The following is a 48583-nucleotide window of genomic DNA, read 5'->3' as shown; positions in this document are numbered from 1 at the left end:
GAAATGTTCCGTAAATTGCTTGACGAAGGTCGTGCAGGCGAGAACTGTGGTGTTCTTCTTCGTGGTACTAAGCGTGAAGACGTACAACGTGGTCAAGTACTTGCTAAACCAGGTACAATCAAGCCGCACACTAAATTCGACGCAGAAGTATACGTACTTTCTAAAGACGAAGGTGGTCGTCATACTCCGTTCCTTAACGGTTACCGTCCACAATTCTATTTCCGTACAACTGACGTAACTGGTGCAATCCAGTTGAAAGAAGGCGTTGAAATGGTAATGCCAGGTGACAACGTTGAAATGTCAGTAGAACTCATTCACCCAATCGCAATGGACCCAGGTCTACGTTTTGCGATCCGTGAAGGTGGTCGTACTGTAGGTGCTGGTGTTGTTGCGAAAGTAACTGCATAATCACTGAAAAGTAAAAAAACGCTCCTAACGGGGCGTTTTTTTATAGTCGAAAATTTTCAAATACAATTAGGTCAATTTTATGTCTCTTATTCGTTTGATGACCCATACAGACGTTGCGCGTATCCATCAAATTGAAACGCAGGTACAGACGCATCCATGGACTTACCAGCAATTTGCTGATGCCGTTGAAAGCTATCAAAGTACGGTGGTCGAGATTGCAGGGCAAGTGGTTGGATTTTGTATTTTGCAACCTGTTTTAGATGAGGCAAATTTATTGCTAATGGCAATTGATCCAAGTCAGCAGGGCAAGGGCTTGGGTTTTGAATTACTGGAGCAATCTATTGCACAATTGAAAAATGATCCATTACAAATTTTTTTAGAAGTTCGAGAGAGTAATCGGGCTGCAATTGCCTTGTATGAAAAAGCAGGCTTCCATCAAATTGATTTGAGAAAGAATTATTATCCCAATTCCAATGGCACGCGCGAACATGCCATTATTATGGTTAAAGCGTGTAGTGATGATTTTTCTGCATTGTTTGCAGAATAAAATTATTTAATTAAATGTTCCCATTCATTGGGGAAAATAGTCATAAAAGAATCGCCAAGCTGTTGAATTTGTTGGTTTGATAAGGCGTGATTCAAACGACGCCATTGACCATCAATAAGTAATTCAAACGGAATATATTGGCATTTGTAGTTCATTTTTTTTGAGTGTGGTACCCAATATCCAAGATAGACAAAGTCTAAACCGAGTGAATGTGCATATTCAATTTGCTTCAAAATCGCAAATACGCCTAAGGAGCGCCGCTGTGCTTCGGGTTCAAAAAAAGTATATACCGCAGACAGTCCGTCATTTAAATGATCACAGGTAGACACGCAAATCAGTTGATCTTTATCCCAAAGTTCTAAGAAAAAGCTGTCGGTACAGCTTTGCATCAAAAATTTTTCAAATTGGTCAAGACTTGGCGGATACATATCGCCATCGCGATGGCGTAAATTGATATAGCGTTCGTATAAATTGTAGTGCGCGCTATTGGCATCTTCTGGACGGGTGATTTTTAGGCTTAAATCTTGATTGCGTTTCCACGCTTTTTTTTGTTGGCTGTTCATTTGGAAGTGTTCAACAGGAACACGACAGGACAAGCATTGGCGACACAAATGGCATTCTGGGCGATAGACAAAATCGCCGCTGCGGCGAAAACCATTGCGCGATAATTCGGATAAAGTCAGTACGTCAATGCGTTGGCTTGGGTCTAAAAACACCATACGTGCAGAGCGATGATCTAGATAACTGCAATCGTGCGGTGGGGTAATATAATATTGTAATTCATTCAAAAGGGGTGTGGGGCGATAAGAGTTCATGCTGTTTTTCCCTCCCTAATTTATAGTCATTTTAAAACATGTTGATTTATTGCAATCGTATCTGAAAAAAATACACGGTTCTGATACTTTTTCCAATCGATATTCGGCTGTTTTATCACATCTTGTAACGATTTTAAGTAGTTTGTTCGAGAAATGGTCGTTGCACCTAAGCTTAATAAATGATCATTTTTAAGCTGGCAATCAATCCATGGCAAATTTTCATGCTTTCCAATCAGCATTAATGTGTAAAAAGCCATTTTGGATACATCAGTTGCATGGCTAAACATCGATTCGCCGAAGCAGCCGTGTCCAATATTTACACCATATAAACCGCCAATTAATTCTTGCGACTCGTTCCAAACTTCAATGCTATAGCCAAAACCCAATTCAAACAATTGAATGTAGCCAGCAATGATGTCTTCACTAATCCAGGTTTCATTGGCGTAGGCACGCGGTAGGGCACAGTGGCGAATCACATCCTCAAACGCATGATTGATGCTAATTCGATAGCGCTGTTTTTTCATTGTTCGAATTAACGACTTACTCGGCTTAAACGTTTGTGGTTGAATAATGCAACGTGGTTCTGGCGACCACCAGCAAATCGGTTCACCTTCGTTAAACCAAGGGAAAAGCCCATGGGAATACGCTTGCAGCAAGGTCGATGGCTGTAAATCTCCACCAATACAGATCAAGCCTTCGCCATCGGGATCGGCCAATTCTGGGTCTGGAAAAATCGGTGCATGGTTTTGCATCATGTCTAGGCAAGTGTATTGGAGGAACTTACATCATAGCCTAAGCCTTGACGTTTCCATAATTGTAAATGGTCTAAGAAAGCAGCATCTGTGGCATATATTATGCATAACGAGGTTTTGTTATTTGTGTTTCGGTATTTGTATTATGCAAACCATCAAAAAATCTCTCTTTCTGCAAGTCATTATTGCGCTCATTTTCGGCTGTGTTGTTGGTTTCTTCTTTCCTCAATATACTAAGGATTTTCAAGTCTTAGGCGATGCGTTTGTTAAATTAGTCAAAATGCTGATTGCACCATTGGTGTTTTGTGTTGTGGTTTTGGGTATTTATGGTGCAGGCGATTTAAAAAAAGCAGGTAAGGTTGGGCTAAAAACGATCCTTTATTTTGAGGTGATGACCACGGTTGCACTTTTATTGGGCGTTGTGGTGGCGTATATCTTCAAACCTGGCGCCGGTATGCATATAGATGTGCACAGTTTAGATGCAGCAAGCTTAAGCAAATACAACGAAAATGTGCATAGCGTGACCAATTTTTCCGATTTTTTCTTAAATTTAATTCCACAAACGGCTGTTGGCGCATTTACAGGGGCTGAAGTTTTACAAGTGGTGTTATTTGCAATTATTTTTGGAATAGCGCTGTCTTATTTACCGAACGATGTTAAAGACCCCGTTGCATCGGCAATAGACAAAGTCTCACAAGTCATTTTTAAAATGATGGGCTTAATTGTGAAGCTCGCACCGATTGGGGTGTTTGGTGCGGTTGCATTTACTGTGGGTAAATATGGTCTGAGTTCATTAATGAACTTGGGTTACTTGGTGGTTTTATATTATGCCTGCGTGATTTTCTTTGTGGTGGTCATTTTAGGCGGAATTTTGCGCTTATTTGGTTTTAATATTTTTAAATTAATCCGCTATTTAAAAGAAGAAATTTTGGTGGTGTGTGGCACGGCATCTTCAGATTCAGTGTTGCCACAAGTCATGAATAAATTAACCCAATTGGGGATTAAAAATACTACGGTCAGCTTGGTTGTACCTTCAGGCTATTCATTTAACTTAGATGGTTTTTCCATTTACCTGACCTTGGCCGTGGTATTTATTGCTCAGGCAACCGGAACAGCACTGTCGTTGCACGATTTAATGATGATTTTAATCATTACCTTATTTACATCAAAAGGGGCACACGGAATTCCGGCATCTGCAATTGTAGTATTGGCTGCAACCTTAAATAGTTTTCCTGCCATTCCTGCGGTGGGATTGGTGCTAATTTTATCTATAGATTGGATTATTGGCATTATTCGCGCAGTGAGTAATTTAATTGGTAATTGTGTTGCAGCGGTGGTGATTGGCGCATGGGAAAAAGATTTAGACTTTGAACGTGCCCATCAGGTTTTAAATCATCCTGAATTAGCAAAAGCAGCCGAAACAGATTTTGTTGATGACGCGATGGTATTGCCTTTTCCTGTTGCTAAAGACTTAAATTAATGGCACCTGTAAATCAAACAACAAAAAAAAGCAGCCGAGGCTGCTTTTGGAGTAATTGTAAGATTATTTTAATTGGTCAAGGTAGGCATCGGCATCGAGTGCAGCCATGCAGCCTGCAGCAGCCGAGGTGATCGCTTGACGATAAACCTGATCGGCAACATCACCCGCAGCAAAAATACCTTCTACAGAAGTTGCTGTTGCATTGCCTTTAATACCGCTGTTGACGACAATATAGCCATCTTTAAGTTCAAGTTGACCTTGGAAAATTTCGGTATTTGGTTTGTGACCAATCGCAATAAATAAACCTTGTGCATCAATTTGTTGTGTTGAATCATCTTGGGTCGATTTTAAGCGCACGCCTGTCACACCGGTATTATCGCCTAAAACTTCATCGACTTGGTGATTCCAAACAATCGAGATTTTGCCTTCTTTTTCTTTGGCAAATAAATGATCTTGCAAGATTTTTTCAGAACGCAAGCTGTCACGGCGATGCACTAAGGTGACGTGTGCTGCAATATTAGACAAATAAAGGGCTTCTTCAACCGCGGTGTTACCGCCACCAACCACCACCACATTTTGGTTTTTATAGAAGAAACCATCACAGGTTGCGCAAGCACTCACACCTTGACCCATGAATTTTTGTTCAGACTCAAGCCCTAAATATTGTGCGGTTGCCCCCGTTGCAATAATGAGTGCATCACAGGTGTATTCGCCCATATCGCCTTTAAGCACAAATGGACGCGTCTTGGTATCTACTTCGTTAATATAGTCGTAGACCAATTCAGTGCCAAAACGTTCAGCATGTGCTTGCATTTGTTCCATCAGTGCAGGGCCAGTTAAACCTTCCGCACCGCCCGGCCAGTTGTCGACTTCCGTGGTGGTGGTCAATTGCCCACCCAATTGTAAACCTGCAATTAAAGTCGGTTTTAAATTTGCGCGTGCTGCATACACTGCGGCGCTATAGCCAGCAGGGCCTGAACCTAAAATAATTAATCGTGAATGGCGAGCACTCATGTACTTTTCCTTTTATAATCTCAATTGAGAAAAATTATACGTGAAATAGGGAGAATTTTGTGGCTGTTCGATGTCGATAATATTGATCATCTAAATCGAATTCAGCTATATAAAACACTAACAAAGATTCAGTATTCTACTGCATCTTTTTTTACAGAACAGGTGCATAATATATAAAGATTTATTGATTGAAAGAAGTAAATATGCTTATTTCAATATTTCCCATTGGTTAAATTGCTACAGGACAATATATGACTGCGGTGTCGAGTGTATATGCACAGCGCTTACTCATCACATTATTTTTGGTGTCATTTGGAATATATCTGTTTCTAGCGACAGTCACTTATACACCATTTGATCCGGGTTGGATGCATATTTCAAGCGACACACAACAGGTGTCTAATGCCAGTGGGGTTGCAGGGGCGTGGGTTGCAGATTTATTGTTTGGCTTTTTAGGCTGGGCAAGTTTACTGTTGCCGTTGTTTTTCTTTATTGAAGCCATACAAGTGTGGTGGCCACGTAGTTTTTTAAGTCGCCCATTTCGCTATGCTGCGCAATTTTTTATTTTGCTTGCGACGGCAAGTTTATTGTACTTATTTTGGAATGTCCCAAGCGACGCCTTAGAAAATGCCTCGGGTGGCATCATTGGTTATGAATTGGGTGTTAGCCTTTCGCAACTCATTACCGTTTATGGCGCAAGTGCATTCTTACTCATTCTATTAGTTATTTTAGTCACGCTTGCTTTTGGCATTCAGTGGAATAAAACATGGGCAACCTTAAAAGCCACACCCAAATATTTACAAGATCTATTTTATAAAAATGTGCCTGAAAGTGAAGCCGATTACGACTTAACCACCAAAAGTTCAACTACACGCGTTGTTGTGGAGCAAGTCGCCGCCGCACCAACACAAAAAGATCCTGTGGCTGAGGTTGAATCTAAAGCCGAACAAGCCAATGCGAAAAGTGCCGCAGCGGAATCTTTATTTGATCGCTTTGTAAATGAACCGTCTACAATGCCTGAAAAAGTCGCCGAAAAAATGACACCAGCGGTGAATGCAGCCGAAAATACAGCGAAAGTAACCCCTCAACCTGCGCAGCACGCTGAAAAAATAATTAGCACAGGAAGCGTTTGGCGCGCGTCCAATCATGACGATGTCGAATTACAAGAACAAGAAATTGATGCCTTGTTAAAAGCCGCGCAAGATGAACAACGTCCTGACTCTGCCAATAACACCGATTTTAACCATTCAGGCACTAGCACATCTGATTTAGATTGGAATGATGATCAAATCTTTGATGATTTGTTGGCCGCCGTTCCCAATACCAAAACGGCCGATATTCATCAGCCATTTCAACAGCAAGCGGATGATGCATTGTTTAGTAACGAGCAGACATCAACTTCAGCCAAAAATCTACACGATGAACCGATTGCCGATATTGAAAAATTGTTGGCAATGGATGATACAGCAGCAGAACACACAACCGCATTAGCGATAGAACCTGAACAAAATACTGCTGCGCAACCCCGAGTTGCCAGCAGTTATGCACAATCAAGTTCATTTGTGAATGCAACCATTCAAACCACACTTGCCAAGCCTGAATTATCTAAAGAAGAATTTATTGAGGCGTGGCAAGAAACTGCAGGCAAACCTCAAGACGAGGATGAATTTGACTTCGATGCACCATTAACCGATGCTTCAGGTCGACCAATGTCGCGCGCAATGGAAGTGGCTGCAAAACGTAAAGACTTGCCAACATTGCCTTCAACCGATTTATTAGATCGGGTCGATCCAAATAAAAAGGTGAATTTCACCGCAGAGCAGTTGTCGCGTTTGTCTGAATTGCTCGAAATTAAATTACAAGAATTTAATGTCAAAGCGAAGGTGGTGGAAGCACAGCCGGGCCCTGTAGTCACCCGATTCGAGCTAGATTTGGCACCCGGCGTTAAAGCCTCTAAAGTCACCAATATTTCTCGTGATTTGGCACGTTCGATGTCGATGGCATCGGTGCGTGTGGTCGAGGTCATTCCTGGCAAGCCTTATATCGGGATTGAAGTTCCAAACAGCACGCGTGAAATGGTGCGTTTAATTGAGTTATTGGATACACCAAGTTACCGTGACCCGAATAATTTAATTAGTATGGCAATGGGTAAAGATATTTCAGGCAATCCAGTGTTAACCGACTTGGCAAAAGCGCCACATATGTTGGTGGCCGGCACAACGGGTTCGGGTAAATCTGTGGCGGTAAACTCGATGATTTTATCGATGTTGCTGAAATATACGCCAGATCAATTGCGCCTGATTTTGATCGATCCAAAGCAACTTGAACTTGCAAACTATAACGATATTCCACATTTATTAACGCCTGTCGTCACCGACATGAAAGATGCCGTGAGCGCATTGAATTGGTGTGTGAATGAAATGGAACGTCGTTATAAGCTTATGTCCTTCCTTAAAATTCGTAAACTAAGCGACTACAATCGTAAAGTTGAAGAAGCATTAGCCAACGGTGAAGATTTAATCGATCCAACATGGAAGCCAAGTGATTCTGCGGTTCAAGACCGTGCACCTCGCTTAACGCCATTGCCGTCTATTGTGATTGTTGCCGACGAATTTGCAGATATGATCATGCAAGTGGGTAAAAAAGCCGAAGAAATGATTACCCGTTTAGCGCAAAAATCTCGTGCGGCAGGCATTCACTTATTACTTGCTACACAGCGCCCATCGGTCGATGTGATTACTGGTTTAATCAAAGCCAATATTCCAACGCGGGTGGCATTGCGCGTAAACAGTAAGATTGACTCACGGACTATTTTAGATGCGGGTGGTGCTGAAGATTTACTCGGACATGGCGATATGCTGTTTCTAGGGCCGGGTAAAATTGAGCCAGAACGTGTACATGGTGCATTTATTGGCGATGACGAAGTAAACCGAATTTGCGATGCTTGGCGTGAACGTGGCTCTCCGAATTATGTCGATGAAATTTTAACGCCTTATGATGAAGAACCAACATCGCGTGGTTTTGAAGACGGTGATACCGATCCAAGTCGTGATGCTTTGTATGATCAATGCGTATCCTTTGTGTTAGAAACCCGTAAAGTATCGGTTTCATCCTTACAACGGAAATTTAGCTTGGGATATAACCGCGCTGCGCGTATTGTCGACCAAATGGAAGAAAACGGTATTGTGAGTGCGCAGGGTGCCAATGGGAAGCGCGATATCTTAGTTTAATGGGTTGGTTGCAATGGGATTTGCCATTGCAACCTTTCTTTAGTTAGGGGTAATAAACAAACCGAGCACAACTAAAATCCAAAATATTGAAAACAGGATAATTAATATAATTTCAGGCTTGCTTAACGATTTTCCTTCTATCACCATAACGGCTGCCGATTTAATTTTTGCTGCGTTCAAGGCTTGAAAGGGTTGGATTAAAAACACAATGCTCGCGAATGAGATTAACCAAAATGGATCGGGTAGTTTGTATAGCATAGACGTGAATATGTAACCTACAAAAAGTAATCCCGATGAATAATCTTGCGTATGGCCAGTTTCATTGGAAAACTTTTTTATTTTATTAAACAATTGATATAAAAAGAAAATACAGAATATCGAGCGCAGTGCAGGCATAATTTTAAGCTGATCTTTTTGTTGGAAAAAACGCCATGCTGTAAAAATCCACCAAATATCGTAAATGCCGAAGGTGAGAATAGATAAAAAAATAAATTTTTTAAGGCTGATGATTCTCTGAGGATCAATCGTCGAGAATATTGGTTGGCTTGTGATTGTGGACATTGTTCATCTCTTGAAAAGAAATAGTTTAATATTAGTGAATATATTTATGCCGCGTAGTGTATGTTATTTTCTAGAAAGAATGAAGATTGAAGAAAAGCCGCTTAAATTTTGGAATCACTGAGCATGCAAAAATAAATGCTTTAAGATAATGGAATTCATCATCTTTTTGTCTAGAGCCTTTAAAACTGAGGAGTGCGTAATGTTTGTTGCTTTAGCTACATTAATATTTATCCATTTTTGTGCCTTAATTACTCCCGGGCCAGATTTTTTTCTGGTGTCCCAAACCGCAATTAGTCGTTCTCGCCGGCAGGCAGTACTTGTTGTATTAGGTATTACGGCTGCGGTGATGCTATGGGCAACACTGGCATTACTTGGTTTAAATATTATTTTTGAAAAGATGGTCTGGCTTAGACAAGTTTTGTTGGTTGTGGGCGGAATTTATTTGTGTTGGTTGGGCGTACAAATGTTGCGTTCAGCATGTGCGAAAAAAACAGAAGCGGTTGAAAGTGTTGAGTTTGAGTTGCCACAAAGCGATAAAAAATTCTTTTTAAAAGGCTTATTGACCAATTTATCTAACCCCAAAGCAGTGATTTATTTTGGTAGCGTCTTTTCCTTATTTCTAGCCAATCCGGCGTTGGAACATTTACATTGGCTGCTGTTTGTTATTATTTCCGTTGAAACCTTATTGTGGTTTTTATTTGTGGTGTTTATTTTTTCATTGCCGAGCTTTAAAACGGCGTATCAAAATGCTGCGAAATGGATTGATGGCATTTCGGGTGGAATTTTTACTGCATTTGGTGTGTATTTAATCAGCCATCGTTAATATAAAGTTAAAAAAACCTGCGATGCGCAGGTTTTTGGGTTTAAGCAAATTTTTTTAGTACGGCTAAAAATTCAGTGCTTTGGCGCGGATAGGTGGCAATCACATCGGCAATGCTTTGACCTTCTGGGTTTGTGGCATTTAAATTGCGTCCATCGGCTGTAAATTGGGTGAGTAAACGCTCAAAATCATTAGCACGCATATGTTTATAAGCATTATATAAAACGTGGAAATCCGCATTAATACCTTGTGGTGGTAAATGGTTTAAGTAGGCAAATACACGCTCATCTGACCATTCTTCATTGAAAGTTGCTGGCTGTGATACTGCCATGGCTTGCTCCTCGCAGATATAAAATAAAAAGGCAAAATAATCGAGATTATTTTGCCTTGAATTGATTGCCTTGGCTAATCAAAATTGAAATTAATGCTCTTCAGGTAAATTGATATTCATTTCTAGCATTTCAATATTCGCCTCAGAGCGAACTTGCATTTGAATATGCTGTTCATTCACGCCACTGACATAGCGACTCACAACCTGCATAATTTCTTTTTTCATTTCGTTAATTTTGTCTTGGCTTAAACGACGACCGAGCCCTTGTTCAGACGCAACAATAACCTTTAAACGGTCTTTAGCAACCTGAGCGCTTGATGTACGATCTTCGCTGCCGAATAATTTACTCCAAAATCCTGCCATGGTTATGCTCCAAATAAACGTGCTAGCCAGCCTTTTTGTTTAACCGTAATATGACGATATGGACGGTCTTCACCAAGGAAGCGTGCAACAAGGTCATCATAGGCCTGACCTGCACTCGTTTCTGAATATAAAATAACAGGCTTACCTTCGTTCGAAGCTTGTAATACGCTTGGACATTCAGGAATAACGCCTAAGGTTGGAATTCGTAAAATATCTTTAGAAATATCATCAATGGTTAACATTTCTTGGCGATCGGCACGTTCAGGGTTAAAACGGGTAATACATAAGTGCTTACGAATGCGGCCTTCGTTTTGTTCAACTTTTTTGGTTTTGCTGTCGAGCATACCAATAATACGGTCTGAGTCACGAACCGATGAAATTTCAGGGTTGGTCACAATAATTGCTTCATCGGCATGGTACATGGCTAAAATCGCACCGCGCTCGATTCCTGCAGGTGAGTCACAAACAATATAATCGAACTCTTGCGCCAGTTCGTTCATTACACGCTCTACGCCGTCATCACTTAACGCGTCTTTATCACGTGTTTGAGATGCAGGTAAAATGTATAAGTTTTCGATATCTTTATCGCGAATAAGTGCTTGTTGTAAGCGTGCTTCGTTATTAATGACATTAACAAAGTCATACACAACACGACGTTCACAGCCCATGATTAAATCAAGGTTACGTAAACCCACATCAAAATCGATTACCACAGTTTTGTGGCCACGTAAGGCTAAGCCTGTAGCAAATGATGCGCTTGTGGTAGTTTTACCGACACCGCCTTTGCCTGAAGTTACGACAACAATTTTGGCCACCGAATCCGCTCCTATTTAGTTTTGCTCATTTGCTTTTAACATCATTGAAGTACATTGAAAATTTATCATGCATATCCGTAATTTTAAATTTCTAAGACTTCAAATTTTAATTCATGCTGTTCATTTAAAGAAATTTGAACAGGCTTTTTAATCACATGCACAGGAATATCGTCTGCAACGCAGTAGGTTCCGGCAATAGAGACTAATTCTGCATTTAATAACTGACAAAAAATACGTGCCGAAGGATCACCACTTGCACCTGCAATCATTCGTCCACTACTTGCACCATAAACGTGAATATTTCCAGATGCAATAATTTCTGAACCGCTATTCATGCTTGCATTTAAAATGACATCGCCATTATCTTGAACAAGACACTGACCTGTACGTAACATTTCGTTATGATATGAGGTTACGTGCGAAACAGCGTTTGATTTTTGTTTAGGCGCGTCTACATTTTGCTCGGTCTGTGCAATTTGTTCAACTATTTGTTCAGTGGTTGGTTTAATTCTTTGTAATGGACGGTCGATAGGCAGTACAGGGAATTGAATTGCGCGCGCTTCATCGCCTAAAAGACCATCCACAACAGCCATCGGTTGTAAGTCTAAACTTACCAATAATTGAATCAGCGCAATCAGTTCTTGTTCAACGCTACTGTCTAAAATGACTAATGCACCGTGTGAAGCTGTATCGTCTAACATTTGGCTAAGTTGTTGGCGAATGGCATTATGATCATTTGTGTCGAAGGTTAATCTTGAAAAATTAACCATTCTGCCTGTAATGCGTATATCAGCCATAGTGCTTCCTTCAAAGGCGCTGTTTTAGTGACTTGAATGGAGTCACAAATTATAAAAATAAAGATTTAATTCACCCATTACATCTTCATGTTGGGTGCGTATAAAAAAATGAAACTGCTGCTGTAATTTTTAAGCAATCTAGTTAATCAAACTTAAGTCAACGGTGTGCTAAGTTGATTTAGATTCTGCCAAAATTTGTTGCCATTGTTTCACTTTTACTTGTTTACGTATAGATTCTAAACTTTCATAAACAGTAGATTCAACAAAAGATTCAAGAGATGCTTGCGCAATGTTCACTTGACTGATTTTCTGTGCAATGTATTGATAACTTAAATGAGGATTTGGTGGAGATTGTGTCACAAAAGGCGCAAGTAAGCCTTGAGTAATATTTTCACCTAAGCGTTTTCCAATCTGTTGCAACTGACTTTCGATATGACTGCCAATAATGGGGAAAGGGCGTAATAACTGATGAATTTCTGGGGTATCAATCACCGCTTGTTGCACCACACGACCAACATGTTGTGCCAAAAATTGTTGTTGCTGTTTTAATTCGGTGGCTAAATTTTCTTGTAAAAGTTCAGTCAGTGCTTGCGCAAATGCCTCCCGATGATGATCGACCAATTCATGAATAAGTTGTTTATGGGTTGAACTGGTTTTGAGTTCATGCCGAATGCCATCAATTACGGTAATCACCACACGATCTGAAAGTTCTTCCATCAACACTTGATAATAAAAATAGCCGCGTTTTTGCCAAGATTCTGGAATGACTTGATAGCCAATTTCGTGTAAACGATAAGCGATAATTCCAACACGAAATAAACGTAAAAAACGCAGTTGCGGCATAATGGCTAAAATTTCATACCAATGCACAAAAGGAAAAAAGAACCAACGCTGATGATGTCGCTGTATCACCGCAATGGCCCAGCGTACCAGCAATTCAAAAATTAAAAAGCTAATAAACCAACTTTCGGTTTTCTCAACCCATGGATGCAACTCGCGTTGATAAAAAGCCAATACATGGCTGAGTTGCACATGCTCTGCAATCCAAGAGGCAAAATGACTCATTAAAAAAGCATTCGTGCCCAAACAAAATAGATTGAAGACAATAATGCCCATCATGCAAATATCGTAAAGCAGATACAGCTTCCAGCGTAAGGAATTCTGATGCACTTGATTAAACTTATTGGCACGTTTTGCAGCATTTGGAATCATGATAAAGACTCGGTTGAAGCAGGTGAATAACGCATTTTAATTTGTTGAATAATCTGGTCTTTTTCTTGCCAAATTCCGCTAAGCCACTGATGAAATTGCACCCGATATTCGCGGTCAGTTTCATAGTTGCCTTGTAAAACCCATTTTGGAATTTCAATTTTTCTTAAATGAACGGCAATCCGTGGCACTTCGCCTAACCAAAAATTGGCATAATCGGGAACACCGTCCGGGTACACAATGGTCATATCAACCAAGGCATCGATCTGATTGCCTAGAATATTTAACGCCAATGCCAATCCACCCGACTTCGGTTTTAATAAATGTTGATAAGGAGATTTTTGCTGTTGATGCTTTTCGGGAGTAAAGCGTGTGCCTTCAACATAATTTAGCAAGGTAAACGGCTGGCTTAAAAGTTGCTCGCAGGCTTTACGTGCTTCGGCAATATCACGATTTTTCAGTTCAGGATTTTTGGCAATTTGTGATTTGCTGTGCCGTTTCATCATCGGGAAGCCTAAAATTTTAAAGGCAGGCCCCACAAAGGGAATAAATATCAGCTCCCATTTGGTGAAAAAACGAGTCAGTGGCATGCGGGTTAGTCCTACATATTGGTTCACCGTGGTATCGACCCAACTTTGATGATTACACAACATCAGATAACGACCTTGTAAATTTAAATCGAGCTGCTCATCAATCTCGATATTCCACTCGGTATTTGCTAAAACATGGTCGATGAGCCAATTATTAACCCCTAACCAACTATTGGTAATATTAATATTGGTTTGATCAATTTTAGCCGACTTTTTAAATAATTTAGTCAAACCTAAAGCCAACACAGGGGGGCCATGTAAAAAAGTGCTTGCTGTAATGACGGAACTGACCGTTAAACCTTTTTTAATTTTTTTAAAAAAACGCTTATTTGTGATGATCTTCATGACGGTTCCTAAGTTTAGGCTGACTTGCTCAATATAACGATGCTACGGTATTGGGTCAAAGAAATAAAAATCTAGATCAAACAATGCAGTAAATGTGAATGATTAAGATCGATCGTTACCAAACAAGTCATAAAATTGCTTTTTTGTAACAAAAAGCGCATGTTTCTCAAATTGGGTTTATTTCATAATCTCAACATATTAATAAAATATTTAAATAGGAGGCATGCGATGCGTGCAGTTGTTATCTCTACTCTTACCGCTACCGCTTTAGTTCTTTCAGGATGTCAAAGCATGGATGGTGGGGCAACGACAGGCGTTCGTCAATACGATAAAGCTGCAATTGGTACTCTTATTGGTGCTGCTGCGGGTTATGGTCTTTCTCGTTCAAATGCGAACTCTTCTGCTCAAAATAACCGTGCCGCTGCAATTGGTGCAATCTTAGGTGCAGGCACTGGCTTGTATTTAGACAACAAAGAGAAAAAATTACGTCAACAAATGGCGGGTACGGGTGTTGAAGTAAACCGTAATGCCGATGGTTCTGTTGGTTTGGTTATGCCGGGTAACATCACGTTCGATACCAACCAATCAAGCATTAAACCGAATTTCTATGCAACTTTAAACAAAGTGGCGCAAACGTTGTCTGAAGATAACAAAAGTGCCATTTTAGTTACAGGTTATACTGACAATACTGGTAATGACTCAATTAACATTCCATTGTCACAAGCGCGTGCACAAGCTGTTGCGAACTATTTAAGCGGTCAAGGTGTATCGTCTAGCCGTATTAATGCACAAGGTAATGGTGCATCGAATCCAATCGCGTCTAACAGCACTGCGTCTGGTCGTGAACAAAACCGCCGTGTAGAAATCAGCATTTACGAGCGTCAATCTTAATTGTCGCCTCAATGTTAAAAAAACCACCTTCGGGTGGTTTTTTTATTGGTTATAACATAAGTGGTTGTGTGTTATTTAAGCGAAGTAAAAAATAAAATGGCGCAGTCAGTCATGCAAGAATTTGAATTAAATCATGCAGCAGCACGACAACCCATGGCGCAAGGCCACATTATTTGTACTTTATTAAGGCAGATTCGTTAGGAATCTAAAACCAAGATGTCTATAATCATGCTCCAATTACCATGAGGATCTGCCATGTCAGCAAGTCAACTCAATGACAAACAATATGAGGCCATGAAATATATTCAAGGACCTTTATTGGTACTTGCGGGCGCAGGGTCAGGTAAAACCTCGGTGATTACGCAAAAAATTGCCTACTTGGTACAGCAATGCGGCATTCCAGCACATCGTATTACCGCAATGACCTTTACCAACAAAGCCGCGCGTGAAATGAAAGAGCGTGTTGGGAAACTGTTAAATAAAGAACAATCAAAAGGTTTGTCGGTTTCGACCTTCCATACTTTCGGCTTAAATTTATTGCGTCTGGAATTAAAACATTTACCGCTTAAAAATAATTTTTCAATTTTAGATGCTGACGATTGCAAACGAATTTTGATGGATTTAATGCATCAAGACAATTTGTCGGGTGCAGAAAGCAAAGAATTAATTGCCAAAGCCATGAAGAAAATTTCAGATTGGAAGAACGATCTGATTATTCCAGAGCAAGCGCATTCCACTTGTGAAACTGAAGAAGATGTGCGTTTTGCGCATTTGTATCAGCTTTACGAACGTAACTTACGTGCCTATAACGCGGTCGATTTTGACGATTTAATTGTTTTGCCTACTCGGTTATTACAAGAAAATGCCGAAGTGCGCGACAAATGGCAAAATCGTGTGCGCTATTTATTGGTCGATGAATATCAAGACACCAACACTGCACAGTATATTTTAGTCAAATTATTGGTTGGGGTGATGGGCGGCTTTACTGCCGTGGGCGACGACGACCAATCGATTTACGCATGGCGTGGAGCAAAGCCTGAAAATATGGGTTTGTTGCAGCAAGATTTTCCCAATTTAAAAGTTATTAAGTTAGAACAAAATTATCGTTCGACCAGTCGAATTTTAAAGGCAGCCAACTGCGTGATTGCCAATAACTCACATATTTTTGATAAAAAATTATGGAGTGATAAAGGGCATGGTGAAGTCATTCGCGTGATTACGTGCCGTAATGATGATGATGAAGCTGAGCGCGTGGTCAAAGATTTAATGACCCATAAACTCATGAATGGGAAAAACTGGAAAGATTATGCGGTGCTGTATCGCGGTAATTTTCAGGCGCGAGTGTTAGAAACCCAACTGCGCCAAATGCAAATTCCATATAAGTTGTCGGGTGGTCAGTCTTTCTTTGCGCGTAGCGAAATTAAAGACATCATGAGTTACTTGCGTTTAATTATTAACCCTGAAGACGACAGCGCATTACTGCGAATTATTAATACCCCAAAACGCTCGATTGGCCCAGTTACATTAGAGAAACTTGGCTTATTTGCACAAGAAAATCATTTATCTTTACTGACTGCTGCCGGCGACCAGCGTTTGTCGATGGTGCTCAGTAAAAAAATAAGCTCGCAATTGAATGAATTTGCGCAGTTTATTGCAGATTACACCCGTAACATGTTGGAAGATGACGAGCCTGTGCCGATTATTCGTCAAATGATTATGGAAACAGGCTACATCGATTATATCCGCGAGCAAGCCGCAACGCCTGCACAAGAAAAATCGAAGCTCGATAACATCGAAACCTTATACACCAGTATCCAAAGTTTGATTAATCGCGCTGAAAATGTCGATGAAAAAAATATCGAAAGCGTCATTCGTAAAATGGTGCTACTAGATTTGCTTGAGCAGCAACAAGAAGAAGATGATTTAGATAAAGTCAATTTGTTGACTTTGCATGCAGCCAAAGGCTTAGAGTTTCCCTTTGTTTATATTATGGGCTTAGAAGAAGAACTCTTGCCGCATAAAAATTCAATTGCCAGTGACACCATTGAAGAAGAACGCCGTTTAATGTACGTGGGGATTACCCGTGCACGTCAAGGTTTAACTTTAACCCTTGCCGAACAACGCAAAGCCGGCGGGCAAATGAAACAAATGACCCCAAGCCGCTTTTTAGATGAATTGCCGCAAGATGAATTGGATTGGTTAGGGCGGAAAAAGAAAATTCAGCCGAATATCGATCCGAAAGAACAAGCCAAAGTATATTTGGAAAATTTACGTGCCATGTTAAAGCACAAACATAAATAGATCTCCTTAAGGAAAATTCATGAAAGTTCAAGTCAAAGTATTAGATGCGCGTTTAGGTCAAGAATGGCCTTTGCCAACGTATGCAACTTCAGGTTCAGCCGGTTTAGACCTTCGTGCGTGTTTAGATGAAACCATTCACATTGAACCGGGGCAAACGGTTTTAGTTAAAACGGGTTTAGCGATTTACATCGAAGATGTTAATTTTGCAGGTTTAATTTTGCCACGTTCAGGTTTAGGACATAAACATGGCATTGTTTTAGGGAATTTGGTTGGTTTAATCGATTCAGATTATCAAGGTGAATTGATGGTGTCGGTATGGAACCGCAGCCAACAAACCTTTAGCTTAGAACCCGGTGAACGCTTAGCGCAATACGTTTTAGTGCCTGTGGTACAGGCAGAATTTGAACAAGTTGAAGAGTTTGCAGCAACCGAACGCGGTGCAGGTGGTTTTGGCCATACAGGCAAGCAATAATTATTTTGACGTAAAAAAAGGCACAAATCGTGCCTTTTTTTACGTCTTGTCTGTTGATTCTTACAAAATATAGCGCAGGTCGTATTTACAAAACTTGTCATTGTCCACACAATTTGTCCATGATCAACCTGACGATAATTTATGAGTCTATTGCACCAAACAAAGTTTCCCGCACATATTTTTCGTGCCTATGACATTCGGGGGAAATTAGAACATTTAACCCCAGCGACCATCGCCGCAATTGCAACGGCATTGGCACGTCTATATATAAAAAAACAAGTAAAACAACTGGTTTTAGGTTATGACGCCCGTTTAACTAGCCCAAGTTATGCCGCTATTTTTGAAACTATTTTAATTCAGCACGGCATAGACGTCATCGCGCTGGGTTGTTGCTCCACGCCGATGATGTATTTTTTTTCAGGGCAATATGCAGGCAATGGCATTATGATTACCGCCAGCCATAATCCCAAAACCGACAATGGCGTGAAATGGGTTTGTCATGCAGAGCCGCCATCACCTGAACAAATACAAGCACTTGCACTCGATGCAGCGCAGATAAGTCAGAGCATGAATAGTGCGTCGGTGTCAGAAGTCACGCATCAATTTTATCCTGTGTTTGCCAAGCAATATTTAGATTATTTACAACAAGATATTCAATTAAAAAGGCCGTTAAAAATTATTGTTGATGGCTTACACGGTTCAGCAGGGCAATATGCCATTGAAATTTTAATGCGGTTAGGTTGTCAATGGACGGCTTTAAATTGCGAAGCCAATGGCCATTTTCCAAAGCATGCCCCCGATCCATCCAAAGATCATCATTTAATTGAATTAAAAAATCAGGTGATCGAGCAGCAAGCCGATTTGGGTTTTGCTTTAGATGGCGATGGCGACCGCGTGGTAATTGTGGATGATTTAGGCCAAATTATTAGTGCCGATCGGTTATTGTGTTTATTTGCACAAATTTGTTTATTGCGCCATCCACAACATGAAATTGTGTTTGATGTGAAATGTTCGAATCAGGTGACTCAATTTGTAGCGGCGCATCAGGGCATTGCAACCATGATTCGCACCGGCAGCACCTTTTTGCGTAAATACATTGCACAGTCGAAGCAGCAGGTGGTTTTTGGTGGAGAATATGCCGGTCATTACGTGTTTAACGATGGGCGAGGCCGAGGTTATGATGATGGTTTATATGCAGCATTACGCGTGCTTGAATATTTAAGTGAACATACGCAACCACTTTCACAATTAATGCAACACATCCCGCAACGTTTTTCCACGCAAGATTGTTATATTTCAACCCATCAACACGCCTCAAAAGCACTTTTAAGCTTGATTGAAGAAAATTGCCATAGCATGCAGGCAAAATTAACACAAATTGATGGGGTAAGACTTGATTTTGAAGATGGATTTGGCATTATTCGAGCATCGAATACTGGCGAATATTTGACTGTTCGTTTTGATGCAGATACTGCACCGCGCCTAGAGCAAATTCGCCAAAATTTTGCTGCAATTTTTAACTCAGATTATCCAGATATTGCCCAAGAAATTCGTCAGGCGTACTAAGGAGAGGCAAATGCCATTTCAACACCAAGGCCTAGATAAAGCACAAGTATTAACTGAGGCTTTGCCATATATTCAACGCTTTTCAGGTAAAACGTTGGTCGTGAAATATGGCGGTAATGCCATGACAGATCCAGAACTTGAAAGTTCGTTCGCTCGAGATATCGTGCTGCTTAAAACCGTAGGCTTAAACCCGATTGTGGTTCATGGTGGCGGCCCGCAAGTCGATTCCCTGTTAAAACGCTTAGGACAAGAATCTGACCGGATTGATGGGATGCGTGTAACCGACTCTGCCACCATGGAAGTGGTTGAAATGGTGCTTGGCGGTAGCGTGAACAAATCCATTGTAAACCTGATTAATCAACATGGTGGTCGTGCCATTGGTTTAACCGGTAAAGACGGCAATTTATTACGTGCGCGTAAATTGCTCATGGAAAAGAAAAGCGAAGATGGCAGCGTTGAACACATCGACCTAGGTATGGTGGGTGAAGTGGTCGGCGTCAAAACTGACGTTTTAGAAATGTTCACACAGGGCGATTTTATTCCCGTCATTGCGCCCTTAGGTGTCGATGAGCAAGGCAATACCTACAATATTAATGCTGACCTTGTTGCAGGCAAAGTCGCTGAAGCACTCGGTGCAGAAAAACTGATTTTACTCACCAATATTTCCGGTGTTCTCGATGAAAACAAGCAGCTGCTGACCGGTTTAAGTACCCAAGAAGTCGATCGTTTAATTGAAACTGGTGTCATTTACGGCGGCATGATTCCAAAAGTTAGCTGTGCATTAGATGCGGTGAAAGGCGGCGTTATTAGCGCGCATATTGTCGATGGGCGAGTACCGCATGCAACCTTACTTGAAATCTTTACCGATCATGGCGTGGGCACACTCATCACCAATCGTGCTAAATAATTGCATAAGCCACCTCGGCAAGTTTTGAATCAAGGCTTGCTGAGCCATTTAGACTAAAAAATAAAATACATTTAACGCTTTATCTTTTTTTGTGATAAAGGCAGTAGAAAAAGCCATTTGCACCACGTTTGCAGATCAATTACATTCAATATTCGTTTGAATGTTTTGTTAAAGAAGTACCGCCAATGTGCCAGCTGCTCGGAATGAATTGCGCAACACCTACCGATATTACCTTTTCATTTAGAGGATTTTCACAGCGCGCGGGAATTACCTCAGACCATTGCGATGGGTTTGGCATAGCCTTTTTTGAAGATAAAGCCTGCCGATTATTTGTTGATAATAAATCGGCCATTGAATCGCCGTTAGCTGCATTGGTGCGAGATTATCCAATTAAATCGCGCAACGTGATTGCACATATTCGTAAAGCAACCCAAGGCAAAATCACTTTAGAAAATTCACATCCTTTTGTTCGTGAGTTATGGGGGCGGCACTGGGTTTTTGCCCATAATGGCGATTTGCATGGATTTAGCCCAAAATTAACGGGTCAATTCACACCTGTGGGCAATACAGACAGTGAATATGCGTTTTGTTATTTACTCGATCAATTGGTGCAGCAGTTTGGCTATACCGCGCCTTCAATTTTAGAAATTGCACAGTTGATTGAAAAAATTGCCCCAACAATTGCCGAGCATGGCACCTTTAATTTTTGTTTATCTAATGGTCAGGCTTTATTTAGCTATGCTACGACCAAATTGCATTGGTTGGTGCGAGGCTATCCATTTAAACCCGCACAATTAATTGACTTAGATGTAGAGGTTGACTTTAGTGTGGTGACCACACCGCACGACCGCGTTGCTGTGATTACTACCGAACCGCTGACACAAAATGAAGTGTGGACAGCATTTCAGCCAGGACAGTTAATTGTATTTCAAGATGGTCAAGATGTTTATCAGGCGCAAACGCATGTAGAACGACTAAAACAAGAAGCGCTAAATCCGTTTTTGAAGCGGATTACGCCCGCCGATATTTATTAAAAATATTTGAAAAATAGGGCACAAATGGTGCTCTTTTTTTTATTTTCAAATTGAACGGAAGGTAAAATTTAGTCTGTATTGGTTAAAAAATACTTGACTCTTTTACTTATGTTTTAGGCTTTTAATTTATATCTATCAATTGTTTATGATAAATGTTGTTTAATCCCGACCTGCTGGCTTGTTTTTTAATTTTTTTAGATTCGCCTATCATGCTGAGTACGTTATGGGGAAACGATCAAAAATGAAAATCAGTTGGCATGCAGATTATAATACGGGTATCGATGTGATTGATGATCAACACAAACGTATTTTGGACTATATCAATGCAATTCAAGATGTCCGTTTTACGCACGATACTACTCAAATTAAAGAGGTTTTAGACAACATTGTGGACTATACACAATCGCATTTTGCCTTTGAAGAGAGCTTACAAGAAGAAGCGGGTTATCAATATCGCGTGCCACATAAGCGTGTACATGACTTATTTATTAAAAAAATTGAAAATTATCGAGATCGATTTTTAATGGGGCAAGCCATCGAAGAAGAATTACATCAAATCCTGACAAAATGGTTAATCAATCATATTCAACATGATGATGCCGATTATGTCGGCGCAGTGAAAGAGAATATGCAAATTGCCATTCGTGAAAATGAGAAGAAAAAAGGTAAGAATTGGTTTGCGCGTTTCTTCTCTTAATTGCAAATAACGATAAGAAAAAATAATAATTAACCATTTGCGCTAAAAATCATTGCTTCGGCAATGATTCTTTTTTTGAGTAAACTTTGATTTTCACGAGTGACAAAGGCAAAATAGCGCATCATTCTTGAAAACTTCGGATGCAGGACATACCTATGTCACGATGGTTATCGCCACTGATGGCGTTTTGTTTATCTTTTATGTTGATGGCGACACTGGCACCGACAGTGGGCATTCAGTTAGACCGTCAAATTGACTTTTGGTTGATGTGGCTAGCAAGCATGTTGTTGCTGTCACTCCCAATTGGTTATTTAGAAGTTGCCTTGGTGCGCCGCAGTAAAACTTCGGCATTAAATGCTATGCTAAGCCTCACACGCGATGCGGATGCATCACCTCGCTGGCGCATGGTAAGTTGGCTTGCAGTTAGTTTCATTCCATTTTTGGCTGGTGCAATTCTAGCCAATGCCAGTCATGTACTACAAATGAATGGATTGGTTCTTGGTTCAGAAGCAGTCTTGTTTTTGGTGGCGTGTGTGATTGCCATCGGTGCATCTTTTATTCCACGCCAATGGCTGACCATTTTACTTGTCCTCAGTGTTGTTGTTTCAATGCTGCTGAGTCACTTATTCCCACTGCAACTTGAAGCATGGCATGTCACTGCGGTTTCATTTACTGAATGGGGCAATGCAACTGTGTTAGCGTTAGTCGCGAGTGGTTTGGGGATTGGGGTTTATTCACAAAGTAGTCTAAGCCAGTTAAAGCAAGCAGAACGCGTATCTAGCGTGCAAATTCCAGTGTGGATTGCGCAATTATTGGCGGTGATTGCATTTGGTTTCTTTGCAGTCCAAACTCAAGTTCCCGCGCTGAGTATGCTTGTGAGTGCAATTTTTGCCGCGGCGTTATTGCTGCAATTGGCGAAAGAGCAGTTACAGCAACGTCAGTTGGCGGTGTTGGTGCAGTGGATTGTTCTGGTCTTGCCACTCTTCATTTGGGCTGTGACGGCTTTGTTACACTGGTTTAATCTTGCCTTGATGCTTTGGGGATTATTCATTTGCCTTCTGTATGCCATATTTGCAGGCTGGATAATGAAGATTAGCCATTTACGTAAAGCTTTGAATTTTTCAAATGAACTGCTTTATAACTTGTGGCGAATTGCAGTGCGTATTGTGTTACCTATTGCGATTATTCTTGCCATCATTTCAATTGTGTTGGGGCAGTTTTAATGCAGCAATACGTTTGGGTTGCTTATGCAACATCTGAACAGCAATTTCATCTAAAAGTGATTTATCAAGCAGGAATGACGGCTGCCGATGCTATTGCTCAAAGTGGCTTAAGCCATCAGGTTCAGCTTCCTGAAAAACTCAGTTTAGGCATTTGGGGCGTAAAAATCTCAAGTGCTGAACATGCATTAAAAGCCGGTGATCGGGTCGAAATTTACTTGCCTTTAACCATTAATCCAAAAGATATACGACGCAATCGGGCAGAAAAAAATCCGGTTGGGCGATATCAAAATGGTAATCGCTCAAAACGATCATCATGATAAAAATAATCCCAATCATTTGATTGGGATTATCTCTTTTGTATCAATCAGAATCTATTTATAATGAAGGTGCATTTAAAATCGCATCTTTAGACGCAGGTAACCCTGGTTGCGTTTCAGGAATTGAATCTAAACCTTCAATTTTGTTAACAATACCTTCGTTATCAAAATAAATTTTTAAATGTTGTCCATTTGCGGCAGGGATTTTTGCTTTTTTCGCATAAGTTCCTGGAATATAATTGTAGACATAATCCCAACGCTGTGGATTTACTGGGTCAGCAATGGTTGGGCTGCCAAGTAAAAAACGAACTTGCTGGTAATTCATGCCAATTTGTACTTGGGATGCTTGTGCTTTGGTTAAAGGCGTACCTTGAGGGATATCGATTTTATACACACAGCCGGCGAGCAAGGTACTGACGAGTAAGCTCGTCAACATTATTTTTTGCATTTTGCTACACTATCCAAATCAATTATGATGCATTTAATCTAACCATAGATCATACTGCATCTAAACTCTGTTGCATATTCCAATTTAAAAATTGTTGAGAGACTTTTGTATGCCCATTTCAAATCAAGATTTACGTAAGGCTGGACTTAAAGTAACCCTTCCAAGAATTAAAATATTGGAATTACTTGAAAACTCAAAACAGCATCATCTGAGCGCTGAAGACATTTATAAAACATTACTAGATCAAGGTGAAGATGTTGGTTTAGCAACTGTATACCGTGTATTAACACAATTTGAAGCTGCTGGTATTATCCAACGTCATAATTTTGAAAATAATCATTCAGTTTTTGAAATTATGCAAGAAGATCATCACGATCATTTAGTTTGCCAAAACTGCAATAAAGTCATTGAATTTACAAATGATATTATTGAACACGAGCAGCATCAAGTGGCCGAAAAATTTGGCTTTTCATTAACTGGCCATTCTTTAAATTTGTATGGTTATTGCAATGAACCTGCATGTCAGGAAGTTTTTCGCAAAAAATAATTCTACATAAATATAACAATAAAAAGGCGTTTGAATTCAAACGCCTTTTTATTTGGGAATTTAAAAAATTGCATTCATTTATGGGTTAAGTACGAAATGCACAATTCAGCCCAAAGCTTGAAATAGAATTCAATTTTATTGACCATCAAAAGTAATATGTCGACCGGCAGACAATAACTGGTCTTTTCCTTCTTCAGACAATTTAATTTTTAGGCGTAAATCGTTTGGTGAATCTGCATGTCGTAACGCTTCTTTTTGGCTAATTTCACCTGCCACGTATAAATCAAATAAGGCCTGATCGAAGGTTTGCATGCCCAGTTCGCGGGAACGCGTCATTAATGCTTTGAGCTCGTTAATTTCACCTTTACGCACATAGTCTGAAACCAGTGGACTATTGATCATAATTTCAATCGCTGCGCGACGTGATTTTTCATCCACCGTTGGAATCAGTTGCTGAGCGACAATGGCACGTAAATTTAATGATAAATCCATTAACACTTGTTCATGTCGTTCTGTTTCAAAGAAATGCACAATACGTTCAATGGCTTGGTTGGCATTGTTGGCGTGTAGGGTGGCTAAGACCAAATGTCCGGTTTCTGCAAAGGCAATAGCATAGTCCATCACTTCTTTGGTTCGAATTTCACCAATCAAAATGACATCGGGGGCTTGGCGTAAGGTGTTTTTAAGCGCAACCTCAAAGGAATCTGTATCTATCCCGACTTCACGTTGAGTAATAATACAACCTGAATGTTGATGGATAAATTCAACCGGATCTTCAATGGTAATAATGTGCCCGCGCGAATTGTGGTTACGATGACCCAGTAATGCCGCAAGCGAAGTCGATTTACCCGTACCTGTTGCCCCAACAAAAATAATGATGCCGCGTTTTGACATGACCAAGTCTTTAAGTACCGGCGGCAGCTTTAAGTCTTCTGTACTTGGGATATGATGTTCAATTCGGCGCAGAACCATACCAGGTAAATCACGTTGGTAAAATGCACTGACACGATACCGCCGGCTGGCCTCGCGATTCGTTATGGCAAAGTTACATTCGCGTGTTTGCTCAAATTCTTGTTTTTGTTTTTCATTCATGATGGAATGAATCAGTTGATGAATAATTTCACCAGTTAATTTACTGCTCGAAACAGGGGTAATTTGTCCATTAATTTTCATTGATGGTTCAACGCCTGCAGTAATAAATAAGTCAGACGCTTTCTTTTCGCTCATCAGATTGAGCAAATCATTAAAATCCATTGCCATGATTAAGTTGTCTCTTCCTTAGAATGCGTCAGGTTGTTTTGCAGCAGTCCGTGCAACTTCTTTGGAAATAACACCTTTAGCAACTAAGTTTTTAAGGCTCTGATCCAGCGTGGTCATGCCTTGCGCAGCACCCGTTTGAATGGCTGAATACATTTGGGCAATTTTATTTTCACGAATCAGGTTACGAATTGCAGGCACACCCAACATAATTTCATGTGCAGCAACACGCCCACCGCCATTTTTCTTCAGCAGCGTTTGCGAAATTACCGCTTGTAATGATTCAGACAGCATGGCACGAACCATATCTTTTTCTTCGGCAGGGAAGACATCGACCACACGGTCAATGGTTTTTGCAGCAGACGTGGTATGCAATGTACCGAACACCAAGTGACCGGTTTCTGCGGCAGTTAAGGCTAAACGAATGGTTTCTAAGTCACGCATCTCACCGACCAAAATAATGTCGGGGTCTTCACGTAGCGCTGAACGTAAAGCTTCATTAAAGCCATGCGTATCGCGATGCACTTCACGCTGATTAATTAGGCATTTTTTAGAAGGGTGTACAAATTCGATTGGATCTTCAACGGTTAAGATATGTTCGTAACGATTGTCGTTAATATAATCGAGCATGGCTGCAAGGGTCGTGGATTTCCCTGAACCGGTTGGACCTGTGACCAACACAATGCCACGCGGGAAATCGCAAATATCTTTGAAAATATTTCCTAAACCTAAATCTTCCATGGTTAAAATTTTAGATGGAATGGTACGAAATACCGCGCCTGCGCCACGATTTTGGTTAAAAGCATTGACACGAAAACGTGCAACGCCCGGTACTTCAAACGAAAAGTCAGTTTCTAATTTTTCTTCATAATCATGACGTTGTTTGTCATTCATGATATCGTAAATTAGACGATGGACATCTTTATGTTCCAGTGCTGGCAAATTAATGCGGCGAACTTCACCATCAATACGAATCATCGGTGGTAGACCTGCAGAAAGATGCAAGTCGGATGCGCCATTTTGTGCAGAAAAAGCCAGTAGTTCTGTGATATCCATAATTTCCCCCAATTACATGCATTCATGTCGTTATTTTTGTAAAATAATAACCGATTTTAAGAAAATGAAACCAAAACTTCACTGTTAAATGTGAAAAAATTCTGAAGAGCCGCCTGTTTATGAATCAGTTTCAATCTGCATACCAACTTGTTTGTCAACAAATTCAACATGCGTGTGTAAATGCACACAGAAATTCAAATGCAGTCAAACTTTTAGCGGTGTCTAAAACGCATCCCAGCGCCGCACTTCGTGAAATGTATGCGCTGGGTCAGGTGGCATTTGGCGAGAATTATTTACAAGAAGCCTTGGCTAAAATTGAAGAATTACAAGATCTTAAAATTGAGTGGCATTTTATCGGTCACGTACAGCGCAATAAAACCAAACATTTAGCAGAAAAATTTGCGTGGGTGCACGGGGTCGATCGTTTGATTATTGCCGAGCGTTTATCGGCACAGCGCTTGGCCACGCAACCTGCGTTAAATATTTGCCTTCAAGTGAATATTGATGGACAAGACAGCAAAGATGGTTGCCCCGTGAATGAAGTTGCAGATCTGGTTCAACGCATTAGCCAACTGCCGCAGATTCGTTTACGCGGTTTAATGGTGATTCCTGCGCCAAATCATCTGCAAGCGTTTACCGATGCGAAACAATTGTTCGAGCAAGTCAAAGCATTGCATGCCCATCCCGAAGATTGGGATACCTTAAGCATGGGCATGTCGAGTGATTTAGATGCGGCCATTGCCGCCGGTTCAACCATGGTTCGTGTGGGTACCGCTTTGTTCGGAGCGCGCGATTACAGCCATTGATTGAAATAAAAGTTCAAATATTTAGCCGTAATCGGTGTTTGGGTGGAGGATAAAAAACCAATACAGGCAGTATGCCGATTATCCCACCACTTCAATTTTACTTGAGCCCGAACCGCGCGGTTGTACTTGAATTTGCACGGGGATACGTTCGTGCATTTCTTGAATGTGTGAAATCAGAACCACTTTACGACCTTGATTTTGTAGTTGGTCGAGTGCGTTCATCACCATATGTAACGATGAGGCATCGAGCGTACCAAAGCCTTCATCGATAAATAACGACTCGATTTTCATTGAACCCGAAGCCATATTGGCAATGGCGAGTGAAATGGCCAGTGCGGTTAAGAAGGATTCTCCCCCCGACAGAGAGGCGACTGAACGAATTTCATCGTCCATATCGTGGTCAATAATGGCCAGACTGAGTGAATTGTCTAAACGTTTTAAGGTATAGCGTTGCGAAAGCGTTGCCAATTGTTGGTTGGCATATTCGAGTAGAATATCTAAATTGTATTGCTGTGCGTAATCGCGGAAATCTTTGCCTTTGGCATCGCCAATCAGACTTGAAATTTTACTCCAACGATATTCTTGTGCTTGGATGCTTTGAATTTGGTCGGCATATTGTTGCTGTTTACTCAGATTTTGCTGATGCAACTCCAGTTTAATTTTATATTGGTCGCGCTGATCATTACACTGTTGCCACTGAATTTGTGTGTCATGAATGTGTTGCTGTAATCCAGTTAAATCGACATCAGGTTGAGTTTTTAAATGCTCGTGAAGTTGCTGCTGTAGCATATTTATACTGACATTCGTATCGTTTAAGCTTCGTTCGGCCTGTTGAAGTTGGCTGCGAATCTGTTGTTCTTGCTGCGTAGAAACGCCCAATAACGGCACATATTGACTGCTTTCAATTTGAGTCTGCTGTGCTGTCCATGTTTCAATCTCACTGACTATTTTTGCAAGTGCGGATTGATAATCCTGTTGTCTGTTTTTAAGCTGTTCGAGCAGATTTTTTTCTTGTTCAAAATGCTGTCGGGCATGTTCAAATGCGGTTTTTCCTTGGTTATATTGTTGCTGTAAGTTTTGCCGTTCGCGATCATGCGCGGTTAACCATTCATTGGCTTTTTGGCCTGCCAATCCGGTCATTTGTTCAATCAGCTGCATGGCATGCTCGCTATTTTGTCGGCCTTTTTGCTCGAGTGCTTGGTGTTGTTGCTCTGACTCGGTAAGTTGTTGATTTATATGCTGTAAATCTGCATTTAGCAGCTTGATTTTTTGATTGTGCCGATCTAGCTGTTGGCTGATTGCAGTTGTTTGTTCTAAATGCTGCGCACGCTGAATTAACTGCGTCAAAATCTTCTGCGCGGTCATGAAGCTATGCGATGTCCACGCGTGTGTTTCATCGTCCTGCAAACACGCCGTAATATGCGCTAGTTGCTGCTGACGTTGTTCTAGGTTATGTAAATGCTGCGCGAGTTGTTGAGTTTGCTGCGTGAGTTTTAGTTGCTGTTCTTGGGCTTGTATTTGCTGTGCTAAATCGTGTTCAAACTGTATTTTCAGTTGAAGCTGTTGCTTGATATTTTCGTCTATATTCGCGGTAAGTCGAGATGCATCTAAGCTTAAATCGAGTTCAATTTCGGCAAGTCTTAAGCAGTGTTGAAGCACCTCTTTTTGTTGTTGCAACTGATTTGATGCCTGTTGCAGAAATTGTTTTTGTTGCTTAAGTTCCGTCTGTACTTGCGTTAATTGCTGTTGAGTTCGCTGCCAATTTTGAAAATGTTGTTGTTCACTGTGGATGATTTGCTGTTCTTGCTGCTGTTGTAGCGCATACAGTGCTTTAGAAATGGCATTCTCATCGTCCCGATAAGGATGCGTTGTGCTACCACAGACCAAACATGGTTCATCTGCAATTAAATTGGCGCGCAGTTGTTCAATATTTTCTGCATGCAATAAGCGTTGTTGTTGGAGCACATGCTGTAATTTTTCACGTTCAAGTTTGGTCTCTTGATAGACTTTTTCTAACGCTTGGGTTTGAGTTTGTAATGCATGCAAATTCTCTTCTGTATGCTGCTGTTGCGTTTGTTTTTGTGCAATGTCTTGCGTTAAAGCCAAATAATCGAGCAGTTTTTGCTGAATTTCTTTGAGTTGATGCCCACGGTTAAGCAACTGGTCTTTCATGCTTTGCTGCTGTGCAATTTTGTTTTGCAGCTGCGTATAATCGCCAAAGTTTTGCACCAGCGCATTCAGTTGCTTTTGTTCTTGTTGTAGTTGCTGTTTGGCTTGCTCGATATCACCAATTTGGGATTCAATATTTTTATAATATTCAATAAATTGGCTTAATTGCTGAATATGCGCCGCGATGCCATTGTCTAAACGACTAAATTGCGTACTTTGTTTGAGTTGGACATCTAAATGTTTATGCTGTTGTTCTAAATTGTTTAGCTGCTGCTGCACCTGTTGTTGTTCTATTAAAACCGGTTGCTGCGCGATTTCCAGTTGCTGAATTTTTAATTTACTGTGCTTATATTGTTCTGCAATGGTTTCCCGATCTTGGATATATTTCCGTAATTGATTCAACTCGCTGTGATGATGTTGTTCAAACTGTTGCAATTGCTGCACGGCTTTTTCAGCCGTTTGGTATCGCTGCTGATCTTGCTCAAATTGTAGTGCTAACGTCGCAAACAGAGTTTGTTTGTGTTGCAATTCAGGTTCAAGCTGCGTTTTTTGATTCAGCAATTGCTGTTGTTGGAAGACCTGCGGGCGTATTTCTGCAAATACTTCTAACTGAGCAAGTAACTGACGTTCGGATGCTAATCCATCAAAAGTTTTTTTCTGCTCGCTGTGTAATGCTTGTTTTTGCAGGATATCTCGGTCAAGTTTTTGTTTTAATTCAAACCACTGTTGCTGAAGTTGTAATTGTTGCTTGCGTGTCTCAAGTGTCTGATGTTGCTGTTGTATGTCTGCAATATCTTGATGTAACTGCTTTAGATCATCGTCAGATAATAACTCGATGTGCCCCAAATGGCTTTCAAGCAGTTTTCGTTGTTGCGTGATTTCTTTGGTTTTTTCAAAAGCCAGTTGCCCAATTTTGGCAAAAATCGCTGAATTGGTCAGGTATTCTAAAAGCTCGCCGCGTTCATTGTCGCGTGCTTTTAAAAAGGCGGTGACTTCCGACTGTGCCAGTAGTACGGCACGGGTAAATTGCTCAAAACTGAGTTGAGTAATGTGTTGAATGTGCTGTTCAACGGCTTTGGTTTTATCGGCAATTACCACGCCATCGGTTAAACATTTTAAACTGCGCTGAACATTTTGTAATTTGCCGTTGGCATTTTCACGGGCGCGTTTAATTTCCCAACGTGCTAAATAGCGTTTTTGATCTTGCGCGATAAAACACAGTTCAGCAAAGCCATGCGCTGTTCCACGGCGCAATATGGTTAAGGGTGAATTGGTGGCAATTTCTGAGCCATCGATATCAAAAAGTTTTCCATCGCTGTCTTTAAGTCGGGGAATTTTATTAAAGAGCGCCAAACACATCGCATCTAAAATAGTCGATTTGCCTGCGCCAGTTTTCCCAACAATGGCAACTAATCCGGCATTGGCTAAAGGTTCTGCTTCAAAATCAATAAAATGTTCACCCGCCAACGAAGCCAGATTTTTAAGTCTAATAGATAAAATTTTCATGGCAAACCTTTAATTGGGATGATCATCTTCAAGTTGTTTTTGTGCTTCATTGACCAAACTTAAAAAATCTTGTGTAACGATTGGGTCATTCTGATAGCCTTTTTTTTCCCAAATTTGTTGGAAGAGTTTTTCGGGCGTGGGCGGTTCTAAGGCAATCTGTTGTGCCTGCGCTGTGCTATTGGCTGTGTTCAAATATTGTCTGGAAATACGCACTAAGCGATAACGATTAGGCGGTAATGCATCTTCAAATTGTTGTCTTAAATTGGGGGGTGGCGGGATGAGGGTATGGTATTCGATGTCCACATATTCGCGTTGGTCAATCAATGCAATATCACCTGTGGCTAAGGTTTGTAGTCGCTGCATGACCTCGGTTAATTCACCACGAATTTTGTGTAATTTGACCGCACGTGGAATTTCAAGTGCCGAAAATTCAACGGTTTTTTGTTCAGAATTTGAGTGAATTTCGACATCAACCACCTGATGTTTATAGTTAATTTCACTAAAAGACAGTGGGATGGGTGAGCCGCTATAACGAATGTGTGGATGCTGTACTTTTTGCGGTTTGTGTAAATGCCCAAGCGCTACATAATCAATCGCATCGTCAAATAATGTGGTAGATAATGCTTCTTCATTGCCAATAATGATTGGGCGTTCTGAGTCCGATGTTTCGCCGCCTTGCATATGCGCATGCGACATCAAAATCAACGCTTGATCATCCGTTTTGCGGCGTTTTGCTTCGGCAATCAGTTGTTCGTGCAAATAGACAATGGCATTTTGACTATTAGCGGTCGACTCATTAAAGCCAGTAATTTCTGCCGAACGCAAAAAAGGCAGGGCAATGCACCAAGCAATAATGCTTTGCTCTGCATCATAAATAGGTAAAATCAGACGATCTAAATTTAAGCTTTTGTCGGCATTCCAGCGAATGACCCCAACTGTTTTTGCATTGTATTTTTCTAATAAGGGTTCGACTTGTTCAATGCGGTAGCCTGAGTCGTGGTTGCCTGCAATCATTAAGGTTTGCATGTGCGGTGCAAGGGCGTGCGCATCTGCAAGAAATTGATAAAGCTGTTTTTGTGCTTGCGAACTTGGGTTAATAACATCAAAAATATCCCCCGCAATAAGCAAGGCATTCGGCTGTTTATTTTTAATTTGTTCAAGAAGCCATGCTAAAAATTGTTCATGTTCGTAATGGCGGGAATGATTATAAAAAAATTGCCCCAAGTGCCAGTCAGAGGTATGAAAAAATCGCACGGTCATTGCTTGAAGGCTTCCTTTTTTGAATACAACATAAGGTAGCATAATTCAAATTTTGAGGTGGTGAATATCTGGGTTTTAATTCGCTAAAAATTGCCAGTTGGCATCTAAAAATCATGTTATTGAATCGATTTTGAATTGGAAACTTGCTTGTTTAATTGATAAAAAACAGCCAGATCATTGCTGATATGGCTGTTGATTCGCGTTTGGCTTATGGTTTTGGTGGAACAACATGCGGTGCTGCTTTAGGTAGAAGCGGTTTCTTTTGGTTGTGTTTTGCATGATGTTTTTTGCCATCAGGTTTTTTATGTGGGGCAGGTTGCTGTTTTTTCGGTTGTTGATTCGGTGCTGGCTTGTGTTGTTCGGGTTGCGGTTTCATGTCTGGCGTAGGTTTGGTCATGGCATGATGTTGAGCATGTTCAGGTTGTGGTTTGGGTTGATTCGGTGCTGCCATCGCAGTGGCTGCAAATGCAGTTACAGATAAGCCAAGTGCGAGTGTTGAAAGAAGTTTTTTCATGGAATTGTACTCTGTTGGGTTTTAGATTTGATAAACATATCATTGGCTTAAGTTGTGAATTTATGATGAAGATTGTATATGTGCTTCACGCTGAAAATCTGTCGTTAGGTAGCGGAAAGTAAATATGTTGTTCATATTTTATTAGCGCTCAGAATTAAAGTTTGAGAATCATCAGTTGTAGTCTTAAAGATTGACGATGAAGATAAACATAAGCATCAGCAAAATGTCAGGCTGTAGATGAGCCAATACAAAGTAGATTGTTCAAATTTTAGAATTAAAATAAAAGCCAACGATTCGAGTGAGAAAATCGTTGGCCTAAGAACACCATACAACGGGCTATTTTTATCTGCTGCCCGTGGTGAATTGCGCGTATTGCTATGCAAGGTCACCGCAAAGTTTGTAGATGCCGAACAAAGTTTGCGGTTGCTACTGACCTTATGCTTTATATAACGTACGGGTTTGCAAAAAGGTTGACATTAAAGTGAAGAAAAATCGCTTTTTTTATTTTTTGTGCGTTATGGATGTATTTGTGATTGTTTTTTAACAAGATAATTTTTTTAAAAATCTCGTATTACATTAGATTAGATTCGAGGGTAAGATAAAGTCTATATAATGACTTAGAAACGTTGGTTTAAGCTATGACTTCTTTGCGCCCTTACTTTTTATATTTTTTTATTTTAAGTTTAACAATAAGTTGCGTCATTGGTTTACTTGCATTTTTGCTGCCTGTGGGTAAAAGTGGTTTTTTAACGGCTTTTCCTTATTTAATTGCAATGATTGCTGTGTTATTTCGTTTTTTAAAGAAAGAAAAGCGCGCACCGAGTGTTTCAGAAAAACATAAATTAACCTTGGGCTTTATCGCAATTTTTTTAACTTATAGCGCAATAGGGTGTTTGCTTGGATTGGCGTGGGCATTAAATACCAATTCAGAAATTTTTGATGATATTTGGCATTATTTAACCCATCCACGGGTGTTCTTTTATTCGTTTGGTCTATTTTTACTTTTGGCGTTGCCTTTATATTTAACCACCATTTGGCTTTATGGCAAGCGCGCACAACATTTGGTTGAACGAATGTACGAAGATCATGAAATTGACGATTAAGCCTTAAGTTAAAAAAGGAACTTATACGCTTTGTGATTGTGGGTGTAGTTGCGTCAAACGCTGTGCTGAATAAGCTTGCGGATCGATGAACGTGGGTTGCTTAAGTATTAGCTGACGTAATAGTTTTGCCGATGCTGGCCCCATACACAGCCCATTTCTAAAATGTCCAAAGTTGGCCCATAAGTTGGCAATTTCGGGCATTTTTCCAATATAGGGAACACCCGTAGGCGAGCTCGGTCTTAAGCCAGCCCATTGTGCAACTAACGGAAATTGTAATAACTCTGGAACCATTTCTTTTGCGGCATCAATAATGTTGTTTTGAATATCTGATTTGACGCTTTTATCAAAACCAAAATCATTCATGCTCGAACCACACACAATATGCCCATCGGCTCGGGGAATCAGGTACATCACTCGATTCATACACATGGTTGGTAGCCAATTTGCTGGGGTTTTAAATAGTGCCATTTGCCCATGAATGGGCTGAACCGGAATGTGTAGATTTAATTGTTGTTGCCAGTTTTGACTCCACGCGCCAGTGGCTAAAATAAACTGATCAGCAACAATCGTTTTCCCTGAACGGGTTGTTACCGATTGCACAGCACCATTCACAAAATTTAATTGCTCAATAGGGCAATGTTCTTTAAAGGTGACTTGGTTGTGCTGTTTTAAATAATGGGTCAACGATTGTAACAGGCGCGGGTTACGAACATTCGCCAAATGTGGGAAATACAGCGCCTTTGAAAAATGTTTAGACACTTTTGGATTGACTTGACGCAGTTCAGTCTGCTGCAACTTTTGGCAAATCTGCATGGGGTCTTGATATGCTTTGGCATAGTCTTGCCCAACGTCAAAGTCTGCTTCATCAAAAATCAGCATGCCTGAATTGTGAATTTCAAAATCAATTTGAGTGAACGGGGAAATTTTTTGGTTGATGGCCTCATATAAGGTTTTGCCATGTTGGGCCAAATCATTCACGGCTTTGGGATAACGCCACGGGTACATGGGCGAAAGAATACCACCACCAGCCCAAGACGCTTCTTTTCCTGCTTCTTGCTGGTCAAAAATACTGACCGTGCAACCATGCTCAATCAGTTCCAATGCAGTTAATAAACCGCTTATTCCTGCTCCAATAATGGCAATATGTTGCATGGGTGCACTCGTTTATAAAAATAAAACTTACATCGACTTTAATTGTCTTGCTGCGGTTTCGGCAAAGTAAGTCCAAATGCCATCGGCACCTGCACGGCGGCAGCACATCAGGGATTCTAAGATAACGCTTTCAGACAACCAACCATTTTGGATTGCACCTGCCAACATGGCATATTCACCACTGACCTGATAAATAAATGTCGGCACGCCAAAAGTATCTTTAACTTCACGCACCACGTCTAAGTAGGGCATGCCTGGCTTCACAATCACCATATCTGCGCCTTCTTGTATATCTAAGGCAATTTCATGTAATGCTTCGGCACGGTTACCCACGTCCATTTGGTAGGTATATTTATTGCCCCCTTTTAAATTGCTTGCTGAGCCCACCGCATCACGAAACGGGCCATAAAAACTCGACGCATATTTCGCCGAATAAGCCATGATGCTGGTATTAATGTGACCATGTGCTTCAAGGGCTTGGCGAATGGCACCAATACGGCCATCCATCATATCGCTTGGTGCAATGACATCTGCGCCAGCTTCGGCGTGGCTTAAGGCTTGTTTAACCAAACATTCAACCGTTTCATCATTTAAAACGTAGCCGGTGTCGTCAATTAATCCATCTTGACCATGCGTGGTGTATGGATCTAAAGCGCCATCGGTGATGAGCACCATATCTGGCAATTCTTTTTTTAGTAAACGACAGGTTTCTTGTACCACGCCATCGTCACGCCAAGCAGCTTCGGCAGTTAAGCTTTTATCTTCTTGTGGGGTTACAGGAAAAAGTGCGAGCTTTGAAACACCGAGGTTTAACAGTGTTTCAGCTTTTTTTAATAATAAGTCGGCAGATAGACGCTGCACATTTGGCATACTGGCAATATCTTGCGCTTGATTTTGCCCCGGCAAAACAAACACAGGATAAATCAGGTGATCTGCTGTTAGATGAGTTTCACTTACCATCGTTCGAAGTTGATCATTTCTACGGATGCGGCGCATGCGAGTCGCAGGAAATGCCGGACGATTGAACGTATAAGTCATAACAATCTCGATGTTCAGTATTAAACTTGCAGGTATTGTAGACCTCTGATGGCGAATTTGCACAAAAAAATATGCATGAAAAGGAGATCAAGTCATGACAAAAGGGAATTTTGCAGAATGGACGGGGCAACTTGTACAAGCTGAACCTCACAATTTTGATGCATTCATACAGCAGCTATGCGTTGTTTTTAATACGTCCCCTTTTTTTGCACATAATGCAATGTCGATGCAGGTGGTGAATGGCGAAATTGAAGCGAAAGTTGAAATGCAACCGTTCTTGGTGGGTAATTTGGCTTATCAGATTTTACATGGCGGCGTTGCCGCAACTTTGCTCGACAGCATTGGCGGTGTTCATGCCATGGCTGCGTTGTATCAACGGGCAGAAACGAAAAATCTAGATGAGACCCTGCGCAAAATTTCTCGATTGGCCACTTTAGATTTAAGAGTAGATTATTTGGTGGCTGGCAAAGGTGCATTTTTTATTGCACGTGCAGAAACATTACGCATGGGGCAAAAAAGCTGCACCATGCGCATGAACTTGCATAACGATCAACAGCTTTTAATTGCAACTGCAATTGCCTCTTATGCATATTGATTTAAATTTGCGATAAAAATAAATTGCTGGCTTATGTTGTAATTTGATATTAATAAATTGTTTTTTAATATTTATTTTAAATAAAATAGCCAATTGCTCATAAAATGAGAAAAAAAACAATCTTGTTTTTTTGCAGCTAACATGTGATGTTTAGCGCATTATTTCGCTTATCTCGTATCAGATAAAAAAGCAAACCTAACAGTGCTGTTATGACACAGACCTCATTTGCTTTTTAAAGATTCAATAAAATTTAGGAACATGTATGACGGATGTTCAAACTAGCCCGACATCAACAGAAGACAATCAAAATCAGCCAGATTTAAAACAAAAAAGAAAGAAGCTCTTTTCTTTCTTTTTTATCATTTTGCTGATTGCCGCAATTATCTATGCCATTTGGGTGTTTTTCTTAAGTGGCACCGAAGAAACCGACAATGCTTACGTTGGTGCAGACACCGCACAAATTACGTCTATGGTGAGTGGTCAGGTTGCTAAAGTCTTGGTTCAAGATACGCAACAAGTCCATGCCGGCGATGTTTTGGTTCAAATAGATGATCGCGATGCCAAAATTGCCTTAGCGCAAGCGGAAGCGTCACTGGCCAAAGCCAAACGCCAATACAAACAAAGTTCGGCTAATAGTAGTTCGTTAGATTCACAAATTTTAGTGAGTTCTGATGCCATTAGCAGCGCACAAGCCCAAGTTGCAAAAGCCCAAGCCGATTTTGATAAAGCCAATCAAGACTTGGCGCGCCGTAATACGTTAGCGGCGAGCGGTGCAATTTCAAAAGAAGAATTGAGCACGGCCAATTCAACTGCACAAACAGCACGAGCTGCGTTAGATGTGGCTAAGGCTGGTTTGGCGCAAGCACAATCGAATCGTAAAGCGGCACAAAGTAATTTAGCTGCCAACAACGCATTAATTGCTGGCACCAATGAAAACTCAACTCCAGATGTGCTTGCCGCTGAAGCTCAAGTTCAACAAGCACAGCTTGACCTTGAACGCACCATTATTCGAGCACCTGTAGATGGTGTGGTGACCAATCGTAATGTACAGATAGGTCAGCGTGTTGCTCCGGGTTCTGTCGTCATGAGCGTGGTGCCTATTGCCGAGTTATACGTCAATGCTAACTTCAAAGAAAGCCAACTTGCGAAAGTTAAAGTGGGGCAAAAAGCCACATTAACTTCAGATCTGTATGGAAGCAAAGTGGTTTTCAATGGCACGGTTGTTGGTTTCTCTGGTGGTACTGGCGCAGCCTTTGCTTTAATTCCTGCGCAAAATGCGACAGGTAACTGGATTAAAGTGGTACAGCGCTTACCAGTGCGAATTGCATTAGATCCTAAACAATTAGCACAGCATCCATTACGGGTCGGGCTGTCGATGAATGCAGAAGTTGAACTAAACTCGAAGAATTAATATGAGCCATAAAGGTAATCCTTTTGCTGAGCTTTCAGGAGGGCGCTTATTATTAGCGGCCTTCGTGATTGCGCTGTCTAATTTTATGGTGGTGCTTGACACCACCATTGCCAACGTTTCGGTAACCCATATTAGTGGGAATCTGGCAATTTCAACCTCGCAAGGCACATGGGTAATTACCTCTTATGCGGTTGCAGAAGCCATTTGTGTGCCTTTAACAGGTTGGCTTGCAGGGCGTTTTGGTACCGTACGTGTGTTCATCATGTCACTCATCGGCTTTACTGTGTTTTCTTTACTTTGTGGATTATCCACCAGTTTAGAAATGTTGGTGTTTTGTCGAATCGGGCAGGGCTTGTTTGGTGGGCCACTCATGCCAATTAGCCAAGCGTTATTGATGCGGATTTTTCCACCTGAAAAACATGCTCAAGCGATGGGCTTGTGGGCAATGACCACTGTGGTTGGGCCAATTTTAGGGCCAATTTTAGGTGGGTGGATTAGCGATAATTTATCTTGGCACTGGATTTTCTTTATCAATATTCCAGTCGGAATTATCTGTACTTTAGCCGCCATTCGCTTATTAAAACCTGCTGAAACACCAACTCAAAAAATCAAAATTGATAGTATTGGACTTGGCTTATTGGTGCTGTGGATTGGTGCCTTGCAATTAATGCTCGATTTGGGGCATGAACGTGACTGGTTCAATAACAGTTTCATTTTAGGTCTGGGAATTACCGCTTTAGTTGGCTTTATTGTGTTCCTCATTTGGGAATATACCGAACGGCATCCGGTGGTGGATATTCGAGTGTTTAGGCACCGTGGCTTTAGCATTTCGGTCACGGCTTTGGCCTTTGGTTTTGCTGCATTCTTTGGCAGTATTGTGATTATTCCCCAGTGGTTACAAACCAATATGGGCTATACCGCAACTTGGGCGGGCTATTTAACAGCAACCATGGGTTTTGGTAGCTTAACCATGTCGCCGGTGGTGGCAAAACTTGCCACCAAAATGGATGAGCGCGCCTTAACATCTTTTGGCTTTCTATTAATGGCTGTGGTCACGCTTATGCGTGCCTTTTGGAACAATGAAGCGGATTTCATGGCCTTGGCATTGCCGCAAATTTTGCAAGGTTTTGCTGTGCCATTTTTCTTTATTCCATTGTCGAATATTGCCTTAGGTGCTGTTTTACCCCAAGAAATTGCCTCTGCTGCGGGTTTAATGAACTTTATGCGAACCATGGCTGGTGCCATTGGAACGTCTTTGGCGGTTACCGTTTGGAGCGATCATTCTATTCTTTCGCGGAGTGAATTGGTGTCGCATTTGCAAGCAGACACCACTAAGCAAGCGCTGATGCAAAATGGATTTACCAGCCACGAAGCTTTAGGGGTTATTTCTAATTTGGTCGATAAAGAAGCGCTGACCATGTCGGTTAATCACGTCTTTTTGATCTTTAGCTTAATCTTTGTGTTTGGGGCATGCATTATTTGGTTCTGCCCTAAATCGAAGAAAAATGCCGCCGCCGGACACGCGGTGCATTAATTAATGAAAGCCACATGCCAATGTGGCTTTTTTATTTGCAGTAAAATCCGTTTTTAGTTTGCTGATGTTTGATCGAGCATTAGAGAAAACGAATGTTGTGTGGTTACCATGTTGGATGAACGCGCATCACATTATGCCAATGCCGATTGGTCAGATTGTGTAATTCTTTTTAGGCTTAATTCTTGGAAAATAAAGATTTAAATAAGATTTATTCGCAATAATCTGCTTTATGGAATGCGATTTATTATCGTTATGAAAATGAAAAATGAAGTGAAACAGCATTGCCTTTTATCGTGTAATTGGTATACCAATGTTGAAAAGCTATCCTAATTGAAAAAAAAGTGATTTAAGATTTTTACAATTGTAGAAAACGATAAGTACCGTCTATCAACGTGCTACAGATGTTTATGTCGCATTTAGTTTGAAAAATAATCAAAAAATAAGCGCAATGGATGGTTATTGAAGCTAGCCACAGAAATTATAAATCGGGTACAATTAGCCTGTTTAATTTTATGTTTGGTGTATTTTTAGGCCAATACATACATTCAGTTAAAATCGGCCTGCCAGGAGTTTTCCCCGCATGAGTGCCATTACTCCATACGATTGGGCAATTATTGCCTTCGTGATCGGTGTTACATTCCTTTGTGTCTTTATGCTTACTGTACCTTTATTGTTAGGTGGTAAGTCATGGGGGCGTGCTAAACAAGAGCAGTTTGAATCTGGTGTCGTTGGTGCAGGCGGTGCTCGTATCCGCTTGTCGGCAAAGTTCTATCTTGTTGCAATCTTCTTTGTTGTTTTCGATTTGGAAGCACTTTATCTATATGCATGGTCGACTTCAGTACGTGAAGTGGGTTGGTTTGGTTATGCAACCGTTGCCGTGTTCGTGGCAGAGCTTCTTATTGGTTTAATCTATGCTTTATCTGTAGGTGCCTTAACTTGGTCGCCATACGATCGCCGCAAGGCAGCAGGAATACTACCAAAAATTGGTTCACCAAATATGGATATTGCTGAGATTACGCGATTCAACTCGATTGAAGAATTGGTCTGTGACCCAACAGGAAATATTCCTGCACAATCACGATTAAAAAAAACCACAGTCATGGCTGACAACAAGGAGTAATACGGGATGAAATATACACTTACCCGTGCTAATCCAGAGGCGGATCAATATCCGTTACAAGAACGACAAATCGTTAATGACCCTCTTCAGGAAGAAGTGAATAAAAACGTATTCATGACTCGATTGGAAGATGTGATGCATAACGTTGTCAACTGGGGTCGTAAAAACTCCGTTTGGCCGTTTAACTTTGGTACATCATGTTGCTATGTAGAATATGCAACCACATTAACTGGCTTACATGACTTGTCACGCTTTGGTGCAGAAGTTATTCGTGCTTCGCCGCGTCAAGCCGATTTAATGATTGTTGCTGGAACTTGCTTTGTAAAAATGGCGCCTGTTATTCAGCGTTTATATGAACAAATGCTTGAACCAAAATGGGTGATTTCAATGGGTGCATGTGCCAACTCTGGCGGTATGTACGACATTTACTCGGTGGTACAAGGCGTGGATAAAATTATCCCTGTCGATGTTTATGTACCGGGTTGCCCACCGCGTCCAGAAGCTTTAATCCAAGCATTAATGCTTTTACAAGACCAGATTCAACTTGAGCGCAGACCGCTCTCTGCTGTGATTGGTGATGATCTTAAGCCAGTATATAAGCCAAAGATGATGCCAGAACGTGACCGCAAAAATGCAGAACGTATCGCAGTGAAAAATTTACGCTCTATGGATGAGATTGAATAATCTAAGCGAAGGATTGTGTTCCGCCAATGAAGGGCGGAATTTTCGTTAGGATTGAAAAGAATTTGTATTAAAAAGGAAGCCAAGCCAATGGCTGAAACTGAAATTGCTATGCCAGAAGAGTCAACGCCTGTTGATTCGCGCCCAGCATTTGCAATTGTAGAAGAGATCAAAACCAAATTTGGTGAGAACTTCTATGTGCAACCGACTTGTGAAGATTTTCCAACGGTCTGGGTTGAGCGTGCGCGCGTACACGAAGTTTTAATGTTCTTGCGTACGGTGTCACGTCCATATGTCATGCTGTTTGACTTGTCTGCGGTGGATGAGCGCATGCGCCAACATCGTGAAGGTCTGCCTGCATCTGACTTTACTGTGTTTTATCATTTAATTTCTTTAGAGCGCAATGCCGATATTCGCATTAAAATTGCGCTAAATGAAAGTGATTTAAACGTTCCAACGGTATCGAATATTTGGCCGAATGCGAACTGGTATGAGCGCGAAGCTTATGACATGTTTGGGATTCATTTCGACGGGCATCCAATGTTGCGTCGTATTTTGTTGCCAACGTATTGGGAAGGTCATCCGTTACGTAAAGAATATTCTGCACGTGCAACCGAATATACCCCATACATGCAAAACCAAGCCAAACAGGACTTCGAGCAAGAACACTTGCGCTTTGTACCTGAAGATTGGGGCTTAAAACGCGGCAATAAAGACGAAGACTTCATGTTCTTGAACTTGGGTCCGAACCATCCATCTGCGCACGGTGCATTCCGTATTATTTTGCAGCTTGATGGCGAAGAAGTGAAAGACTGTGTGCCAGATATCGGTTATCACCACCGTGGTGTGGAAAAGATGGCTGAACGTCAAACATGGCATTCATTCATTCCTTATACCGACCGTGTCGACTACTTAGGTGGCTGTGCGCAGAACATGCCGTATGTGATGGGCGTTGAAAAACTGGCAGGCATTACTGTGCCAGATCGTGCACAGTGTATTCGTGTCATGATGTCGGAATTGTTCCGTATCAACAACCATTTACTCTTTATTGGTACTGCAATCCAAGATACAGGCGGTATGACCCCAGTATTCTACATGTTTGCCGACCGCCAAAAAATCTATGATGCGATTGAAGCCATTACTGGTTTCCGTATGCATCCGGCGTGGTTCCGTATTGGTGGAACAGCACACGACCTTCCAAACAATTGGCAAAAGCTGATTCGCGAAATCTTAGAGTGGATGCCGAAACGTTTGGACGAATACTACACTGCTGCTCTTAAAAACTCGGTGTTTATTGGTCGTACCCGTAATGTGGCGCAGTACGATGCAAAATCTGCATTGGCATGGGGCGTGACAGGTACAGGTTTGCGTGCCACAGGTATTGACTTCGATGTGCGTAAATATCGTCCGTATTCTGGTTACGAAAATTACGACTTCGATGTACCACTTGAATACGAAGGTGATGCGTATGCGCGTGTCATGGTGCATTTCCATGAAATTCGTGAATCGCTCAAAATTATCAAGCAATGTTTAGACAACATGCCGTCTGGTGCGTACAAAGCCGATCATCCATTGGCTGTTCCACCACCAAAAGACAAGACCTTACAAGACATTGAAACCTTGATTACGCACTTCTTAAGCGTATCTTGGGGTCCTGTAATGCCTGCGGGCGAATCGTCTGTGATGGCGGAAGTGGTGAAGGGCGCAAGTAACTATTATTTAACTTCAGATAAGTCAACCATGAGTTACCGTACCCGTATTCGTACGCCAACCTTCACGCATTTGCAGCAAATGCCTTCGGTCATTAACGGCAGTTTGGTTTCTGACTTGATCATTTACTTGGCAACCATTGACGTGGTTATGGCCGATGTGGATCGTTAAGGACAACAGATTATGATGATTTTGACTGATAAAAAACCACGTGTGAATGTTGAAGGGATTTTGACTGCGGACGAAATCCACGAAATTGAACATCACATTGGTCATTATCCATACCCGCGTGCAGCATCTTTAGATGCGTTGAAGCATGTACAACGCCGTAATGGTTGGGTGGATGATGCGCAAATGAATGCCATTGCACAGCTATTAAGCATGAGTGTTGCGGACTTAGAAGGTGTTGCAACGTTCTATAACCGTATTTACCGTCAGCCTGTTGGTCGCCACGTTATTTTGCTGTGCGACTCAATTGCCTGCTTCTTAATGGGTGCAGAAACTTTGGCGGAAGCATTCCAACGCGAGCTTGGTATTGCCTTTGGACAAACCACTGCTGATGGTCGCTTTACTTTGCTGCCAATTTGCTGCTTAGGTAATTGCGACAAAGGCCCAACTTTGATGATTGATGAAGACACACACGGTTTAGTTGATGTGACTTCAGTCAAACAGTTATTGGAGAAGTATCTATGAATACTGAACCAAAACCAATTTATGGCGACGGCAATCCCGACACGCATCCACTGACTTGGCGTTTAAGCAAACAAGAACATGTGCGTAATGCAGATGATTTTGAAGTTTTAGAAGGCTATGCGGGCTTTAAAAAAGCATTAGGCATGCCACCGAAAGATGTGCTTGAAGTCATTAAAGCTGCAACGGTAAAAGGTCGTGGTGGTGCAGGTTTCCCAGCAGGGATTAAATGGTCACTCATGGCGCCAAACGATGGCGGTCCACGCTATCTCATCTGTAATGCAGATGAAATGGAGCCGGGTACCTTTAAAGACCGTTTGTTGATGGAAAAATTGCCGCATCAGCTAATCGAAGGCATGTTGATTGCAGGCTATACGCTTGAAGCAACCCAAGGCTACATCTTTATTCGCGGTGAATATATTGAAGCTGCGCAATATTTAAATGAAGCGCTAGATCAAATTCGTGCCAAAGGTTACTTGGGTGAAAACATCCTTGGAACAGGCTGGAACTTTGAGATGCACGTGCATACGGGCGCAGGGCGTTATATTTGCGGTGAAGAAACTGCATTGATTAACTCACTTGAAGGTCGCCGTGCTAACCCACGGACTAAGCCACCATTCCCACAAGTTGCAGGGGCATGGGGTCGCCCAACCATCGTGAATAACGTAGAAACCTATAACAACTTGCCTTCGATTATGCTGCGTGGGCCTGAGTGGTACATTGGTTTATCTGCGGGTAAATCGAAAGATCCAGGCACGAAAATTTATGGTGCATCGGGTAAAGTGAAATTCCCAGGGCTTTGGGAATTGCCATTTGGTACCACAGCACGTGAAGTGATTGAAGACCATGCTGGTGGTATGCGTGACGGTTTAACCTTAAAAGCATGGTTACCGGGCGGTGCATCGACCGATTTCTTAGCGGCAGAGCACATTGATTTGCCAATGGATTCTGAAACCATTATGAAAGCAGGTTCGCGTTTAGGCACTTGTTTGTTGATGGTTGTAGATGAAACCCAATGTATGGTTTCGGCAACGCGTAATTTAGAAGAATTCTTTGCACGTGAGTCTTGTGGTTTCTGTACGCCATGCCGTGATGGTTTGCCGTGGGCTGTTAAAGCATTGAAAACGCTTGAAAATGGTGATGGCAAGATGGAAGACATTCAGCATCTGACCGAGCTTACCCGTAAATTATGGATTGGTAAGACTTTCTGTGCGCATGCACCGGGTGCAATGGAACCATTAATGGGCGCATTAAAATATTTCCGTCATGAGTTTGAAGCAAAGGTTAAAACCCATGCTGCAACTCTTGACGTAGAACAAGCTTAAGGAATTCGACTATGGCTACCATTCATGTCGATGGAAAATCTTACGAAGTCAATGGCTCTGAAAACTTGCTGCAAGCGTGTTTAAGCCTTGGCATCGACATTCCATATTTTTGTTGGCATCCGTCCTTAGGTTCTGTCGGTTCTTGCCGTCAATGTGCTGTGACTCAATACGCGAATCCTGAAGATACGCGTGGTCGTTTGGTCATGTCATGTATGACACCTGCATCTGACAATACCTATATTTCGGTTGAAGACAAAGAAGCGACCGATTTTCGTGCTTCTATTGTTGAATTTTTAATGACCAACCACCCGCACGACTGTCCTGTGTGTGAAGAAGGTGGACATTGTCATTTACAAGATATGACCGTAATGACAGGTCACGACCGTCGTCGCTATCGCTTTACCAAACGTACCCATCATAACCAAGAACTCGGCTCGTTCATTGCACATGAAATGAACCGTTGTATCGCTTGTTATCGCTGTGTACGTTATTACAAAGACTACGCAGGTGGTACTGACTTTGGTGTGTATGCCAATGCCTCACGGGTGTACTTTGGTCGTCCTGAATCGGGGACTTTAGAGTCTGAATTTTCAGGTAATTTAACTGAAGTTTGTCCAACAGGCGTATTTACCGATAAAACTCACTCGGCACGTTATAACCGTAAATGGGACATGCAGTATGCGCCAAGCGTCTGCCAAGGCTGTTCTTCAGGTTGTAATATTTCTCCGGGCGAGCGTTATGGCGAATTACGCCGTATCGAAAACCGTTTTAACGGTTCGGTCAACCAATACTTCTTGTGTGACAAAGGTCGTTTTGGCGGTGGCTATGTCAACCGTGAAGATCGTCCCCGTCAGCCACAATTGCGTCAAGGTCAAACGGTTACTACAGTTTCTGTCGATCAAGCACTTGACCGTGTGATTGCTAATATCCAAGGGCAAAAAGTACTTGGGATTGGTTCACCACGTGCAAGTTTAGAATCTAACTTTGCGTTACGTGAATTGGTTGGGCAAGCACATTATTCAACAGGGATGACGCAAAAAGAGCAGTCATTGGTTGAATTGGCGGCTTCAATTTTACAAACCGATGGTATTTATAACCCAACGCTGCGTGAAGTTGAAAGTTACGATGCTGTGCTGATTTTAGGTGAAGACTTAACCCAAACTGCGCCACGTATGGCGTTGTCGGTTCGTCAAGCATCGAAAAATAAAGCCAAACAAATGGCGGCAGATCGCCGTACCCCAGATTGGTTGGCTGAGCCTGTACAACGTATTGGTCAAGATGAAAAATCACCAATTTACATTTTGGCAGCAACACAAACGCGTCTTGCTGATGTAGCAACAGGTGAAGTGGTTGCATCGCCAAACGATATTGCACGTTTAGGTTTTGCTGTTGCAGCAGCGGTAAAAGGCGAGGTGGTGCTTGGTTTAGATGAAGACGCTAAAGCCTTTGCACAAACCATTGCAGATACCTTAAAAACTGCCAAAAAACCGCTGATTATTGCAGGTACAAGCTTGCAAGATGCAGCGATTATGGAAGCAGCGGCAGAGTTGACCCAAAACTTAGGTTCAAATGCAGGTTTAACTTTGGTTGTTCCTGAAGTGAACTCGATGGGTCTGGCCTTGTTTGGTGGTTTAAGCCTAGAACAAGCCTTTGCCCAAGACTACGACACTTTAGTTGTGGTTGAAAATGACTTGTTCCGCCGTTTACCTGCGGTGCAAGTGCAAGCCGCTTTAGACAAAGCCAAAAACGTGATTGTGCTTGACCACAGTGAAACTGAAACTGTGAAAAAAGCCGATGTCGTATTATCTGCGGCAAGCTTTGCTGAAGGTGACGGTACGGTGGTCAGCCAAGAAGGCCGTGCGCAGCGTTTTTATCAAGTTTACGATCCAAGCTATTACAAACCTGAATATGCCATTAAAGAATCTTGGCGTTGGTTACATGCCCTTGAAACAGGCATTAAAGGTAAAGCGATTGCTTGGACGGTACTTGACGATGTGATTGAGTCGGTGGTGAAAAATGTACCTGTGCTTGAAGCCATTCAAGATGTTGCACCTGATGCTGGCTACCGTGTTCATGGCTTAAAAATTGCCCGTGAACCGCGCCGTTACTCAGGTCGTACAGCACAACGTGCGCAAATTTCGGTACACGAACCAAAACAACCGGTTGATATCGATTCTGCATTAACCTTCTCGATGGAAGGCTATGTTGGTCCTCAAAAATCTGCATCTCTTGTTCCGTTTGCATGGGCACCGGGTTGGAACTCACCGCAATCTTGGAACAAATACCAAGACGAAGTGGGTGGTCACTTAAAAGGTGGTGATGCGGGTATTCGCTTGTTTGATCGCTTAGCCAAACGCCCTGCGCGTAGTTATGTTGCACCATCGGCTATAGTTGCTAATGCAGACAGCTTCCGCTTAGTGCCTATGCATCACATTTTTGCATCGGGTGAATTTACCGTGAAAACCCCTGCCATGGAATCGCGTATTCCTGACGCTGTTTTTGCTGTTGGCGAAGCAGATGCTTCACGTTTAAATGTACAAGATGGTCAAACCATTACCGTAACCGCAGGGGAAACCCAAGTGCGCTTACCTGTGCAAGTGATTGAATATTTACCTACAGGCTATATTGGTTATCCAATTGGTTTAGCACCAACCGTGTCGTTGGCTGAACCTGTTGCTGTTTCGGTGGGAGTGTAATTATGACTGAACATTTACGCGCATTACCGACTTGGGCAACCGATTGGCCAATCGCTTATAGCGTGGTGCAAGCGATTGTCATCATGTTAGTGGTGGTGATCTTTGCCGCTTTAATGTCGTTTATTGAACGCCGTTTATTGGGCTTATGGCAAGACCGTTACGGTCCGAACCGTGTAGGTCCAGGTGGTATTTTCCAGATTGTTGCCGACATGCTTAAAATCATGTTTAAAGAAGACTGGACACCAACATTTGCCGACAAATTAACTTTCCGTTTAGCACCAGCAGTTGCCATGGCAACTGCGGTACTGTCGTACATGGTCATTCCTGTGAGCCCGTACTTAGGTGCAGCAGACATGAACATTGGTCTATTGTTCTTTATGGCAATGGCCGGCATTGCTGTTTACGCAGTGTTATTTGGAGGTTGGTCATCAAATAACAAATATGCCTTACTCGGTGCGTTACGTTCATCTGCACAGACCA

Annotated in this window: 45 protein-coding genes; 27 read left to right on the top strand and 18 right to left on the bottom strand. The window is 41.6% G+C overall.

From position 1 onward, the window contains the following. Both I2F62_RS10500 and rimI read left to right on the top strand, forming a co-directional pair. A partial coding sequence (locus I2F62_RS10500) for an EF-Tu/IF-2/RF-3 family GTPase (protein ID WP_324626961.1) occupies positions 1–408 on the top strand: 408 nt, incomplete at its 5' end. A gap of 79 nt (positions 409–487) precedes the next feature. Continuing rightward, complete coding sequence (gene rimI / locus I2F62_RS10495) at positions 488–955, top strand: ribosomal protein S18-alanine N-acetyltransferase (RefSeq protein ID WP_324626960.1); 468 nt, start codon at positions 488–490, stop codon at positions 953–955. A 2-nt stretch (positions 956–957) separates the two neighbouring features. Here rimI and I2F62_RS10490 read toward each other — a convergent pair whose 3' ends face one another. Beyond that, entirely contained in the window at positions 958–1770 is an 813-nt protein-coding gene (locus I2F62_RS10490; RefSeq protein ID WP_324626959.1) for an arginyltransferase, read from the bottom strand. Between the two features lie 26 nt (positions 1771–1796). Continuing rightward, positions 1797–2522, bottom strand: coding sequence for a leucyl/phenylalanyl-tRNA--protein transferase (gene aat, locus I2F62_RS10485; RefSeq protein WP_324626965.1), 726 nt, complete (start codon positions 2520–2522; stop codon positions 1797–1799). 145 nt (positions 2523–2667) lie between these two features. Between aat and dctA the strand changes: the two genes are divergently transcribed. After that, positions 2668–4002: a C4-dicarboxylate transporter DctA gene (gene dctA, locus I2F62_RS10480; protein ID WP_420713755.1), complete on the top strand. Its 1335-nt coding sequence runs from the start codon at positions 2668–2670 to the stop codon at positions 4000–4002. 63 nt (positions 4003–4065) lie between these two features. Here dctA and trxB read toward each other — a convergent pair whose 3' ends face one another. After that, complete coding sequence (gene trxB / locus I2F62_RS10475; RefSeq protein ID WP_324626958.1) at positions 4066–5016, bottom strand: thioredoxin-disulfide reductase; 951 nt, start codon at positions 5014–5016, stop codon at positions 4066–4068. 251 nt (positions 5017–5267) lie between these two features. Between trxB and I2F62_RS10470 the strand changes: the two genes are divergently transcribed. After that, positions 5268–8246 carry a DNA translocase FtsK gene (locus tag I2F62_RS10470; protein ID WP_324626957.1) on the top strand — a complete coding sequence of 993 codons (2979 nt, stop codon included), beginning with the start codon at positions 5268–5270 and terminating at the stop codon, positions 8244–8246. A gap of 39 nt (positions 8247–8285) precedes the next feature. Here the strand turns inward: I2F62_RS10470 and I2F62_RS10465 are convergent, their stop codons facing one another. Continuing rightward, entirely contained in the window at positions 8286–8807 is a 522-nt protein-coding gene (locus I2F62_RS10465; protein ID WP_324626956.1) for a DUF4234 domain-containing protein, read from the bottom strand. Between the two features lie 199 nt (positions 8808–9006). Between I2F62_RS10465 and rhtC the strand changes: the two genes are divergently transcribed. Next, a complete protein-coding gene (gene rhtC / locus I2F62_RS10460) occupies positions 9007–9630 on the top strand; it encodes a threonine export protein RhtC (protein ID WP_324626955.1) in 624 nt (207 codons plus the stop codon). A 40-nt stretch (positions 9631–9670) separates the two neighbouring features. Here the strand turns inward: rhtC and I2F62_RS10455 are convergent, their stop codons facing one another. The 6 genes from I2F62_RS10455 to I2F62_RS10430 all read right to left on the bottom strand — a co-directional run bounded on the left by I2F62_RS10455 (position 9671) and on the right by I2F62_RS10430 (position 14077). After that, positions 9671–9958: a PA4642 family protein gene (locus I2F62_RS10455; RefSeq protein WP_324626954.1), complete on the bottom strand. Its 288-nt coding sequence runs from the start codon at positions 9956–9958 to the stop codon at positions 9671–9673. Positions 9959–10048: 90 nt separating this feature from the next. Then, on the bottom strand, positions 10049–10321 hold the full coding sequence (gene minE, locus I2F62_RS10450) for a cell division topological specificity factor MinE (protein WP_324626953.1): 273 nt from the start codon (positions 10319–10321) through the stop codon (positions 10049–10051). Between the two features lie 2 nt (positions 10322–10323). Further along, the gene (gene minD, locus I2F62_RS10445; RefSeq protein ID WP_324626952.1) at positions 10324–11136 is read right to left on the bottom strand and encodes a septum site-determining protein MinD; all 813 of its coding nucleotides are present in this window, start codon (positions 11134–11136) and stop codon (positions 10324–10326) included. Positions 11137–11219: 83 nt separating this feature from the next. Next, positions 11220–11933, bottom strand: a complete 714-nt coding sequence (gene minC / locus I2F62_RS10440; protein WP_324626951.1) for a septum site-determining protein MinC — start codon at positions 11931–11933, stop codon at positions 11220–11222. A 168-nt stretch (positions 11934–12101) separates the two neighbouring features. After that, a complete protein-coding gene (locus I2F62_RS10435; RefSeq protein ID WP_324626963.1) occupies positions 12102–13142 on the bottom strand; it encodes a preprotein translocase subunit SecA in 1041 nt (346 codons plus the stop codon). Further along, the gene (locus I2F62_RS10430; RefSeq protein WP_324626950.1) at positions 13142–14077 is read right to left on the bottom strand and encodes an acyltransferase; all 936 of its coding nucleotides are present in this window, start codon (positions 14075–14077) and stop codon (positions 13142–13144) included. The genes I2F62_RS10435 and I2F62_RS10430 overlap by 1 nt, the downstream gene beginning before the upstream one ends. A 228-nt stretch (positions 14078–14305) precedes the next feature. Between I2F62_RS10430 and I2F62_RS10425 the strand changes: the two genes are divergently transcribed. From I2F62_RS10425 to I2F62_RS10385, 9 genes are all read left to right on the top strand, one after another. Then, the gene (locus I2F62_RS10425; protein WP_324626949.1) at positions 14306–14968 is read left to right on the top strand and encodes an OmpA family protein; all 663 of its coding nucleotides are present in this window, start codon (positions 14306–14308) and stop codon (positions 14966–14968) included. 255 nt (positions 14969–15223) lie between these two features. Continuing rightward, positions 15224–17269 (top strand): UvrD-helicase domain-containing protein, encoded by a 2046-nt coding sequence (locus tag I2F62_RS10420; RefSeq protein WP_324626948.1) that lies wholly within the window; start codon positions 15224–15226, stop codon positions 17267–17269. A 19-nt stretch (positions 17270–17288) separates the two neighbouring features. Further along, positions 17289–17741 (top strand): dUTP diphosphatase, encoded by a 453-nt coding sequence (gene dut, locus I2F62_RS10415; protein WP_324626947.1) that lies wholly within the window; start codon positions 17289–17291, stop codon positions 17739–17741. A 141-nt stretch (positions 17742–17882) separates the two neighbouring features. Continuing rightward, entirely contained in the window at positions 17883–19307 is a 1425-nt protein-coding gene (locus tag I2F62_RS10410; protein WP_324626946.1) for a phosphomannomutase/phosphoglucomutase, read from the top strand. A 10-nt stretch (positions 19308–19317) separates the two neighbouring features. After that, positions 19318–20214, top strand: coding sequence for an acetylglutamate kinase (gene argB, locus I2F62_RS10405; RefSeq protein ID WP_324626945.1), 897 nt, complete (start codon positions 19318–19320; stop codon positions 20212–20214). 185 nt (positions 20215–20399) lie between these two features. Beyond that, complete coding sequence (locus I2F62_RS10400) at positions 20400–21248, top strand: class II glutamine amidotransferase (RefSeq protein WP_324626944.1); 849 nt, start codon at positions 20400–20402, stop codon at positions 21246–21248. Positions 21249–21489: 241 nt separating this feature from the next. Continuing rightward, positions 21490–21945: a bacteriohemerythrin gene (locus I2F62_RS10395; protein WP_324626943.1), complete on the top strand. Its 456-nt coding sequence runs from the start codon at positions 21490–21492 to the stop codon at positions 21943–21945. A 140-nt stretch (positions 21946–22085) separates the two neighbouring features. Next, positions 22086–23168, top strand: coding sequence for a hypothetical protein (locus I2F62_RS10390; protein ID WP_324626942.1), 1083 nt, complete (start codon positions 22086–22088; stop codon positions 23166–23168). Beyond that, positions 23168–23485 carry an RnfH family protein gene (locus tag I2F62_RS10385; protein ID WP_324626941.1) on the top strand — a complete coding sequence of 106 codons (318 nt, stop codon included), beginning with the start codon at positions 23168–23170 and terminating at the stop codon, positions 23483–23485. The genes I2F62_RS10390 and I2F62_RS10385 overlap by 1 nt, the downstream gene beginning before the upstream one ends. Positions 23486–23543: 58 nt before the next feature. Here the strand turns inward: I2F62_RS10385 and I2F62_RS10380 are convergent, their stop codons facing one another. Next, positions 23544–23933, bottom strand: a complete 390-nt coding sequence (locus I2F62_RS10380; RefSeq protein WP_324626940.1) for an outer membrane protein assembly factor BamE — start codon at positions 23931–23933, stop codon at positions 23544–23546. Between the two features lie 109 nt (positions 23934–24042). On the opposite strand from I2F62_RS10380, the gene fur reads away from it, so the two are divergent. Then, the gene (fur, locus tag I2F62_RS10375) at positions 24043–24480 is read left to right on the top strand and encodes a ferric iron uptake transcriptional regulator (RefSeq protein WP_324626939.1); all 438 of its coding nucleotides are present in this window, start codon (positions 24043–24045) and stop codon (positions 24478–24480) included. A 135-nt stretch (positions 24481–24615) separates the two neighbouring features. On the opposite strand, the gene I2F62_RS10370 is transcribed toward fur, so the two are convergent. Continuing rightward, on the bottom strand, positions 24616–25734 hold the full coding sequence (locus I2F62_RS10370; RefSeq protein WP_324626962.1) for a PilT/PilU family type 4a pilus ATPase: 1119 nt from the start codon (positions 25732–25734) through the stop codon (positions 24616–24618). 24 nt (positions 25735–25758) lie between these two features. Further along, complete coding sequence (locus tag I2F62_RS10365; RefSeq protein ID WP_324626938.1) at positions 25759–26793, bottom strand: type IV pilus twitching motility protein PilT; 1035 nt, start codon at positions 26791–26793, stop codon at positions 25759–25761. A gap of 119 nt (positions 26794–26912) precedes the next feature. On the opposite strand from I2F62_RS10365, the gene I2F62_RS10360 reads away from it, so the two are divergent. Then, positions 26913–27599, top strand: a complete 687-nt coding sequence (locus tag I2F62_RS10360) for a YggS family pyridoxal phosphate-dependent enzyme (protein WP_324626937.1) — start codon at positions 26913–26915, stop codon at positions 27597–27599. A 78-nt stretch (positions 27600–27677) separates the two neighbouring features. Here I2F62_RS10360 and I2F62_RS10355 read toward each other — a convergent pair whose 3' ends face one another. The 3 genes from I2F62_RS10355 to I2F62_RS10345 all read right to left on the bottom strand — a co-directional run bounded on the left by I2F62_RS10355 (position 27678) and on the right by I2F62_RS10345 (position 33048). Beyond that, complete coding sequence (locus I2F62_RS10355) at positions 27678–31274, bottom strand: AAA family ATPase (RefSeq protein ID WP_324626936.1); 3597 nt, start codon at positions 31272–31274, stop codon at positions 27678–27680. Positions 31275–31283: 9 nt separating this feature from the next. Beyond that, positions 31284–32534, bottom strand: a complete 1251-nt coding sequence (locus I2F62_RS10350; protein WP_324626935.1) for an exonuclease SbcCD subunit D C-terminal domain-containing protein — start codon at positions 32532–32534, stop codon at positions 31284–31286. Between the two features lie 208 nt (positions 32535–32742). After that, positions 32743–33048, bottom strand: coding sequence for a hypothetical protein (locus I2F62_RS10345; RefSeq protein WP_324626934.1), 306 nt, complete (start codon positions 33046–33048; stop codon positions 32743–32745). A 638-nt stretch (positions 33049–33686) separates the two neighbouring features. Between I2F62_RS10345 and I2F62_RS10340 the strand changes: the two genes are divergently transcribed. Beyond that, the gene (locus tag I2F62_RS10340; protein ID WP_324626933.1) at positions 33687–34151 is read left to right on the top strand and encodes an ABZJ_00895 family protein; all 465 of its coding nucleotides are present in this window, start codon (positions 33687–33689) and stop codon (positions 34149–34151) included. A gap of 21 nt (positions 34152–34172) precedes the next feature. On the opposite strand, the gene thiO is transcribed toward I2F62_RS10340, so the two are convergent. Continuing rightward, a complete protein-coding gene (gene thiO / locus I2F62_RS10335) occupies positions 34173–35303 on the bottom strand; it encodes a glycine oxidase ThiO (RefSeq protein WP_324626932.1) in 1131 nt (376 codons plus the stop codon). Positions 35304–35330: 27 nt separating this feature from the next. Continuing rightward, a complete protein-coding gene (gene hemB, locus I2F62_RS10330; protein WP_324626931.1) occupies positions 35331–36341 on the bottom strand; it encodes a porphobilinogen synthase in 1011 nt (336 codons plus the stop codon). A 94-nt stretch (positions 36342–36435) separates the two neighbouring features. Here hemB and I2F62_RS10325 point away from each other — a divergent pair, with 94 nt between their 5' ends. From I2F62_RS10325 to I2F62_RS10280, 10 genes are all read left to right on the top strand, one after another. Further along, a complete protein-coding gene (locus I2F62_RS10325; RefSeq protein ID WP_324626930.1) occupies positions 36436–36936 on the top strand; it encodes a thioesterase family protein in 501 nt (166 codons plus the stop codon). Positions 36937–37198: 262 nt separating this feature from the next. Beyond that, positions 37199–38347, top strand: coding sequence for an HlyD family efflux transporter periplasmic adaptor subunit (locus I2F62_RS10320; RefSeq protein WP_324626929.1), 1149 nt, complete (start codon positions 37199–37201; stop codon positions 38345–38347). A gap of 1 nt (position 38348) precedes the next feature. Further along, entirely contained in the window at positions 38349–39881 is a 1533-nt protein-coding gene (locus I2F62_RS10315; protein WP_324626928.1) for a DHA2 family efflux MFS transporter permease subunit, read from the top strand. Between the two features lie 580 nt (positions 39882–40461). Then, complete coding sequence (gene ndhC, locus I2F62_RS10310) at positions 40462–41001, top strand: NADH-quinone oxidoreductase subunit A (protein WP_324626927.1); 540 nt, start codon at positions 40462–40464, stop codon at positions 40999–41001. A 6-nt stretch (positions 41002–41007) separates the two neighbouring features. Next, positions 41008–41685 carry an NADH-quinone oxidoreductase subunit B family protein gene (locus tag I2F62_RS10305; protein ID WP_324626926.1) on the top strand — a complete coding sequence of 226 codons (678 nt, stop codon included), beginning with the start codon at positions 41008–41010 and terminating at the stop codon, positions 41683–41685. 87 nt (positions 41686–41772) lie between these two features. Next, positions 41773–43563, top strand: coding sequence for an NADH-quinone oxidoreductase subunit C/D (gene nuoC / locus I2F62_RS10300; RefSeq protein WP_324626925.1), 1791 nt, complete (start codon positions 41773–41775; stop codon positions 43561–43563). A 12-nt stretch (positions 43564–43575) separates the two neighbouring features. After that, positions 43576–44085: an NADH-quinone oxidoreductase subunit NuoE gene (gene nuoE, locus I2F62_RS10295; protein ID WP_324626924.1), complete on the top strand. Its 510-nt coding sequence runs from the start codon at positions 43576–43578 to the stop codon at positions 44083–44085. After that, positions 44082–45407 (top strand): NADH-quinone oxidoreductase subunit NuoF, encoded by a 1326-nt coding sequence (gene nuoF / locus I2F62_RS10290; protein ID WP_324626923.1) that lies wholly within the window; start codon positions 44082–44084, stop codon positions 45405–45407. The genes nuoE and nuoF overlap by 4 nt, the downstream gene beginning before the upstream one ends. An 11-nt stretch (positions 45408–45418) precedes the next feature. After that, entirely contained in the window at positions 45419–48103 is a 2685-nt protein-coding gene (nuoG, locus tag I2F62_RS10285) for an NADH-quinone oxidoreductase subunit NuoG (RefSeq protein ID WP_324626922.1), read from the top strand. Positions 48104–48105: 2 nt separating this feature from the next. Further along, a partial coding sequence (locus I2F62_RS10280; protein ID WP_324626921.1) for a complex I subunit 1/NuoH family protein occupies positions 48106–48583 on the top strand: 478 nt, incomplete at its 3' end.

This window comes from Acinetobacter sp. MD2(2019) (assembly GCF_035615615.1).
GTDB lineage: Bacteria > Pseudomonadota > Gammaproteobacteria > Pseudomonadales > Moraxellaceae > Acinetobacter.
This window is presented reverse-complemented; position numbering and strand designations above follow the sequence as displayed.

Coding starts and splice junctions, on each gene's coding strand:
- I2F62_RS10385 (WP_324626941.1), top strand. CDS start 23,168: ATGCAGCAATACGTTTGGGTTGCTTATGCAACATCTGAACAGCAATTT.
- minC (WP_324626951.1), bottom strand. CDS start 11,933: ATGGCTGATATACGCATTACAGGCAGAATGGTTAATTTTTCAAGATTA.
- nuoE (WP_324626924.1), top strand. CDS start 43,576: ATGATGATTTTGACTGATAAAAAACCACGTGTGAATGTTGAAGGGATT.
- I2F62_RS10370 (WP_324626962.1), bottom strand. CDS start 25,734: ATGGATTTTAATGATTTGCTCAATCTGATGAGCGAAAAGAAAGCGTCT.
- I2F62_RS10340 (WP_324626933.1), top strand. CDS start 33,687: ATGACTTCTTTGCGCCCTTACTTTTTATATTTTTTTATTTTAAGTTTA.
- I2F62_RS10410 (WP_324626946.1), top strand. CDS start 17,883: ATGAGTCTATTGCACCAAACAAAGTTTCCCGCACATATTTTTCGTGCC.
- thiO (WP_324626932.1), bottom strand. CDS start 35,303: ATGCAACATATTGCCATTATTGGAGCAGGAATAAGCGGTTTATTAACT.
- nuoG (WP_324626922.1), top strand. CDS start 45,419: ATGGCTACCATTCATGTCGATGGAAAATCTTACGAAGTCAATGGCTCT.
- I2F62_RS10315 (WP_324626928.1), top strand. CDS start 38,349: ATGAGCCATAAAGGTAATCCTTTTGCTGAGCTTTCAGGAGGGCGCTTA.
- I2F62_RS10470 (WP_324626957.1), top strand. CDS start 5,268: ATGACTGCGGTGTCGAGTGTATATGCACAGCGCTTACTCATCACATTA.
- I2F62_RS10420 (WP_324626948.1), top strand. CDS start 15,224: ATGTCAGCAAGTCAACTCAATGACAAACAATATGAGGCCATGAAATAT.
- I2F62_RS10425 (WP_324626949.1), top strand. CDS start 14,306: ATGCGTGCAGTTGTTATCTCTACTCTTACCGCTACCGCTTTAGTTCTT.
- I2F62_RS10430 (WP_324626950.1), bottom strand. CDS start 14,077: ATGAAGATCATCACAAATAAGCGTTTTTTTAAAAAAATTAAAAAAGGT.
- I2F62_RS10395 (WP_324626943.1), top strand. CDS start 21,490: ATGAAAATCAGTTGGCATGCAGATTATAATACGGGTATCGATGTGATT.
- I2F62_RS10400 (WP_324626944.1), top strand. CDS start 20,400: ATGTGCCAGCTGCTCGGAATGAATTGCGCAACACCTACCGATATTACC.
- nuoC (WP_324626925.1), top strand. CDS start 41,773: ATGGCTGAAACTGAAATTGCTATGCCAGAAGAGTCAACGCCTGTTGAT.
- I2F62_RS10325 (WP_324626930.1), top strand. CDS start 36,436: ATGACAAAAGGGAATTTTGCAGAATGGACGGGGCAACTTGTACAAGCT.
- I2F62_RS10465 (WP_324626956.1), bottom strand. CDS start 8,807: ATGTCCACAATCACAAGCCAACCAATATTCTCGACGATTGATCCTCAG.
- dut (WP_324626947.1), top strand. CDS start 17,289: ATGAAAGTTCAAGTCAAAGTATTAGATGCGCGTTTAGGTCAAGAATGG.
- hemB (WP_324626931.1), bottom strand. CDS start 36,341: ATGACTTATACGTTCAATCGTCCGGCATTTCCTGCGACTCGCATGCGC.
- aat (WP_324626965.1), bottom strand. CDS start 2,522: ATGCAAAACCATGCACCGATTTTTCCAGACCCAGAATTGGCCGATCCC.
- argB (WP_324626945.1), top strand. CDS start 19,318: ATGCCATTTCAACACCAAGGCCTAGATAAAGCACAAGTATTAACTGAG.
- nuoF (WP_324626923.1), top strand. CDS start 44,082: ATGAATACTGAACCAAAACCAATTTATGGCGACGGCAATCCCGACACG.
- dctA (WP_420713755.1), top strand. CDS start 2,668: ATGCAAACCATCAAAAAATCTCTCTTTCTGCAAGTCATTATTGCGCTC.
- I2F62_RS10305 (WP_324626926.1), top strand. CDS start 41,008: ATGAAATATACACTTACCCGTGCTAATCCAGAGGCGGATCAATATCCG.
- ndhC (WP_324626927.1), top strand. CDS start 40,462: ATGAGTGCCATTACTCCATACGATTGGGCAATTATTGCCTTCGTGATC.
- I2F62_RS10380 (WP_324626940.1), bottom strand. CDS start 23,933: ATGCAAAAAATAATGTTGACGAGCTTACTCGTCAGTACCTTGCTCGCC.
- I2F62_RS10345 (WP_324626934.1), bottom strand. CDS start 33,048: ATGAAAAAACTTCTTTCAACACTCGCACTTGGCTTATCTGTAACTGCA.
- I2F62_RS10455 (WP_324626954.1), bottom strand. CDS start 9,958: ATGGCAGTATCACAGCCAGCAACTTTCAATGAAGAATGGTCAGATGAG.
- rhtC (WP_324626955.1), top strand. CDS start 9,007: ATGTTTGTTGCTTTAGCTACATTAATATTTATCCATTTTTGTGCCTTA.
- I2F62_RS10360 (WP_324626937.1), top strand. CDS start 26,913: ATGAATCAGTTTCAATCTGCATACCAACTTGTTTGTCAACAAATTCAA.
- I2F62_RS10320 (WP_324626929.1), top strand. CDS start 37,199: ATGACGGATGTTCAAACTAGCCCGACATCAACAGAAGACAATCAAAAT.
- I2F62_RS10490 (WP_324626959.1), bottom strand. CDS start 1,770: ATGAACTCTTATCGCCCCACACCCCTTTTGAATGAATTACAATATTAT.
- minE (WP_324626953.1), bottom strand. CDS start 10,321: ATGGCAGGATTTTGGAGTAAATTATTCGGCAGCGAAGATCGTACATCA.
- trxB (WP_324626958.1), bottom strand. CDS start 5,016: ATGAGTGCTCGCCATTCACGATTAATTATTTTAGGTTCAGGCCCTGCT.
- fur (WP_324626939.1), top strand. CDS start 24,043: ATGCCCATTTCAAATCAAGATTTACGTAAGGCTGGACTTAAAGTAACC.
- I2F62_RS10390 (WP_324626942.1), top strand. CDS start 22,086: ATGCAGGACATACCTATGTCACGATGGTTATCGCCACTGATGGCGTTT.
- I2F62_RS10355 (WP_324626936.1), bottom strand. CDS start 31,274: ATGAAAATTTTATCTATTAGACTTAAAAATCTGGCTTCGTTGGCGGGT.
- I2F62_RS10365 (WP_324626938.1), bottom strand. CDS start 26,793: ATGGATATCACAGAACTACTGGCTTTTTCTGCACAAAATGGCGCATCC.
- rimI (WP_324626960.1), top strand. CDS start 488: ATGTCTCTTATTCGTTTGATGACCCATACAGACGTTGCGCGTATCCAT.
- I2F62_RS10350 (WP_324626935.1), bottom strand. CDS start 32,534: ATGACCGTGCGATTTTTTCATACCTCTGACTGGCACTTGGGGCAATTT.